The sequence below is a fragment of the Syntrophomonas sp. DTU019 genome (genome assembly GCA_913757435.1).
Classification (GTDB): Bacteria; Bacillota; Syntrophomonadia; order Syntrophomonadales; family Syntrophomonadaceae; genus DTU019.
Genome location: CAJYDM010000006.1, coordinates 1 through 57671 on the forward strand (window position 1 = coordinate 1; position 57671 = coordinate 57671).

A 57671-nucleotide genomic window follows, 5' to 3' on the forward strand; every position below is an offset into this window, starting at 1 on the left:
ACATAAGTAAATATCTGATACATATTGTGAGAATGGAGTGTCCGACTATTGAACAGTCTATTTGTCTGCATGGTGTGCCCATAGTATTTTGTGTCTACAATGAGGGTTTTGCTCTGATATCGAAGAGTTATATCTGATTTCATAGTAGGTAAATATTCTATTTCCCCACCGTCGACATCCCAATCAATATGGGCGGCTGTTGCATTAAACTGGGGATAATGCCTGCGATAATACTCCAATACGAATTTTTCATAAAGCCTGTGCATGCGCTGGTCGTCTACATAGCGCGCCATCTTTCGGGAGCCGTCCTGCTCTGTCATAAGCATGCCTTCAATCACCAGATAGCAGATATTCAGCAGCATCTTGTAAGTATTGTTATTTCTATGGTATCTGATACCCGACCATTGAATTCTTCTCGGGTCTACTTCATCAACATTGCTAAAATAAAGCATTACCTTTCTTAAGGCTTTTTTATGCTGCGCTGATACTTCCGGGCAACGTATTAAAAGCATGGCAGTGGTTTTGAGAATCTTATTCATGTAGCTGTTTTCTGTAAACTCATCATATTCACAGACCAATTTCTTTCTAAGTATAGAATTTTGTACAATCGAGGCGGAGACATTGATTTTACCTGCAGGTGAAATAATGGCTTCTGTTTTGCTGATATATTCCCTGCTCAAGCCTCTTTTAATTTGGTTGGCGATACCTGCAGCAAGGATTGCAGCAAATAAATCTGAGGCATATTCGAAATCTTCAGTTGCTACCCGCTTATAGCCTTCTTCATTTAAAACATGAAAAGCATAAGCAAGCATATAGTATATATTCTGAATCTTAATCATACAAAGCCTCACTCAGCCTTTTTGCCCACTGCTCTATTTTGGATGGTTCATCAAACCAATATTCGCCCAAAAGAGGCAGCAATTCATACTTAACAACAGCTTCCAGCCATTCGTCGGTTACCTTACTATTTGTACATAAATAACTATGACCAATTCTGAATCCACTGCCAAGGGATTCATCCTTGCTGATAAATTCATTCAAAGCCTTAATTTGCTCAACCAGGGCATTAAGCTTGGGACTGTTTGCTTGCTGAATAATCGCTTTAAACCCTTCAGAGTCAAAAGCAGGCTCAAGTTCAAAGAAAGCGAATCTTCTTCTCAAAGCATAATCGATTATGGCAAGGCTGCGGTCGGCAGTATTCATCATGCCGATAATATAAACATTCTTGGGAACGGAAAATAACTCGTTGGAATAAAGGAGACGCAGTTTTTCACCGCGCTTTTCCTTTTCTATAAGCATCATCAGCTCACCAAAAATCTTGCTAACATTACCGCGATTGATTTCGTCAATGATAAAGAAATAATCCCGTTCATCGTCATCCTGGGCTGATTTACAGAACTGGTAAAAAGGCCCGGGTGTAAGCTCAAACCCGTCTTTGGATGGACGGAAGCCCATAATAAAGTCTTCATAGCTGTAACTCTGATGAAATTGAACCATCATAACTCGACTGGTGTCTTTTTGCCCCATTATGGAAAAAGCTAGTCTTTTAGCGGCAAAAGTCTTACCAACGCCGGGTGCTCCTTGAAGGATGATGTTTTTCTTGGTTTTTAAGAGGTTAACCAATATACTGTAATGTTCGGTATCCATGAAAACTTCACTGAGAAAGTCTTCTTCGGTGTAGAGATCGTACACAATTTCTTTTTCTTCGATAACATCTGCTGCGTCGTCATCGATAAAGAGAGCTTCCAGTTTTTGCACGTAATCGGTATAGGGAGTAATATCGGTAAGGGTTTTTACTGCAGCTTGCCCTGGATGTTCCCACTCCCCGTTATGTGTCCATTTGATTTTGCGAATATGTTTATATTCATCGCGCCCGGTATCAAAAAGATAGTCGGATTCAACTATGCCGCGGCCGATAATTTTACGCATGCCTTTTTTTGCATAAATGATATCGCCTGCCTGAATTTCGTTGGTAAACTGCCATGTGGCCAGAGCCGAGTTCATAAATGAGTACTCTGCACCGTACAGTTCCTTCATTTTGGCTTTCATGGCATCCTTGCTAGGGTATTGCCTTAGGTCGCCCAATTCATCCCATCCGATGCCCATAATGCCCTGGGAGTAAAATTCCTCCCATTTGGAAGAATTGCTTCCGGGGGCGTAAATCCAGTATCGCTTTTCATTTGTATTACGCTCATTATTTATTGCTTCTTCAACACTCTCGCGGCGTTCTTTTAGATTGTTGGCCCACTTTATGAATATTTCACTAGCTATTTCGTCGTTCATAGGCGCAGTAAGTCCTTTTTCTGTAAGTGACCAAACACCTCTGATAGAGCTATCTATGTAACCTTCATAGACCAAATAGTTTCGTGCAAAAGCAACTTCGTTATCAAATTTTTTGACTGCAGTTTTGCCCCGTGTTTCATTAATCATCTCATCTGGCAGGTTTAAGTCAGATATTATACGTTTACGAGCCTGTTCCGGGGTCGCAGAACCGCCAAGTTCTCTTAAAGCATTGATAAGAGGAGTAAACCACTTTAGAAAGCTGGCATTGGATATCTTTTTATTCTGAGCTTCCGAAACTGATATCGCCCATGCTGCGTGGGACAGTTCAGGAAAACTGTGATGAGGGCTGTCGCTCTTTGCAAAGATTTCTTTGCATACAGAGATGAGCTCCAAATAGGTTTTCGCACTTGGTAGCTGCTTCAAGTCAGAAAATTTGGTAACACCCGCGTAATAAGGAGAGCCCTCTTGTGTCAGATAACTTCTGTTACGTTCATCAAGGTTTAAGTAGGAAAAGGGACGTATCCAATACAACCCTATAGTCAAATTCCATTTAATACCAAGCTGTTTTCTTACCTTATCATAACAAGCTATAAATGCTGACTTGAAGATTTCTGACGGATTGTCAGCATAGTTTATTCCGGCTTCAAATACATCCCACAGGTTAGAGATGTCATCTTCTTTTCGTTGATCTTTACCACTAAAGAACCAAGCCTTCATATTGTTTAGTACCGGAATGCCGTCAAATTCTGTCGGCACTGTAGCTTTAACGCCCAGTATACTGCCTATGCTTTTCATCAAAGCAGCGCGGTTTTCATTGGATATTCCTTTATTGAAACAGCCAAATACAGTAAACGGGCAAATATCTTCAACCGGCATACCGTCCTTTTCTATAAACGGATAGCGCAAGCCTAAATCTTCATAAACGCCTTTTAAGAACTCAAGAAGCTGCGGACGATCATTTTTATATAGCAACAGTTTGTCAGCAAACTCCACAAAAAAAGAAGTCCAGGCAAATTGATTCCTTAACTGAATATTTGAATTCATATCTTCGCACTCCTAATCTTTCTAATTATAGCTAACCTCTATATAATACCTGGCTGTTTGTTCAGGTGTATATTTCATGCTGTTATCAACCCACCATTTTACAGTCTCTGCAAAACTACCCACGAGATGATTTAACACGAAATCAGCAGGGGCATTCACTTTTATTTCGTTAAAATTTTTTGAGAACAACTCTGTAAGGTAATCTTTGAAGTACTTCATAAAGAGGTCACCACTTTCGGAAGATAAAATACCCGCAATGTTCTTTTCGCTGTCCTTAAGATGATGGAGGATATGCGTGAGTTTCGCTTCCAGAACGTAGTTTTCGCCCGAAAAGTCATGGGTCTTTTCCGACATGAGTTCATCCGAAAATACATGGCTAAAGATATCAGTACACAGGGCCTTGAGCAGCTCGTCCTTGGTTTCAAAATGAGCATAAAAAGTGCTCCGGCCAATGTTCGCCTCATCAATGATTTCCTGCACGGTTATGTTTGCGTACCGCTTTTGTCCAATCAATTTGCTGAATGCCTTGAAGATAGCATCTCTTGTTTTCTGTTGCCTTCTGTCCATATAACTCCTCCCGGATAAATACCGTTAAAATGTTCAATAACTTACATACTTACCATTTTGCTTATTGAATGTCGCATCGGCCAGACATATAATCTTAGCGAACAAGGTGTTCAATAATAAATAGAATGTACCATTATTTAAGCAACCATGCAAGAAGAGGTTTTTATAGAATGCAAAGATTAAACGGTTTCTTAGCCGGAGTACCTATGACTATAGTGGGCGGTGCGTTTTTGGTCGCAAGCCTGATTCTAATGCTAATGAAAATAGAAGTTCCAGTTGACCCAGCTTTGGTCTCTGTTATCATATGTGGAGTTCCTCTTCTATATCTGGCGATATGGAGAATTATCTATAACCAAGGCATGAGCAAAATATCTTCGGCGCTCCTGATTTCCATAGCCATGATCGCATCCATTGCCATCGGTGAAGTCTTTGCCGCTGGTGAAGTTGCTTTTATTATGGCAATTGGAGCGATTCTGGAGGAAAAAACCGCCGAACGATCCAAAAAGGGTCTGAAAGAACTGATCAGTCTTGCTCCACAGCAAGGACGCCGGATTGATAATGGGAAAGAAGAAATGATAAACGCAGAAGCAATCAAAGTGGGTTATATACTGCGAGTTCTTCCTGGAGAAACAATCCCTGTTGATGGGAAAATCATAAGCGGAAATACATCGGTCGATCAGGCGATCATGACTGGCGAGTCACTGCCAGTTGACAAGGAAGTCGATGACAATGTTTTCTGTGGGACCATCAACCGTTTTGGAGCAATTGACATAGAAGCAACGAATGTTGGTGAGCACAGCTCACTACAGAAGCTGATCCGTATGGTTCAGGATGCAGAAAACAAACAAGCGCCAATACAACGTGTAGCAGACAAATGGGCAACCTGGCTTGTGCCAGTGGCATTGTTAATTGCTGTCATAACGTATTTTGTTACCCAGGATATGGTTCGTAGCGTTACCGTGCTGGTAGTGTTTTGCCCTTGTGCTTTGGTTCTGGCTACCCCTACCGCTATTATGGCTGCTATTGGGCAGGCAACCAAACAGGGGATCGTCATCAAATCCGGTGAGGCTCTCGAAAAGATGGGCAAGGTGGATACCATAGCCATTGATAAGACCGGAACCCTTACATTTGGAAAACTTGAGGTTAGTGATACGATTTCTTTCTCAGAAGAACTGAGTGAAAAGGAGCTGCTTACTTTGGCAGCTTCAGCAGAATCACGTAGCGAACACCCTTTAGGAAAAGCAATCGTCGCACATGCTATATCAAATAATCTAATTCTGAGCGACGCTGAAGGATTTAGTGTGGAAGCAGGTAAAGGGATTTTTGCCAATGTATCGGGTAAGAATCTGTTATGCGGCAGTGAGAAATATTTACAGGAAAATGGAGTTAGCATCCCGCAGCAGGTTAGTGATACTCTGGATAAGCTGCGCAATCAGGGTAAGGCTTCGATTCTGGCTGCTATAGACGGGCTGTGTATAGGTGTGATTGGCCTCTCCGATGTGATGCGGCCTATGGCAAATGAGATGGTCGCTGAGTTGGAGGAGATGGATACACAGACGGTACTGCTTACCGGTGATAACCAGAGAACGGCGGATTATTTTGCAAAACGAGTAGGCATTACCTCTGTGCGGGCAGACTTACTGCCAGAGGAAAAGGTGCAGCATATTGTACACTTGCAACAGCAAGGTTATTCGGTCTGTATGATAGGAGACGGCGTGAATGATGCTCCTGCCCTCAAAACGGCCTCTGTAGGTGTAGCGATGGGAGCCATGGGTAGTGATATTGCTGTGGATGCTGCAGATATTGCCCTGATGAGCGATGATATTTCCAAGATTCCGTATCTGAAACGGCTTTCCAATGCGACAGTGCGAACCATAAAATTCAGTATCTCCCTGGCCCTATTTATAAACTTGGTGGCAATTTTGATGTCATTTAAGGGCTGGTTGACCCCTATAACAGGTGCATTGGTTCATAATGCAGGATCGATATTTGTAGTATTAATTGCGGCAATGTTGTATGATAGGAAATTTGATCTCTGCGGAATGCACCCTGGGAGGGTAAATGGCACTGTGTCCATATCGCACTTAACGACTAGGTTAAAAAGCCGATCCGAGCGAAAAGCTGCAGCAAGCGGTTGTGAACATCCTTCAGTGTAAATGGAATAATCATCCTAAAATTTGACCATAATATTATTGCAGCATAAATCGGGCAACGCTGAGGAGCGACCCAACGCTCGCTGTGGCTTATACGGTGAGACGGCGGGCAATGAGTCTGCCGTTTTCTGCTTCACCGGTAAGCCCTGAGCGGGTAAACCTCGGGAGTTTGAGGGCAGAGCCCTCAAGGCCTTATGCCACTAACCTGTCTGCAAAGAATATCATAATCTGGCTGTACGCCATTGCCCAGTCCCTTGATGGCTGCGTCCACTTCTTCGTGATTTCCTTAGTCGAAAGAAATACCACTTTCCGGATTGAGTCATCTGTGGGGAAGATGGATTTTGTCTTCGTAAATTTCCGCACCATCCTGTGGTACGCTTCCACTGCATTTGTCGTATAAATCAAATGCCGGATCTGTTCAGGATAATTGAAAAACGTGGTGAGTTCTGCCCAATTAGCATCCCAGGACCGCAAAATGGAGGGATACTTCCTATCCCATTTTTCCCGGAATTCTTCCTTGGCATACTCTGCGTCGTCTAAATTTACTGCACCGTAGATTTTTTTAAGGTCAGCGCAAATTGCTTTTCGATCCTTATACTGCACAAATTTAGTGGAATTGCGAATCTGATGGACTATGCAAAGCTGTTGCTTTGTCCTTGGGAAAACCGCATTTATGGCTTCGCCAAGTCCTCTCAGGTTATCATGACAGGCGATAAAAATGTCTTGCACGCCGCGCTTTTTCAGGTCGGAACAGATGGATGCGTAAAAGCTTGCGCTTTCATTCTCGCTGATCCAGATGCCCAGGATGTCTTTTTGGCCGCTCATATCAATGCCTAGCACTGAGTAGACGCATTTGTTGATGATCTGACTGTCCTTGCGGCTTTTGAATACGATCCCGTCAAAGTAGATGATCGGGTAAATCGACTCCAGCGGCCGATTCTGCCACTCGTTCACTTCCGGGAGGATTTTATCTGTTATCTTAGAAATCAAAGCCTGCGATATTTCTGCCCCGTAAATCTCCCGTAGATTATCTTCAATGTCGCGCTGGCTCATTCCTTTTGAATACATCGCCATGATTTTATGTTCGATTTCATCCGTCCGTGTCTGCCTCTTTTCGAGGATTTTAGGCTCAAATTCTCCGTTGCGGTCACGGGGCACGGCAATTTCACTCTCGCCGTAATCGCTGATGATGGTCTTTCGGTTATACCCATTGCGGGAATTACCAGTGTTGTTTCCTTCGGTGCTGTGCTTTTCGTATCCCAAATGATTTTCCATTTCGGCTTCCAGCATCTGCTCAATTGTTCCCGCAAAAAGGCGTTTTAGCTTCGACTGAATGTCACCCGTGCTTTGGCAGTCCTGCATTAATAGGCTCACTAATTCCATTTCCTTGTCCGTAAGAATGTTTTTTGACTGTCTCATTTTAATAACCTCCATTTTGTTTTATATGGAGATTATTGCCATTTACACGGGTTCTTAATCAGCCTCCAGCAAGCCGGGTATATACAGATCAACGTTCAGACTTGGCTTAGTCCCTGTATTGAAATATCTCAAAGATTTTAATTAATAAATCTTATTTAGGAAAGGAAGATTATTATGAAAACTCAGAACTTGTTCAAGTTTAGACCAACAAAAGATTTGGCGGTTGTAATGGCCAACTACGTTCTCATTGTTGCAGTGTTCTACCTTTCTTTCCAGGTCATAACAATCAAAAATGTTGCTGGTCAATTCATTACCTTCGGTGTTGTCGGCATCTTGCTGCTAGGCATATTAACTCCCGTTTTCTACAATACGCTGATCATGAAACGCCCGCTGTCGGCTTTGGGCATTAAAAAAGAGAATCTGCTGCTGAGCATTGGCTTGTGCCTGGTATTCTCGGTTATTCAATACTTCCTGACACTTGGCAATCTGGAATTGCCGGATTTCAAGTCTTTCCTTCCGCTAGCCTGCATGGCTGTAACCGTTGGACTCTTTGAAAACATTTTTTTCAGGGGTTTTGCGCAACTGCGGTTTGAGGAGAGCTTCGGCATTATCCTCGGTATAATACTGAGCGCGGTCATCTACTGCTTCTATCATGTCGGGTACGGCATGGCTGGCTCGGAATATGTGACACTGTTCATCATCGGTCTCATTTACTCTGCTATTTTTCGCCTGACAAGCAACATTTTCATCCTATTCCCGCTACTTACACCAATGGGCGCGTTGTTTACAAACATCAAAGAAGGGTTGAGCATACCCTTTGAAGCCATTATAGGTTTTTCCATGGTCATGTTCTTCGCTGTAATAGGAATGGTGACAATCAATAATATGTATAGGAAGAGACTGCAGAAAGCCGCTAAACCGGCAGAAGTCCAAACCACCGGGGCAGGATCTGAACCCTTACAGAATGCGTCATAATCAAATAATATTTTATAATAAGCTTTAGTAACAAATTCCGGAATAAAGATAATTATTCTATACAAATAAGGTGGGAAAATGAATACAACAGTCTCAATACGTATGGCAACAAAAGCAGATGCTAAAGAAATTTTAGAAATATACGCTCCTTATGTAAAGGACACCGCCATCTCTTTTGAATATGATGTTCCATCTGTTGAAGAATTCAGTGAGAGGATTAACAATATATTGAATAAATTTCCTTATGTGGTAGCAGTAGAAAACAATAAAATTATTGGTTATGCATATGCTTCATCATTTAAGGACCGTGTCGCATACGATTGGGCTGTTGAGACTACTATATATTTGAGACAGGATTGTCAAGGTAAAGGTGTAGGCAAAAAACTGTATTTAGCTTTGGAAAAAATATTGAAGAGGCAAAATATTCTTAATCTGAATGCATGTATAGCCTATACATCCACTGAGAATGAAAACCTTACCAATGCCAGTATGCATTTTCATGAGCGTTTAGGATATAAGAAAGTAGCACATTTTACTAAGTGCGGATACAAGCTTGGAAAATGGTATGACATGATTTGGATGGAGAAAATTATCGGAGAGCATTCTGCAATTCCTAAGCCAGTTGTTCCAATATCAGAATTGCAAGCCTTATAAATTGTAAATTATGCTTGTATACCCCTGGTTAAACTCTGCATAAGTGCTAAAAGATACAGGAGAGTGGAAGCTGTAGCCCTCGAAGACAATCCTAAAACGACAGGCGGTTTAAGGCACTGAGGATAGCGTGGCTGCCTATTAAAAGGGAAATGGGGTGCTAGGATGCCGATTGATTATAAGAAAAGAAATATTAAAAACGGATATACAGGATTTAGCCGAAGGATATGCCACATTTCAACAGCTCAGACTAAACAGAATCACATTTTTTATATAACTTAAGAATTTTAGTGTGATTATGACTGCTATGAATGCTTCACTAGCTATACCCATAAGATTGGGATAGGGTAGAAGGCCGCTAGCAACGCTGGAAGGATTTCAGTTTATGAAAGTCACAGAGGTGTTTATTGGAAGCAGAGCATGGATAGGGTTGATAATTCTGTCGCTGCTTGCCTTTATGTTTGTAGCCATGATTACGGGTAGTGTGCTGCCCAAACAGCAGGTTCGCCCAGGCGATCCGCTTAACGCTTTTCTGTCCCATATGAATGGCCGTATTCCTGCCCTGTTGGAGCAATACCAGATTCCGGGCTGCAGCATCGCGCTGGTACAAAATAAGGAAATAGTATGGCTTCAAGCATACGGATGCGCTGACCTGGAAAGCGGCAGAGTTTTGAGTTCGGATACCCAAATGCGAGTTCAGTCCATATCAAAATCAGTAACCGCATGGGGGGTTATGAAGCTGGCGGAGCGAGGTTTGATTGATTTGGATGCTCCCGTATCACAATACCTGAAAAGCTGGAGCCTTCCAGAGATGGATTATGCGTTGGAAGCAATCACGGTTCGTCGTCTCTTAAGCCATACTGCAGGCTTACCTCTGGGCGATGTGTTTACCATTTATTCTCCTGGGGAGGAAATGCCTTCACTCAAAGAAAAGCTCACACAGGAAGTTGTTCCAATGATGGACCCAGTTGGCTTTTCTTATTCCAACACCGGCTACAATCTGCTGGAGCTGCTCATCGAGGAGGTTAGCGGACAGGATTTTGTGGAATATATGCGAACGGAGGTTCTTTTGCCTCTAGACATGAATAGGGCCACCTTTGACTGGGATAGCACTATGATGCCGGTTCCCCCTACGGGATACGACCTGAATGGGGAACCTGTGCCTGTATACGTATATCCTGAAAAAGCATCGGGTGGCCTGTTTGCCACAGCTGGCGATATGGCTATGTTTGCAATGGCAGGCATGCGCGATAATCCTGTGCTGAGTACCGAAAGCATAAAACTTTTATATACACCTGTAAGTGATAAAATCGGCATTTACGAGCTGGTTTTTGATGCATACGGTCTGGGGTACTATTTAGAGAAACTGCCCAATGGCATGCTGTCCGTTTCTCACGGAGGGCAAGGCAGCGGCATCATGACTCATTTCCAGGCAGTGCCGGAGACGGGCGATGGCATTGTGATCCTGACCAACAGTCAAAGGAGCTGGCCCTTCATTGCTTATTTGATCAATGATTGGGCGCAATGGAGGGGGTTTCCATCTGTTGGAATGGGCACTATCATATGGGCTCGCTACGTTCTAAATGCAATAATCGGAGTGCTAATGGCCATGGGATTCTTGCTGTTTCTGCGAGTGCTCACAGCCTTCTATAGAAGAAAATTAGGACAAAAAAGGTTTGACTTTCATGGGATACAATGGATTCATGCTTTGGTGGCACTTACGATAATTGGCTTTCTGCTGTGGTGCACTATGCAAGAGTATTTGTTTTTGAGATCAGTATTTCCAATACTATCCTTATGGCTGGGTGCTGCACTGCTAATGTTTGCTGTCCTGCTGCTGTTACATGCCCTGCTGTTGAGCACCAAGGTATCGGTAGGAACTATCTCCAATCTGAACAAGTAAATTATGGACAGGAAGTAGGGGAACGTTTATGTTACTCCTCCCTGCTTTAGTTTTGGTATCAAGTTGTCATGGGCATTGTGTTTCCGCCAGCCTGGGGATCGCTGGAATAATGTAAACTCAGATGATAAGCGCATTTATCTAACAAATTTATATCGAGTTGTGCTGACAAGAGCGCGCCAAGTAAAGAAATCGCTAATAGAGGAAAGATTCGGTGTTTGGAGGTGAGATTAATGGATAAAAGACTATTGATTCAAACAATCGTGAAATATCTGTCAGGGCTTTTACTTTTATCCGTGTTATTATTCATTCCAGCAGGGACCCTCGATTATTGGAACGCATGGCTGTTAATTGGGATACTATGCATCCCGATGTTTATCGTAGGCATAGTTTTGATGGTCAATAACCCCGAACTTCTCCAAAAGCGGCTTAACATGCAAGAAAAAGAAAGCGAACAGAAGCGTGTTATATTATTCGGTGGCCTGATGTTTATCTGCGGTTTTGTGGTCGCTGGATTAGATTTTCGCTATCAATGGTTTGTATTACCGAAATGGCTTGTGATAATGGCAACCGCTATATTTCTGCTGGCGTACCTGCTTTATGTGGAGGTATTGCGTGAAAATACATATTTATCGCGAACCATAGAAATTCAAGAAAACCAGGAGGTTATAGATACAGGGCTATACGGTATAGTAAGGCATCCAATGTATACGTCCACAATATTGCTGTTTATGTCTATGCCATTGGTACTTGGTTCTTTATTTTCGTTTGTTATTTTTTTGATATATCCAGTAATCATTGTTAAAAGAATCAAGAATGAAGAACAAGTATTAGAAAAAGGTCTGCCAGGATATTCAGAATATAAAAAGCGGATAAAGTACAGAGTAATTCCGTTTATATGGTAATATAAATCTTATTTTGGCCCTTATTGGTCAACACCGTTAAGCCGAAAAAGAAAAACTCGGATACCGCAGAGAAGGGTCAATATTTGAGGTTTACTTTCGCCCCAACAATAAATAGCTGGCTAAGTAATAGCTGCTAAGTAATTGAAGGAAAAAGAAAGTAGACACCGAAGTATTCAAATAATTACCTCATTATGGTAAAACCATTTAATTATGGATTTGGGGTGATATCAAACATCTGGATTCATTTTACCAAGTTAATCATAGGGGTGTGCACTAATACAAAAAGGAGCTGGAGGTATTAAAATGCGCAAAAGAGGCTTACCGGTTGTGATTCTGACTATGTTGATTATTGCGTTACTGGGCATTGGAATGTGTTCCGCCGCAATTACACCTGGAACTCCTTCTATAACGCCTAAGTTGCCCAGTGATCCTGGTATTCTAAAACCAGGTATCAACGCGCCGACTAAGCTTACTGCAACCAATACCAGTCTGGGTGTAAGTCTTAACTGGCAGGACAATTCCAATAATGAGGGCGGTTTTGAAATTGAGAGGAAACTGCAAACAGCCATAGCAGGAAGCAGTTTTACTGTTCTGGCCTCAGTCGGTGCCGGAACGACCAGTTATACCGATGCCAATGTGACAGCAGGCACATCGTATGTATATCGGGTGCGCGTGATAAGTGATACGGCTGTATCAGCCTACTCCAACGAGACTGCTATTACCAGAGAATTCACAACGATTATAAATCCCGACTTACAGATAAAACCAAAAGATCCGGCCTTCTCACTGCTGCCCACCACTCCGTCCAACCTTCAGGCGGTGTCAGCTTCGACTTCCGAAATCAGACTGAACTGGGTCGATCAGTCCTCCAATGAAGAAGGATTCTATTTGGAAAGGAAGCAAGGCAATCAGGATTTTGCCCGTATCGCCGTCATTTCCAAGGATGCCAACCAACACATCGACACCGGTTTGCAGGAAAAAATTGATTACACTTACCGGATTTGTGCGTTTAATGACTTCGGTTCGTCCGCCTACTCTAACGAATCCACATCCAGAACGATTACTACCATCTATTCGCAGCCAGCAACTACAATACTAAAATATCGCATCGGGCAATACTCCTATTCTCTCAACGGAGTATCCTATCCGATGGATGTATCACCAGTGATCCTCCATTCCCGTACCTACCTGCCTATCAGATATGTGGCAGAGCCTCTGGGGGCTGCGATTGAATGGGATGCAACTCTGCAGAAGGCGACCGTCATCTTCAACGGTATTATCGTTGAGATGGTCTTAAACAGCAATGTGGCATGGGTTGACGGAGTGGAAACACCGATCAGCAATGATCCGCTGGTAACCCCGCTAGTGGAAAATGGCCGCATACTGGTTCCAGTTGCATTTGTGGCGACCAGCCTGGGGTGTGATGTGGCCTGGGATGCTGCCAATCAGGAAGTAATCATCACCTATCCCAAGCAATAACCTAATGAAGCAAAAAGGACGCTTTCCAGCTATTCAAGGAAATTGGAGGGCGTTCTTTTTTCGCTATAATCCTTACGCCTTACTCTTTAGGACATATTTAGGCCAGGAAAGGATGTTACCCCCAATCATTAATGGGATAGATTGTCCGATACTGGGAATAACATAAAACAGGCATATGAAGGACAATTATGGGTGTTAGTGTTAGATATTAGTGTCTGCAGGTGATTGCCCGGTCTCTGATGATTGTTCTAGAATAAGCCAGGGGGACTTGTAATGAAAAAATATGTAGTTTTCATTATTTCTTTTACAATTATTATACTTTTCAGTTTATTTGGAATCATTAATCCCTCTTTTATGGATGAACAGTCTTCCAACCTGCACGGTTTTATTATTGACTATTTTGGCTGGCTCTATCATTTATCCGCTTTTATTTTCCTGGTGTTCTGTCTTTTTCTTGCTTTTAGCCGCTACGGTCAGATCAAGCTGGGTAAAGACGACGAAAAACCACAATACGATTCTTTCAGTTGGTTCAGTATGTTATTTGCTACCGGTATGGGGATCGGCCTGGTGTTTTGGGGAACTGCCGAACCATTAGTCCATTTCACCTCGCCACCTTCCCATATTACGCCTAATTCCGGTGAGGCTGCTGCTTTTGCAATGAAGTATTCTTTTTTTCATTGGGGTTTGCAGCCCTGGGCTATTTATGCCGTTATGAGCCTTTCTTTGGCCTATTTTGCTTACCGGCGAGATATGCCGCCTTTAATCAGTTCTGCTTTTTATCCCCTGCTGGGAGAAAAGATTTATGGAGCGCCCGGTCACCTCATAAATATTCTGGGTGTATTTGCCACTGTTTTTGGAGTGGCTACTTCACTGGGATTAGGTGCTTTGCAGATCAGCAGTGGCTTGCAGAAGCTTTATAGTATTCCGGAGGGAATTACTACGATCTTAATCATCATTGTCATCGCTACGGTCCTCTATATTACGTCAAGTGTTTTAGGTCTTGATAAAGGCATACTGAATTTGAGTAGGCTGAATATATTCCTGGCCTTTATACTCATGGCGGCGGTATTCATGATCGGACCCACCCTGGAGATTGTAAATATTTTTTTCAGTACCGTGGGAGATTATAGTAACAGCCTCTTGGAAATGAGTCTGCAGACCTTTCCCTTTCAGGGCTATGACTGGGTACAGTCATGGACTCTATTTTACTGGGCATGGTGGATTGCCTGGTCACCTTTTGTAGGACTGTTTGTGGCCCGTATTTCCAGAGGCAGAACCATAAGGCAATTTATACTGGGGGTACTAATAGCACCAACTCTTTTTAATTTTGTCTGGTTTACTATATTCGGCGGAACCGCTTTGAATATGGAATTAACCCAAAGCCTGGGTTTATCCGCAGTAGCTGTACAGGATTACTCAATGGCTATCTTTGCAATGTTGGAACATCTGCCGCTTGGTTCATTTCTATCTCTACTAACTGTTATTTTAGTAATTGTATTTTTTGTGACCTCAGCTGACTCTGCAACATTTGTACTGGGCATCATGACTTCCCAGGGGAATATGAACCCTTCCCAGGTGATTAAGGTCAGTTGGGGATTAATGCAGTCATCAACCGCAGCGATTTTAATATTCTCCGGAGGGCTGCTAGCCCTGCAAAAGATGTCTATTACTGCTGCTTTGCCATTAACATTTATCATGCTGATCATGTGTTATAGCCTGCTGAGTGCACTAGCTTCTGAACAACTTCCGAAAAAACCATGATTTAGAAAAAAATAGCTAGCGGCTGGCAATTTATAGTTACACTTTGAACATCCAATATTTAAAGGTTGAAACGCTAACAGTGTTTAACTATCTTATATCAAAGTTCTAAACTTATATACTTTACCCTGATTTTTGTGCTTGGGGCGAATAGCATTTGAATTACCGGAACACAGCAGAACAACAGCATTAACATGCACTACACAGGAAGCGGGAGATTGAATATGTCAGACTTTACATCTGAAGAGTTGACCGAAGCGCATCGCGCCTTGCTGTCCACGCTCCATAAGTGCGATAAAATAGATGCAACGAAACTGGGAAAGTCACAACAGACTCTTCTTGAACGGCGAATCGCCGCCCTGAAGATTGCATTGATGCTGATTGAGAAGGAACATAGCCAAAAGAACAGGAGAGATAACGTTATGAAACCGAGAATTTATACGACTGCTTTTTCAAAAGTCTACCCATTACTTGTCCAGAAAGTTGAAAAAAAAGGACGCACAAAAGAAGAAGTCGATATGGTTATTTGTTGGCTGACTGGATATGGTGAACACGATTTGCAGGCGCAAATTGATAAAGGGGTTGACTTTGAGACGTTCTTTGCGGAGGCACCGAAAATTAACCCAAACGCCGATAAAATTAAGGGAGTAATCTGCGGAGTTCGCGTCGAGGAAATCGAAGACCCGCTAATGAAGAAAATCAGGTGGCTTGACAAACTGGTTGACGAATTGGCAAAAGGCAAGTCACTGGATAAAATCCTTCGAGAAAAATGATTGTAATAAGGGGAGCCAACGAAGGGACGTTCTTTTCGTTGGCTCTTTATTCTCCCTATAATAGGTAAACAGGATGATTACGATCGTCGCTATAATATTGTATTTGTGTACCACACCTGTGCAGGATCTTACTATGCTTCCAGGGCCCAGGGCTCGTTCTAAGGTTTAGATACAATTATATAAACGTATGCTAAAATTGGAGAAATAGCAAAATTGATAGAGGTGGCAGATTATGATTCCGATAATAATGGGGAAACCTCTTCATCTTTGGCTGGGTTTGCTACTGCTCATATCAATAGTATTTCAGATTGTGGTAGCCAGAAGAATGTTGCCAATACCATTTCGTTGGCACCGGATAATGGGATACGTGATTCTTCTGTTGGCCATCATACATGGTTCTATCGCAATAGGGCTTAATGCGGGCATATTTAACTACTAACCCCTCTTGCCGAGCGCCTCATCATCTCATAAGATCCTTAACAATATCCTAACAGCTATGAAGAATCACCCTGAAAAGTTCATTAGCCGTGGCGCATACGATTATCATCGCTATTAATTGTGAACCTTATTTTTGTCAATGTAATCTTATGTTTCGTTGCTATCACCAATTAGAGCTTCGTATTAGTACGGTTGACATGAACTCTACCAATGCTGTACGTGATTATTAAGGTGACTGGGGTATTTTATAATGCTCCCATAGGGTGAGACAACAAATCTCAAATCTAAGTTATACTATCATCATGAAAGCAAGAAACAACTACACGCCAGAATTCAAAGCCAAGGTTGTCTTGGAGATTCTCTCAGAGGCAGAGACAGTCAATCAAATCGCCGCCAAGTACGAGATCAGTCCGGTGGTTATCTCCCGCTGGAAGAAAGAGTTCCTCGAACGAGCTTCTGAGTTATTTAAGAAAGGGCCTTCTGAAGCCGAAAAAGAACTCGAACAAAGCAAAGGGCATATCGCTGAACTTGAGCGTAAAGTAGGCCAGCTTACCTATGAGGTAGACTGGTTGAAAAAAAAATCTACACAAATCCTCGGACCTGACTGGAAGAAAAAAATGCGTTGATTTCAGTGATTCAGCCCTTACCATCAGCCGACAGGCCGAACTTTTGGGCATTAACCGCAGCAGTATTTATCGTGATCCTCCAAAAGAGAAGGCCATTTCTGACATCGACTTGCTCATCATGCGCAGAATCGATGAAATACACACTGCTCACCCCACCTGGGGCTATAGAACAATCACGAAGATAATCCGGCGCGACGATGAAATCTTAGTTAACCGCAAGAAGATCCGCAGAATGATGAGGGTCATGGGCATTTACACCATATATCCCAAGCCTAATCTTAGTAAACGCTATCATGCTCAATATATCCGCCCCTATCTTCTTAGAAATCTTAGTATTGTGCGTCCGGATCAGGTCTGGGGGGTTGATATCACCTATATCCGAATGCAAAAAGGGTTCATGTATTTATTTATCATAATTGATTGGCACAGCAGATACATCGTTGATTTCGAACTCTCAAACACCCTAGAAAAGTCATTTGTCATGGAATGCTTAAAGCGCGCACTGAGCAAGCATAAACCCGAGATAATCAATAGCGACCAAGGAAGCCATTTTACTAACTCTGACTACATCAAACTTATGGAAGCAGCCGAGGTCAAAATATCAATGGATGGCAAAGGCCAGGCTTTAGACAATGTCAGAACCGAACGATTCTTTAGAACTCTAAAATACGATCTGATCTACATAAATGAATTTGAGAGTCCCAGAGAGCTAAGAAAAGCGATTAACAGCTATATTCACGAGTACAATACATACCGGCCTCATTCCTCAATCGGAGACTTGTGCCCGGCTCAGGTTTATCATGGCCAGTTTGCCCAAGCTGCCTGATTATATCAAAACAAGAAAGGAGATTAACTTAGAAATCCATTTTCCGTGTCTTGACAATGGGGGGCATTACATTTTGTGAGAAAGGCGGAAAAAAGATTTTGAAGAACAAGTTACTTTTTAAGTGCCTAGTGACGGTAATCATTTTAGTCATCCTCAACGGGTGCAATGCAAAGCAAGATGAAACATTGCATACTCCTGCGCGTACTGAAAAGAATCAGGTGCTAATTCAGGGTTATAAGTTCCAGCCTGATATCCTCACGATACAGAAGGGTGATACAGTTACCTGGACCAATCAGGATTCGGTAAAGCATAACGCAACCAACAATTCTTTTGACACCGGGCTTCTGAGTAAAGGCCAATCCGCTCAACAGACCTTCAATGAGACAGGGACATTCGATTATTTTTGTACTCCCCATCCTTACATGAAGGGTAAAATTATTGTAAAAGAAGAACTATGAGATACAGCTACTGGGAGTGGCCAGGATACCAAAGGCAGTTGGCATGTTAAGCCCATCACCGCATCAAGAATTGGATGCTAAACTACGTCTGGTTTAGTATCTCGGCATTGGAAAACTGAAAACGTTATGAAGCATTCTCTTATTAGAAGTATTATAATGGTTGTGCAGAAGGGGAAATGAAGGTTTTATTATGGAGCAGATAATCTTGGCGACGATTTGCCGAGCAAGAAAAGGTATCGGTACTCAGTGAGTTTATGGTGTTCCAAGGAGTAAACGTCAAAGGACCATTCCCGAATGACTGAGTATTGGATATGCTATCGATTGTCCCCAATAATGGAGGGGAACCCTCCAATATGGCATCAAATGAGGAAAACAAGAGGCTTTATTATATCGATTGGCTGAGGGTACTGGTCGTCCTGGCACTTATACCTTTCCATGCCTCGCTGACGTATCTGAGATATGGCATTGTATACATTAAGGCGCCGGTATCGGGTCTTGCCGCTTTGCCTTTCCTCATAATCGAGGTGCCACTTGGGGATTTCTTCATGACCTTAATGTTTTTTGTCTCAGGGGTTGCTTCCTTTTACTCATTTAAGAGCAGAGGCACCAGGACATATATAGGAGACCGGGCTCAAAAGCTGATGCTTTCCTTTGGGCTCGGATATTTTTTGCTCTGCCCAGTAACAGCCTATATACAGGCCCTTTATGAAGGGTTTCAGGGGGGATTCATTAGTTTTCTTCTTTATTTTTTTGGTATGATACCTTCCATTACCACGGTTACGGTCATCTGTGGTTCCTTCTTTATCTGTTCGTTTTCTCTTTGATGTGCGTACCGCTTTTTAGGCGGTGGCAGGAAGATGAAAGCCGCCTCGAACGGATCGGCGCTTTTCTTTCCCGGGGGAATCGTTTGTTGCTGCCGATCTTCTTCATAATATTGCTGGAACTGTGCATGCGTCCCCTCTTCCACCCAGACGCCTATATCATCGTCGGCGACTGGGCAAACGTGACGGTTTATCTGAGTGTATTTGTCTTTGGCTATGTCTATGCTGCAGATGTTCGAATACAACGGAAAGTATACGAGTATTTCAAGCCTTCAATGATATTGGGCGCCATGTTTCTTGCCACGCTTTACTATGTAAATATCAACTCGCAGATGTTTTACTCCTACGCGGCGCACCTGTTGCCTTTATGGGTACTTGCCAAAGGGGTCTATGAGTGCGCGGGCATAATATTCCTAATGGGTTTGGGAAGGTTGTATCTTAACCAGAATAGCAGGGTGCTCGGGTATCTGAACAGGATGTCATTCAAAATATATGTCTTTCACTACTTGCCGGTTACTTTATTTACGTGGCTTTTCATAAAAGTCAAAATGCATATATTCGTAAAATACTTGCTGGTGGCCGCTTTGTCCTATCTGACGGTTTTCATTATATGCGAACTGTGGCAAAGGGTGCGCTCAAATATAATTCAAGAGAGTGAGGCCTTGATATGACCAACCAAGATATATTGGTAACCGGCGGGGCCGGTTTTATAGGAGCCCACCTGTGCCGTCGACTGCTGGACGCAGGGCAGCGGGTATTCTGCCTGGACAATCTGTTTACCGGATGCCGGGAAAATATCGAGGATCTGATGGTCCATCCCCGCTTTCATTTTCTGGAACATGATATCATTCATCCCATCGACCTGCAAGTCGGGGAAATATACAATCTTGCCTGCCCGGCCAGCCCAGTGCACTATCAGTATGATCCGGTCCAAACCGTCAAGGCCAGTGTGCTGGGGGCAATAAATGTTCTGGAATTAGCCCGCCGGTCCGGAGCACGGGTATTGCAGGCCTCAACCTCGGAAGTATATGGCGATCCCCAGGTCAATCCCCAGCCCGAGCATTACTGGGGATATGTAAACCCCATCGGGAGGCGCAGTTGTTATGATGAGGGCAAGCGCTGCGCGGAGACCTTGTTTTTTGATTATCACCGCCAGTATGGGGTGGATATCAAAGTGGTCCGCATCTTCAATACATACGGTCCTTTTATGCAACCTGATGACGGGCGGGTGGTCAGTAATTTTATCGTTCAAGCCTTGCGGGGGGGGGCCTGACCATCTACGGAGATGGCCAGCAGACCCGCTCCTTTTGCTATGTCAGCGATCTGATTGAGGGAATGCTGGCCATGATGGCAACAGATAATTTTACCGGTCCGGTTAATCTGGGCAACCCGGCAGAAATTACCATAGCTGAGCTGGCTCAAACAATCCTGAATCTAACCGAATCAGAAGAAAAACTATCCTTTAAACCATTGCCCCCGGATGACCCCCGGGAACGCTGCCCAGATATTGTCCTGGCCAAGGTTCGGTTGGGCTGGGAACCGAAGGTGGATTTGGAAGCGGGGCTCATAATGACGATCGGTTACTTTTCTCGCCGATACGGAAAGATGGAATATTGAGGCAAACCTCAAAGGAGCGGAAATGCCCAAACTCAGCATAATTGTGCCGGTTTATAGGGTGGAGCCTTATTTGCGGCAGTGCGTGGAATCTATTTTAAGCCAATCCTTTAGTGATTTCGAGCTGATATTGATTGATGACGGGTCTCCGGATCGCTGCGGGTCTATCTGTGATGAATATGCCAGCCGGGACGAACGCATCAAGGTCATCCACCAGAACAACCAGGGCATTGGCCAGGCGCGAAATGTCGGATTGGATTGTGCCCGGGGACAGTACCTTGGCTTTATTGACAGTGATGATTGGCTGAAGCCGGATATGTATGCCACCCTGATTTCCCTGGCCGATGCATATGACGCGGATATCGCCGAATGCGCCTACCTGAAGACCTGGGATGGGGGCAGAACCGAGAGGGATAATCACAGCAAGCAAACCCTGGTTATCGACGGAATGACGGCTTTAAGAGATTATACCCGGGGCAATTACTCCCATGTGGTAGTATGGAACAAAGTCTACCGTAAAGCTTTATGGGACCAGGTAAGGTTTCCCATGGGGAAACTCCATGAGGATGTGGCTACCACTTACAAACTGTACTATAAGGCTGGCCGGGTAGTACAATTCGATGCGGCGATGATGTATTACCGGCAAAGAGGGGATAGCTTCATGGGAGTCGGTTTTGACCCCCAAAGAATCAGCCATGCCCGGGAGGCCTATGCGGAAAAAATTGAGTTTTTCAACCAGAAGGGCTTAAGGAATCTTGGAGATCAAGCAGCTGTGGAAGCAAATGTTTACCTGGCCGAAGCCTATCTGGGGGTATCGAAAGAAACCGAGCTAAAGAGCATGGCGCCCGCACTTAAAAAGGAGTTCGATATTAATTACCGGGAACTGGTCAAAACAGGCCGCTTGGCAATGAAGGACCGCCTGGTGCTAGGTCTTTTCTATACAGTGCCGTTGTTGTACGCAGTATATAAAAGAGTGGAAATTGGCCGCTATTTTAAACAGAATAAGGTGCTGCGGCTTATTTACGAATGGCTATCCTGATTAGGTTATACCGCCTCCCGGAGCATGATGTCATATCTCTGCATCTATAATTGATATGCTGTAATTCCCGAAATATTGATTTTTTTGAAGACAAGACCGAGGAGATGCAAGACTATGTTGATCCTGCACCGGGCACTACCTGGCCCCCTGTACATGGCATCTATCCCAGAATATTTGCGGAGCTAGGGCTTATTGGCCTCCTGCTATGGTTGTCATTATGGATGATATTAACAGTTAAGTGCTATATACGGTATGCTGAAAATTCCAGGCAGCTACGAAAGCCGGATTATTACGGATTGGCACTGATATTAAGCATAGTGGGCGTATTGATGTGTGGATTGAACACGGACACATTCAGATTTATGGGTTATTGGATAACATTGGCTCTGGGATTAATTTATATGCAGAAGCGAACTGTAAGGGAAGTAAAAATACTTGGGGATAACGGAAACATAAAATGAGCAATGCAATGAAGAATAATAACATCTTTGTGCCTGCTGGCACCAGATTATATAAATTCCGGGTTCTATTTGTGAATTGCCTTTTGCTCTATGGGGCAAAACTCAGTGTTTACAGGTATGGTAATAATGATCGACAGGGGGGGTGCAGGTGAACCTTCTGATCGATGGTGATACCATGAATACCGAGTCGGCAGGCATCGGACAATATACATACAGCTTGATCCGGGAGTTGGCCAGTCTGCGCGCTGCGGACGAACAAATATCCGTTACCATAAGACCTGACCTGTTAGATAAGGCGGATGGTTTGAATCTTCCAGGAATTAAGCTGCTTCCCAACTATGAACACCGAATTCGCAAGTATCTGCCTTATGCTCCCCGGTGGATAAGCGGGTTTGACCTCTACCATCAACCCAGTTTCGTTCCCCACGTGTTTCCCGGCAGGACCATAGTAACTGTACATGATATGTCATACCGGGTATTTCCCCAATACCATCCTCGCTACCGGGTTCTACTTTTTACGGCTTTTGAAAATAGAATAAGGTCTGCAGATAAAATCATTACTGTTTCCGAATATTCCCGGCAGGAGATTGCGGACTGGTTAAAAATCCCGGCCGAAAGCATAGTGGTCACTTATTTAGGAGTCGGTTCACAATACCGAATGCTCACTGTCTCTGATGAAAAGCGCTGCTATATAAAATCTAAATATCATCTGCCCGAACAGTTTATTCTGTACGTAGGCACCATTGAACCCAGAAAGAATCTAAAGCGTCTGGTCGAAGCATATCAACTCTTTCGTTTAGAGCAGCCCCGGTCGGAGTTGAAGTTGGTCTTGGCGGGGGGCAAGGGCTGGCTATATGATGATATTTTCACCCGCATAAAAGAATTGCATCTGGAACAGGAGATAGTTGTTACCGGGTATGTTGCTAGTGCGGATTTACCCTATTTTTACAACCTGGCTATGGCTTTGGTTTATCCCTCCCTTTATGAAGGGTTCGGATTGCCGTTGTTGGAAGCCATGTCCTGCGGAACCCCGGTGATAAGCTCCAAGACCTCGTCTATTCCGGAAGTGGTAGGGGAGGCCGGCCTTCTGGTCGATCCCTATAAGGCAAACGAACTGGCCGAAGCTCTATATCGTGTAGCCAGCTCAGTTTCTCTAAGAGAAAATATGTCAATACTAGGACTAGAAAGAGCCCGCCAGTTTTCCTGGAAGAAATGTGCCCAACAAACTATACAGGTCTACCGTAGCTAAAGGCTAGGAAATCCTAGCCGCCGATGGGACGGAAAAACCTTTGTGTATGGTTATACTTATGCCCAATCCGGGGCCAGGCCTATTTGAACTACCATGAGGGAAGGGCAACCATGGGAACAGATTATGATATTTAAAGAAACATCGAATACACATTTGCCCACAATTATTTTGTTGCACGGCGGCGGCTTGTCCTTCTGGTCTTTACAGGCCATCGTTGAAAAATTACAAACTGAATTTCATGTTGTAACACCTATCATTGACGGCCACGGTGAGGATGGTGATGAAGAATTTGCAAGCATACAGGATTCCGCCGGGAAGCTTATGGAATATATTGATACAGCCTGCAACGGGGCAGTATTTGCCGTTGGTGGGTTATCACTCGGTGCGCAAATAGTAATAGAGGTTTTATCTCAACGGGCCAACATTGCAGAATATGCAATTCTTGAAAGCCCATTGGTGTATCCAATCAAAGGAATTGCGGCTTTGACTGCTCCAATATACAGACTTCTTTATGGCTTGGTTAAGAGCAGATGGTTTGCCAAACTGCAAGCAAAAACGCTTTGTGTCCCTGCTGATATGTTTGAACAGTATTATCAGGACAGTCTGAGAATATCAAAACAGTCGTTGATCAATATCACACTCAGTAACGGGAACTATAACTTAAAAAGTAGCATCGCCAACACGAAATCAAAGGTTTTGATTATTGTCGGAGAGAATGAAATTGGACTTATGAGAAAATCTGCCCAACGGTTGAAAGAAGCCATCCAAGATAGTGAAATTCATATTGCACCGGCAATGAAACATGGCGAGATGAGTTTGGTGTATCCTGAGAAATATGTTGAATTGGTAAGACGTTTCGTCCGGTTGCATAGTCACCGATGAAACACCGCCCCTTGTTTCAGATCTGGTCTTAGTAGCTGTTACAGTCCCAACTGTTTCATAAGGTCGGGAATGCCTGCTTCGAAGTTCACCCCAAAGCGGATATCGGTTCCTGCCTCTTTGGTGCGGGCAATGCTCCCAACTGTGAAATCTACTGCTATTTGCGTTGCTTTTGCCAGAGCAATATCTGTTAAAAGGGCGGCGGTCAGAGCACTGGCAAATACATCCCCGGTCCCGTGATAGTATCCTTCTATCCAATCGGAAAAAGCATAACTGACCACTCCGGTATGGCTGTCATAAGCTGCAGCACCGAGTTTTTCTCGGTCAAAATGCACACCGGTCAAAACCACCTGTCTGGCCCCCAGGGCAGCAATTTTTCTGATCAATGCCTCAATATAGGCTGGTGTATAAGGACCTTCCTGATAGGGTTCATCAAGCATCAATACTGCTTCAGTGATATTGGGAACAATTACATCCGCCTGGGTACAGAGTTTTTTCATACCGGCAGGAAAGCCAGGGGGAAATATTTTATACAGCTCTCCGTTATCTGCCATTACCGGATCTACAACAATAATATTTTCAGATGTTTTCAGGCGCTTAAAGACCTCGGAAACGATGTCCAGCTGTTCAAATGAGCCCAGAAAACCGGTGTAGATGGCATCAAATGTTAAGTCCAAGGACTGCCAGTGGTCGATGATGGGCAGAATGTCCTCCGTCAAATCCCGGTAAGTGTAACCGGTAAGCCCGCCGGTATGGGTGGAGAGTACTGCTGTGGGTATGGCGCTTACTTCAACACCCGCTGCGGAAATAATAGGCAGGGCTACGGTCAGTGAACATTTGCCGAAACAGGATATATCGTGGATTGCGGTAATGCGTTTTTGTTTTTGCATAAACAGGCCATCTCCTATTTAAAAAATTGTATTATGCAGAAGCCTCATTCACTGAGTACAGTAGCCATCAGCATGCCCGGAGTCTGTCCATAAGCTGTTATTTTATTGCGCGCTTGCGAACATCGATGGCATCGTAGATATCTGATTGGAACAAAGGTGAAAAATCTTGGAATTCTTTTAGTGTCATATCATCCAAATTCTTATTTTGACCGATGCAGTAAAGCACCATCTTGCCAATAATTTCGTGACAGTCCCGGAAGGGAAGCCCTTTTTTCACCAGATAGTCTGCGGCATCCGTAGCATTCATAAATCCGTCTTTTACACTCCGTTCCATGCGACCTGTTTTGATTTGCATAGTTTTAATGACTTCTGTGAAGATGGATAGGCAATCCTTGAGCGTGTCGCCCGCATCGAAGAGTGGTGGCTTGTCCTCCTGCATATCCTTGTTATAAGCTAGAGGCAGCCCCTTCATGATGGTGAGAAGGGCGAAGAGAGCACCGTATACGCGACCCGTCTTGCCCCGAATCAATTCAGCCACATCCGGATTCTTTTTCTGCGGCATGATGCTGCTGCCGGTACTGAATGCATCGTCCATCTCGATAAAGGCAAATTCCGTGGAATTCCACAGGATTAATTCCTCACAGAAGCGTGAAAGGTGCATCATGGTCATGGCACAGCAACCGATGAATTCGATGGCGAAATCCCTGTCGCTGACCGCATCCATGGTGTTCTCACAGATTCCTGAAAACCCAAGCTCTTCCGCAACAAAATACCGATCAATGGGATAGGTGGTTCCTGCCAAAGCCCCGGAACCTAAGGGTGAAAGGTCCGTCCGCTTTAAGCAGTCGCTGAAACGATTCTGATCTCTTTTGAACATCTCTGTGTATGCACCCAGATAAAGGGCCAGAGTAACCGGCTGCGCTCGTTGCAGATGGGTATAGCCGGGCATAACTGTATATTTATGCTGTTCCGCAAGAGTCTCCAATGTCTCAATCAAAGCTTTCAGCAAGCTTTGAACCTTACCGATTTCCTCCTTTTGGTAGAGCCGCAGATCCGTTGCCACTTGATCATTTCGGCTCCTGGCGGTGTGCAGCCTCTTTCCGGCAGCACCAATGCGTTCCGTGAGAAGGGTCTCAATATTCATATGGATATCTTCATGCTCTACGCAAAACTCTACCTTCCCATCTTCGATATCCTGAAGAATAGAAAGAAGAGAAAGCCGGATTTGTTCGGCTTCTTCTTTAGGAATGATCCCTTGATTGCCTAACATCAAAGCGTGGGCTAAGCTTACCTGAATATCATGCTTATACAGTCTTTGGTCTGTTTCGATAGAGGCATTAAACGCATCAGCGGATAAATTCGTCCCCTTTGAGAACCTTCCTTTCCAGAGTTTCATGTGTATCCGTTCCTTCCTCTAAGTTTATTGCTTGGATAGCTCTGATTTTTAAGGGTAGAGCAAACAAGTTAATAAAGCCTTCCGAATCCTTATGGTCATATACCTCATCTTTGCTGAAGGTGGCAAATTCTTCGCTATACAGGGAATACTTAGACCTGGAAGCAACGGGTATGCTGTTCCCTTTATAAAGCTTAACCTTTACGGTTCCCGTGAGCAGACTTTGGGTAGAATCCACAAATGCATTGATGGCCTCTCTAAGAGGGGTGAACCACAGACCGTCATAGACTAACTGGGAATACTTCTGAGCAACGATGTTCTTGTAAGCCATGGTATCCCGATCCAGTACCAGCTTTTCCAGAGCCGAATGAGCTTTGTACAGAACCGTTCCGCCGGGAGTCTCATAAACGCCTCTAGATTTCATGCCCACCAGACGGTTTTCAATAATATCAACCGTACCGATGCCGTTTTCCCCGGCCATTTTGTTGAGGGTGGTAATGAGCTCTACGGGGTCTAATTTCTTATCGTTTACAGCAACTGGAATGCCTTTCTCAAAGTAAATTTCAACATAGGTCGGTTCGTCTGGCGCATTCTCAGGAGTAACACTCATTCTCAGGATGTCGTCCTTGTGCTCATTCCAGGGATTTTCCAGGTTGCCGCCTTCATGGCTGATATGCCAGATGTTCTGATCCTGGCTATAGATATTCTCCTCTGTCTGGTCAATGGGTATATTGTGAACTTTTGCATAAGCGATGCAATCCTCTCGAGAATGTAAATCCCAAATCCTCCAAGGGGCGATGATCTTGATGGCAGGATTTAAAGCTTTTATACTGGCTTCAAAACGGACCTGGTCATTGCCTTTCCCCGTGCAGCCATGAGCTATATAGTATGCGCCTTCAGACTCTGCTACTTCAACCAGCTTCTTTGCCATCAAAGGTCTGGCCATGGCAGTTCCTAATAGATAGTCGCCTTCATAAACAGCGCCGGCTTTCAGTGTCGGCCAGATGTAGTCAGTAATGAACTCTTCTCTGATATCAAGGACATAGGCTTTTGAAGCACCTGTGTCATATGCCTTTTTCTCAATAGCTACAAAATCTTCCTTTTGACCTGCATTGCAACAGACTGCGATTACATCATAGTCATAATGATCCTTTAACCAGTGCATTATAACGGAAGTATCCAACCCGCCCGAATACGCAAGTACAACCTTCTCTTTATCCATTTCCGTTTCCTCCGGTCTATATGTTGATTTTACAAACGTATTGTATTTGGTGTGTGTACAAAAGACAATCAGATAGCAGCTGTTGCATAAATATGAGATAGTGCGCGTTGAATTATAACATTGGTTTTGCCAGTTTTCAATAGGATATTTATGCAGCAATACTATAGGCATAGTTCTTCGCTGCCTTGATAATTATGAAGTGCCTTGTCCCCAAAACAGTCCTATCGCACGTGAATCAGTGTCAATATATGAGTTTATTTGTCTATTGATGTACGGTTTTGTTCATGATAGAATAATAGCAGATAAACAACGGCGTTTATCGGTAACTATTTATTAGTTGCCGGTGAACGCCCTTTTTTATTCCAGAGAGGAGTTGAACACATGTCTTACACGAATAAGGTATTGGAAGAAGCAAAAAATAGAAACCCGAACGAACCGGAATTTCATCAGGCCTTGACCGAAATAATTCCCACCCTACAGCCTTTATTAGATGAGCATCCGAAATATGAAGAAGAAGGGATCCTTGAGCGTTTAGTTGAGCCGGATCGTCAGTTTATGTTCAAAGTGCCCTGGGTCGACGATTCAGGGAAAGTTCGAGTTAATCGCGGCTACCGGGTCCAGTTTAACAACGCTATAGGGCCTTACAAGGGGGGCCTGCGCTTCCATCCCAGTGTTACATTAGGCACAATTAAATTTTTGGGATTTGAGCAGATTTTTAAGAATTCATTGACAGGACTGCCTATTGGCGGTGGCAAAGGTGGTTCGGATTTTGACCCAAAGGGTAAATCAAACCGCGAGGTTATGGCTTTTTGCCAGAGTTTTATCAGTGAGCTTTATCGCCATATGGGAGCAGATCTGGATATTCCGGCCGGAGACATCGGCGTGGGAGGCCGTGAGATCGGCTATATGTATGGGCAATATAAGCGCTTGACCGGTCGGTACGAGGGTTCATTGACCGGCAAGGGGCTCGCATATGGAGGTTCCCTGGTTCGTAAAGAAGCCACAGGTTACGGATTGGTATACATGGTGGAAAATATGTTAAGTGCTAAAGGCACTACCTTTGAGGGTAAATCGGTGGTCATTTCGGGAAGTGGTAATGTAGCTATCTATGCCGCTGAAAAAGCGCAGCAATTCGGCGCTAAGGTCACCACAATGAGCGACTCCAACGGATATGTACACGACCCAGATGGTATAGACCTAGAGGCGGTCAAGCAGATAAAAGAAGTGCGGCGCGGGCGGATAAAGGAGTATCTTGAATACAGCAAAAAGGCCGAATATTTTGAAAACGGTTCTGTATGGTCGATACCATGTGATTTAGCGCTCCCCTGCGCCACCCAAAATGAACTGCTGGAGGACGGCGCGAAAATGCTGATCAAAAACGGATGCATCGTTGTAGCGGAAGGATCTAACATGTCAACATCGCTGAAAGCGACTGAACTATTGCAGAAAAACGGCGTTTTCTTTGCACCCGGCAAGGCTGCCAATGCGGGCGGCGTGGCGGTATCTGCATTGGAAATGGCGCAGAATAGTTCGCGTATACCATGGTTATTTGAAGAAACCGACTGCAAGCTTAGAACCATCATGCACAAAATATACATCAGCTGTGCTGAGGAGGCAGAACGTTATGGCATGAAAGACAATCTTGCTGCGGGAGCGAATATCGCGGGCTTTAAAAAAGTCGCGGAAGCGATGCTCGAGCAAGGAGTCGTATAAAAATGAATATATGGGGGTGTACCACATGAAAAGGTCAAACAGTATTACTGTTTCATTTGGGAAGCCTGTTACGGCTTCCTGCCTTATTCCGGTGCTGCACGATTCAACGCCCAACTGTATCAGCGATCCGTTCATGGTTTACGGAGAAGAGTATAGAGTAACTGCGCTGTCCTTCGGAACGCCTCACGGCGTCGTAATTGTAAATGATGCCGAGAGCATTGATGTTTGGTCATTGGGATCATCGCTTGGCACACATGTCCTCTTTCCGCAGGGTGCAAATATTGTTTTCGTCCAGATAATCGACAGCGAAACAATCAAAGCCCGGCTTTGGCAGCGCGGCGAGGGCGAAACCGCATTCACACTCGAAGCAGTCTGCGTTGCGATGGTAGCTTCAAGGATGCTTCAAAAAATAATGGTGCACAAGGCGAACGTCTTGATGGGGGGAAACACCTTTGAGGTAGAATGGGACACTATCGGCGATGCAAAACTGACAGGACCGGCAGATTTGGTTCATAATTAAATTAATCCGATTATGCCCGGAGGAAAACAAGCTTTTATTATGTCTGCATCCGTTATCAGTAAGTACATTCGCTCTGACCGGTTTAATGATAATTTTTGGTATATCAGTAGGTTTGTATGGGATGAAGCTTTTCAGTTATTATGTGGCCGCGAATAAAGGTCTTGATATAGATTAACTCCGAAATTTAGCAAAAAGCTTTACCGTTCAATAGGAGGATTAACAGATGAATACTACCGCATGCGAAGTCTTGGAATTTGTAAAAGAAAATGGCATTAAGTTCGTCCGGCTTGGGTTTTGTGATCTGCTTGGCTTTCAAAAAAACATATCCATCATGGCGGAGGAGTTGCCGTCTGCTTTTGACGTTGGCGTTTCCTTTGACGCTCACGCAATCCAGGGCTTTAGTGACATCGTGCGGTCTGACTTGCTCCTGGTCCCTGACCCCGCCACGCTTACGATTTTGCCGTGGCGTCCGGGGCCGGGCAGAGTCGCCCGATTTTATTGCAATATTATCAACCCAGACGGCTCTGCGTTTGCGCTTGACGGAAGAGCAATATTAAAGCGAGTTGCGGAGCAAAGCGTCAAGATGGGCTTTGTTTGCAGAATCGGAGCGGAATGTGAATTTTACCTGTTCAAGACCGACGAAAACGGCCAGCCAACATGTACACCTATGGATAGGGGCGGGTATATGGATATTTCGCCGCTTGATAAGGGCGAGGATATCCGCCGTGAAATTTGCCTGACGCTTGAGGAAATGGGTATAATGCCGCAGACTTCGCATCACGAACAGGGGCCGGGACAAAACGAGATAGTCTTCAGATTCTCAGACGCTCTAGCCTGTGCGGATAACCTACTGACTTTTAAGTCGGTTGTTAAAGCGGTTGCTGCGCGTAACGGGTTGTTTGCATCTTTTATGCCTAAACCCATACCGAATGCCGCTGGAAGCGGTCTGCATGTCAACCTTTCCCTTTTCCAAAACGGATTGAATATCTTTAAAAATGCGGCACTCGACGAACACTCAAAGATGGCGGAGAGCTTTGTCGCGGGAATACTGTCAAGAACTCCTGAGATGACACTATTCCTGAATCCTCTTGCCAATTCATATGAACGCTTCGGTAAATATGAAGCGCCGCAATATGTTTCGTGGTCGCACCAAAACCGTTCACAGCTTGTTCGAATCCCCGCCGCAATCGGTGAAAAGGTTAGAATGGAATTGCGTTCACCTGACCCATCAGTCAACCCATATTTCGCATTTGCTCTGATTATAGCGGCGGGACTTGAGGGGATTGAAACCGGTTTGGCGCTTCCTGCCGCCGTTGATGCGGATTTATACACGGCTCTGGACAGAGTGACATGCAACCTTGCCTTGTTGCCGGACAGTCTTGACAAGGCGGTAGAAATTACCAAAGGGAGCGGATTTGTGAAAAAGATAATGGGCGAGGATTTGCATTCAAAATACCTTGCTATCAAGGAATCCGAAGCAGCCGCTTTTGCCGTCGCCAAAGATAAAGCAGAGTTTTACAGGGAGAGATATTTTTCTTACATTTAAATGGGCGCAGTTCAGCTGAACCTGGGCGGGCCATAATATAATTTCCAGCGTTAGGTGGCGACTAAATGGAAAGCGCTCTTATTGTTTCATCTTCTGTAAAAAGCACGGCATACTTTACCGAAATATTAAGCGCGGCTTCCTTCGGGCAAATCGTTGCCTTGTCATCATGCGCCGAGGCACGGCGACTGCTTCTCACACAGGATTTCGACTTGGTAATCATAAACGCGCCGCTTCGGGACGAAACGGGCGAAAGTCTGTCAAGGGATATTTCCGCAAAAGGGATGACGCAAGTGATCCTGGTCGTAGCTAGCGAGCATTTTGAAGCTGTATCCGCCATCTGTGAAAACGACGGCGTGCTGACTATCGAGAAACCGATTAATAAAGCCCTATTTTGGTCTGCATTGAAGCTTGCGCGTGCGGTTCACAATAAGCTCGCAAATATGCAAGCCGATAACAGTAAATTGAAACAGAGGATTGAAGATATACGCATAGTAGACAGAGCGAAATGTATGTTGATTTCTTGCCTCAACATGAGCGAGCAGGAAGCGCACCGATATATTGAAAAAACAGCGATGGATATGCGTATGTCCAAAAGGATGATTGCGGAGGGAATATTAAAAAGTTATGAGGTTTGATGGGAAATGAGGCGAAGCCTTTTAACAAATATTTCAAGCTTTTTGGTAAATTTTAATTTTGGAGGATGAATTACATGCCAGCAGGGCAACTGCTATATGAAGGCAAGGCCAAGCAGATCTATGAGACCGAAAATGAAAAAGAATTGCTGATGAAATACAAGGACGATGCCACCGCTTTTGATGGCCAAAAGAAAGGCGTCATCCAGGATAAGGGCATTGTCAATAACCGGGTCACCAACCTCTTGTTTCGACTCCTGGAAATAGAGGGGATTGAGACTCATCTCATTAAACAGATTGATGATAGAAATTCTCTGGTCAAGAACCTGCAGATCATTCCAGTGGAGGTTGTAACCAGGAACGTGGTTGCCGGCAGCCTTGCCCAGCGGATAGGGAAAGAGGAAGGATTTCCTCTGCCGACACCTATTATTGAGCTATATTACAAAAATGACGATTTGCATGATCCCATGATAAATGAATATCATGCGCGGGCAATGGGTTGGGCTACCGATGAGCAACTGAAGGCAATTCAGGGGCAGGCTTTAAAAATCAATAAAGTTCTCCAAAAGCTTTTTGATTCGATAAATATTATCCTGGTGGATTTTAAATTGGAATTTGGAATATATGAAGGCCGGGTGATTTTGGCGGATGAAATATCCCCGGATACATGCCGCCTCTGGGATAGGGACAGCTTTGAAAAACTGGATAAGGACCGTTTCCGCAGAAATCTGGGCCAGGAAGCCGAAGCCTATCAGGAAGTCGCTAAGAGGATAGAGACTGCTCTAAGCAAGTAAAATAATTACGCACCGCGTTCAGGGGGATTGTAATGTATAAAGCCAATATTTATGTAACATTGAAAAAAGGAGTACTGGATCCGCAAGGTAATGCCGTTAAAAATTCTTTGCATGTACTTGGTTACCAGGCAGTTAGTGAAGTCAGGATAGGGAAGTTAATTGAAGTTTGGCTGGAGGCTGACGATGAGCAGAATGCCCGGCGGGAATTAGAGGAATTGATTGATAGGCTTCTGGCTAACCCGGTTATCGAAGACTACCAGGTTGAGATAGTGGGGGTAGAGTAGTCATGAAATTTGGGGTAGTCGTATTTCCAGGTTCGAACTGCGATGCAGATTGTTATCATGTAGTCCAGACTGTACTTGGTCATGAGGTCGATTATATTTGGCACCAGCAAGCCAGTTTAACAGGATATGATGCTTTAATAATTCCTGGTGGATTTTCGTATGGTGATTATCTCAGAACCGGTGCTATTGCACGATTTTCACCGATAATGCCCGCTGTTATTGACTTTGCCAATCAGGGTGGACTAGTGCTTGGAATTTGCAACGGTTTTCAGATCTTATTGGAAGCAGGGTTGCTGCCCGGCGCAATGCTAAAAAACCGCAGTTTGAAATTTATCTGTGACAAAGTAAATTTGAAGGTTAAACGTAATGATACCGCCTTTACTAATCAGTTAAGGGTAAACGAAGTTATAACCCTACCGATCGCCCATGGTGAAGGTAATTATTTTTGTGATGAAGAGACACTGACGGCCTTGAGGGATGAAAACCGTATTCTTTTCACCTATTGTAATGCCAGCGGTAATGAAGGGGTGGAATATAACCCCAATGGTTCAGTGGCTAATATTGCCGGTATAGTAAACCGGCAGGGAAATGTGCTGGGGATGATGCCCCATCCGGAAAGATGCTCGGAGAAAATCCTTGGCGGCATGGACGGATATAGCATATTTGCATCGATACTGCAGTCATTTCAGGAGGCAGGGCGCTAATGAAAGAATTGACCTACCGCGAGATGGGGCTTACCGATCATGAATATAATCAGATTAAAAATATATTAGGACGGGAGCCCAATTATCTGGAAACCGGCGTTTTTTCTGTGATGTGGTCAGAGCATTGTGGATACAAGAACTCGCGTCCGTTATTAAGGGAATTTCCTACTGAAGGACCGCAGGTTATTCAAGGTCCGGGTGAAAACGCCGGGGTAGTTGATATCGGCGACGGACAAGCACTAGTATTCAAAATCGAAAGTCACAATCACCCTTCTGCAATAGAACCGTATCAGGGAGCGGCAACCGGGGTGGGTGGTATTTTGCGTGACATTTTTACCATGGGCGCCAGACCGATTGCCATGTTGAACTCCTTGCGTTTTGGGGGAGGGCAAGATGCTCGGGTCAGAGAGCTGCTGTCTGGAGTTGTGGCCGGAATTGGTTATTATGGCAACTGTATGGGTATTCCTAACGTCGGGGGCGAGGTATATTTTAATGAAACCTATAAGGGCAATCCCTTGGTAAACGCTATGTGTGTAGGCTTGGTAAGAACTGATGAAATTGCCCTGGCGGTGGCCAGTGAGGTAGGCAGCAGCATCATGATTGTAGGTGCCAAGACGGGGAGGGATGGCATTCACGGAGCCACTTTTGCCTCCGCGGAATTGTCAGAGAAGTCCAAGGAAAAGCGCCCCTCTGTACAGGTAGGGGATCCTTTCATGGGGAAGTTGCTCATGGAAGCCTGCCTGGAACTGATTAAAGAGGATTTGGTGGCTGGCATGCAGGATCTGGGTGCAGCCGGACTGACCAGTTCTATTGCTGAAGCCGCGAGCAAAAAGGGTCGGGGAGTTGTTGTAGATGTCTCAAAAGTACCCCGCCGGGAAACGGATATGGCCCCCTACGAGGTTATGCTTTCCGAATCTCAGGAAAGGATGTTAATTATCCCTCGTCCCGGAGCGGAGGCGAGAATAGAAGCAATTTTTGATAAGTGGGGGTTGGATGCTACAGCTATCGGACAAGTAACCGATGATGGTATATTCCGGGTGATGGACAGTAAATCAGTCGTTGCTGAAGTGCCGGTGATGGCCTTGACCGAGGGGTGTCCTGTCTATGTACGTACCGCTGAAGAACCAGAATACTATGAGAGATGCAGGACCTATGATATGAACCTTGTTCCTCAGGCCAATCCTCAAGCAGCCTTGAAGAAGCTGCTGGCTTCCCCGAATATAGCCAGCAAAAAGTGGATATTTTCCCAATATGATTATCAGGTCATGACCAATACTGTAATAATGCCTGGAGATGGTGACGCAGCGGTCTTGCGTATCAAGGGAACCCGTAAAGGGGTGGCCTTTACCACTGATTGCAATAGCCGTATGGTTTATCTGGATCCTTACCAGGGAGGGATGATGGCGGTATGTGAGGCCGCTCGCAACCTAGCTTGTGTGGGAGGCAAACCGCTGGCATTAACCAATTGTCTCAACTTCGGCAACCCGGAAAAGCCTAATGTTTATTGGCAGATGAAACATGCTATTGCTGGGATGAGTGCTGCCGCCAAGGCTCTGGATACTCCGGTGGTTAGCGGAAATGTCAGTCTATATAACGAAACTTCAGCAGGTGCTATTTTCCCTACCCCGGTGGTGGGCATGGTGGCTCTTCTGCCAGATATAGATCTACGTTGTGATATGGCATTTAAACAAGATGGAGACTTGATTTGCATTCTGGGCAGAGTACGGTATGAACTGGGGGGGTCAGAATACCTTAGCGTTTGTCATGGATTGGAAACCGGTGCCGTGCCTGCAGTTAATCTGGAAGAGGAAAGATCGCTGCTGGAATTAGTCCAAGAGCTTGTCAAGGAGCAAATTGTTCAATCCTGCCACGATATTTCTGATGGAGGAGCGGCGATTACCCTGGCTGAATCGGCAATCAAGGGAAAAATCGGCTGCCATATCAAGGTTAACAGCCATGGTGCCAGAGTGGATGGACTATTATTCTCAGAGTCGCCAGGGCAGGTAGTCATTAGCGCTAAACGCTCGGATATGGAGCGGCTGGTACAGTTGGCAGTTGAACACCAAGTGGAAATGAGGACGATTGGTACAGTTGGTGGAGATGAGATAATCATTGAGGACAACGATATTGAAATTATCTGTTTATCCGTGCAGGAAGCCTCCGAAATATGGAGCGGAGCAATAGAACGTTTTATGAAATAGAAGTAACTAAACTTACAGATGAACGTTGAGTTTTCGGCATATTGGCGAACAATCTTGTCAAGGCTGCGGAAGCAGCCTGGGCTGCTTTTTCGGCCTCTAGGTTTTACAGCTAGAGGCCAGGAAAGTGCTGGTGTGGTTGTTTCCAACGGTCATAAAATGGATCTTTACCCTGACATGGTTAAAGCGGTCCGGATTCCGGGACTGCAGCGGCGTTGGGTTACTCCGAAGAACTAGGACTGCCCTTCGAAGCAGGCTCGATAAAAATAAGCAGGGATTGACATTGATGACCAGTCAATTTGGTGGATATGATAAAACAGTCAAGGAGGTAGAAACATGGCCTTAACCATAAAGGAAGTCGAACATGTAGCTTTGTTGGCCCGACTGAGTCTGAGTGAGGATGAAAAAGTGAAATTATCCCAACAGCTTGGTGCCATCCTCAATTATGCTGATACCTTGAATACCATACCTACCGACAATGTTGAACCACTTACACATATACTGTCGGTGCATAATGTTTTCAGAGCCGATGAAGTCCAGCCCAGTATGCCTCGCGAAGAGATGCTGGCCAATGCTCCCCTGGTTGAAGCAGGTTATTACAAAGTACCGAAAATAATGTAGAGGGGTTGAGGCCGTGGAGTTATTTGAACTTACTGTGCATGCCTTGCAGCAGAAGCTGGCTAGTCGCCAAGTATCATCAGAAGAAATTGTGAAATCGATTTTTGCCCGCATTAATAAAGTTGATGATAAGGTCAAAGCATTTATTACCCTGACCGAAGAGGATGCCCTGAACAAGGCAAGGGAAGTTGACAATGCCGGTCAATATAAAGGTATTGCCGGGATTCCCTTGGGATTAAAAGATCTATTTTGCACCCCAGGGGTCAATACCACTTGCGGATCGAAAATGCTGGCTGATTTTGTGCCTACCTATGCTTCCACGGCCTTCCGCCGCCTCGAAGAACAGCAGGGCATACTAGCAGGCAAGCTGAATATGGATGAATTCGCCATGGGTTCTTCCACCGAAAACTCGTCATTCTTTGCTACCTGCAACCCCTGGGATTTGACCCGTGTGCCGGGGGGATCGTCGGGTGGTTCGGCTGCTGCGGTGTCTGCCGATGAAGTGCCGTTTAGTCTGGGAACTGATACGGGCGGTTCCATAAGACAGCCCGCATCTTTTTGTGGTGTGGTCGGCATGAAGCCAACTTATGGCAGAGTATCACGCTGGGGGGTTATCGCTTTTGCCTCATCCCTGGATCAAGTAGGGGTTATTAGCAAAGATGTGTACGATAATGCTCTGATTATGAAGATTATTGCTGGGCACGATCACCTGGATTCTACCAGTGCAGCCCTGGATGTACCCGATTATACTGCCTGTCTGGACGGCGATATAAAGGGACTTCGTGTTGCCTATCCGCAGGAGTACTTCGGATCAGGAGTGGATGCAGCTATCAAAGATGCCATCAAAAAGGCTCTGCTTAAATATGAGGAATTAGGTGCGATAGTTGAGGAGGTTTCTTTGCCCCATAGTGAATACGCTCTGCCGGCCTATTATCTGGTGGCTCCAGCCGAGGCCAGTGCCAATCTGGCTCGATTTGATGGCGTACGGTATGGTTATCGGGATAATGAGGCTGAGAATATGGAAGCGATGTTTTCCCAAACGCGCTGTCAGGGCTTTGGAGATGAGGTGAAAAGACGCATAATGCTAGGAACCTACGCACTTAGCTCAGGTTATTATGATGCTTATTATCTCAAGGCTTTGAAGGTAAGAAGGTTGATTGCGGATGATTTTACCAGGGTATTTAAAGACTTCGATATTATCGTGGCGCCGACGACTCCCACCACCGCCTTTAAATTGGGAAAGCAGTCGGGTGATCCTTTAACTTTGTATATGAATGATATATTGACCGTTCCGGTTAATATGGCCGGGTTGCCGGGAATGTCCATCCCTTGTGGATTCGATCAGGGCATGCCCATTGGCATGCAGATAATTGGAAAGGCATTTGATGAGGCAACCATATATAAAGCCGCCTATGCTTATGAGCAGAGTACCAATTTTCATACTATGAAACCGGCTCTGGGGGTGGAATAATGAGTAAGGATTATGAAGTAGTGATTGGGCTGGAGGTTCATGCCGAACTAAAAACCCAAACCAAAATATTTTGCTCCTGTTCCACTGCCTTCGGGGCAGAGCCCAATACTCAAACCTGCCCGATTTGTGCAGGTTTCCCGGGAGTTTTGCCGGTGCTTAATAAAAAGGTTGTAGACTTGGCCATTACAACTGGTTTAGCCTTGAATTGTGAGATACCCAATATATGCAAATTTGATCGTAAGAATTATTTTTATCCTGACTCACCCAAAGCCTATCAGATATCGCAATTTGATATGCCGATATGTATAAATGGTTATCTGGATATTGATGTTGAAGGGCGTAGAAAGCGTATCGGTATAAATCGGGTCCATATGGAAGAAGATGCCGGTAAGCTCGTGCACCAGGGCGATATAACCACCACTCCCTTTTCTTTGGTGGACCTTAATCGCTGCGGCATACCGCTGTTGGAAATTGTCTCTGAACCTGATATGCGCTCGGCTCAAGAGGCCCGGGCTTATATGGAAAAACTGCGCGCCATGTTGCTTTTTGCAGGCGTTTCCGACTGCAAGATGCAGGAAGGATCATTGCGTTGTGATGCCAACGTATCGGTAAGACCGATCGGACAAGTGGAGTTCGGAACTCGAACGGAGATCAAGAATTTGAACTCCTTCCGGGCTTTGGAAAGAGCTATTGAATACGAAGCTGCCAGGCATATCGAAGCCATTAAAGGTGGGGAGACACTTGTACAAGAGACTCGTACCTGGGACGAAGAAAAGCAGTTGACTCGTTCCATGCGATCTAAAGAAGAAGCCCATGATTATAGGTATTTCCCGGAACCCGATTTGTTGCCTTTGAAAATAAGCCAGGAATGGGTTAATTCCATTCGGGCGGCCTTCCCGGAAATGCCGGAACAAGCTCAAAAACGTTTGGTAGAGGAATACGGGTTGCCGGAGTATGATGCACAAATTTTAACCTTAACGCCCGACAGCCTGGCCTTTTTTGACCAATGCTTAAAGCAGTACCCGGATGCCAAGACCATTTCCAATTGGATGATGGGGGAATTCAACCGTTTATTGAATCAGAACAATATGGAAATTGGTGAAAGCAAGGTAACCGCTGCCGGCCTGGTCCAAATGCTTAAGTCCATCGATGATGGCACCATCAGCGGTAAGATGGCCAAAATGGTTCTTGAGGAAATGTTTGCTACCGGTAATTGTCCTGAGGTTATTATCCGGGAAAAAGGGCTGGTGCAAATTTCCGATGAGGGAACCCTGCTGACGTTGATAGACGATATAATCAAAACCAACCCCAAGGTGGTGGAGGATTATAAAAGCGGTAAAGAGAAAGCCTTCGGCTTTTTCGCAGGTCAGATCATGAAAGCCACTCAAGGGCAGGCCAATCCGACCCTGGTAAATAAATTACTGAAAGACCGGCTTAACCACATACAATAGCAATAGTTTTCAAATGTACCTAAACCCCCATTGGAAGTATTGCAGGCTTCAAAGAATAGACAGCAATTCTGTTTCCTATCTGTGGTCATTTTGGTTTCTTGCCACGATAGGTATTTCAATGCGTTTTTTTTATTATAGGGAGATTAGTATGGAGATATAAGAGCAAGGAGGCTGCCTGAGAACGTGGTGGTGTATTTCCCATCCATGGATAAAATCGGTACAATGAGCATAGAGAACCAACAGCGGAGACTGTTCACGGTGGTTATCTGGCACCGTCTTGGGAATCAAAGGAGGTTGAGGAATGAACGGCAGAAGTGTAATGAGTGTATTATTGGCAGTTTTGCTCTTGTTTGGGGCGGCTCCGGCAACTTACGCTGTGGCTGAGCAAAGTGCAGCAACGGGAACAGTGGTTTTACAGCACAACTGCCTTATACAGGGAGTGCCATCCGAGGCAGCGGTAACTGCGACTCCGGTTGTGCAGTTGTCTAGGCAGGGTATAGTGATGGCCGGTCCGGCTTGGAAACTGGATACCAGCGGTATATCACCTGAAGTATGGGAGAGCGGTTTATTGCTGAAAATGCCCTGTGAAAGGGAAGGAGTGGTACTAGCTTATTACAATGAAACCCGCCAACCATGGCCGACTTGGGAGATAGTATCAGGATCAAGCACGATCAAACTGGACGATAATTGCTATGCAGTGGGGCGCATCACCAGAGCAGGGGTATATGCTCCTCTAGTTCTGAACGCCCGCTTGATTGCGGATTCCATCACTGCTGAACAGTTGCCGGTGCAATTCGGTGATAGATTCGTGTTTCCTCAGCTGCCCAACGGTTACAATATTAAGATAATGAACACCAGCAAACCAGAATTGGTTGGAACTGATGGCTCGGTAGGGATTCCTCCTTATCATTTTAACACCGCCGCCGAGATTAATTTTCAGGTTTTTAAGGATGATGATTACGCCTACACCGAAAAAATGATGGTAGCGGTCTTAGCTCAGACAGAGGCAGCTCAAGCCAAGCAGGCCTATACCGCATTAAAATCCATGGCTGAGGTGCTGGGACAAATGCAGTATGCCAGCAACCCTGAGCAGTTGCAAGTGGCGCTAAAAGCCTGGGAGAGTCAATCTGCCAATTTGCAGCGCTTATTTGGACGTGATATAAAAGCACAACAGTTTGTCGATCTGATTACTAGGGTCAACAGCCAGCGGGAAAAAATCATGACTGCGCAGCGCACTGAGCTGCTAAACGGTTATATCAGCAGTGAAGCTGAGGCTGCAATTCTTATGGATATATACAACGCTCGGGCTTGGCAGCAAGTTTGCGCAGAGGATTCTCATTCCTGGTTTACTGAGGCGTTGGATAGTTTGGGGTGGAACCTCAACACCCTTTTTACCATACAGAGCGCATTGTCAAGCGTGCTCGATAATGATGGTCAAGCTCGCCTTGCCCACACCCGCGCTGTATTACGTCAGCACACTGAACTGGAGTCTGGCGACCTCCAGCTAAACAGTGGGGAGAAATCAGGATTTTTGGTTAACTTCTGTGGTGAGAGTATCAATCTGAATGTGAATCAGCATTTACAATGGCACTCCAGCGATCCCCGGGTACTAGCGTTTAGTGATCTACAAGGCCAGCCTGCTGTTGATGGTAAATTTAATCCGCTGTGGCAGCAAGGCGACGGGCAGGCCCTGATTACCGTCGGGGCTAAAGGCAGCCTTGACCCTAAGGCATATATACTAAAATTTAAGGTGGGGGCCAACTCTGCACCGGAGATATTCGCTGAGGCGCTGCCGCCGGGAATGCAGCGGATCAACTATAAGTTTGATCTGCTCGGCTATGGAGGCTATGGAGTCAATAAGTGGGAAATAACCTCGGGGCGCCTGCCGGCCGGTTTGGAACTTGTGGGCGGAATCATCTCAGGCACCACCTTAGAATACGGAGATTTCCCTTTTACGGTGACTATTAAGTCTAGCATCTATGAAAGTGAAAGGAGTTATGTGCTGAAAATACTGCCTCACAACAGCGATCCAATGCTTTTTCAGTACAGTCAGCTATGGTACCATTACACACCTGAGGAGATCGAACACTTAAGTCGTCTGAACTCTTATGTCTCTGCTGTAAACGTTAAGCAATGGCAAGAAATTTTGGGGCATCTTTATAATAATAAACTCTTACAAAAATACCGTTGATATCGGCTGTAGGGGCGGGCTTTGCTCCGCCCGCCTGGGGCTCTGCTCCAGGGAAATTAGGTAGGGGCGGGGCTCTGCCCGCCCGCCTGGTAGGGGCTCTGCTCCGAAATTAGGTAGGGGCGGGGCTTTGCTCCGCCCGCCTGGTAGGGGCTCTGCTCCGGAAATTAGTGTAGGGGCGGGGCTTTGCTCCGCCCGCCTGGTAGGGGATCTGATCCGAAATTAGGTGTAAGGGCGGGGCTCTGCTCCGCCCGCCTAGAAAACCGTCCCCGTGGTTATAATACTATGGTCAGTAAATCGGAAAAGTGCTGGAGATTATAATCAGCCAGATTATATTTGGTTCCGTTGCCATAAGCAGCACAATCCATATTGGCTGCTCGAGCTGCCTGGATGCCGGATAGGGCATCCTCTACTACTAGACACAGGGCAGGCTCTACCCCCAGATATTCGCTGGCTTTAAGAAACACTTCCGGATCAGGCTTGGAGTGAGTAATGTTGGTGCCATCTGATACTGCATCAAAGTAGTTCTCTAATCCCAACTGCTTCAAGATAGATCTGGCATTTTTGCTGGAAGAACCGATAGCCAAAAGTATACCCTGAGATTTCAGTCTATCCATAGTAGATTTTACCTCTTCGCTCAGATCGGCAGGTGACATCTGCTCAAGCAGATCAATATACAATTCATTCTTTTCATTCAGATAACATTGTTTTTCAGTTTCACTCAGTTGCAGCGGATGCGATTCCAGTATAATATCCAAACAATCCCGGCGACTGACTCCGCGCAGGCGGTCATTAATTTTCTCATCGAAACAGACGCCGATTTTATCAGCTATCTGTTGCCAGGAACAGTAATGAAATCTATCAGTATTGCAGATAACTCCATCCAAATCAAAAATAACCGCTTTATATCTCATAGCAAACTCCATGTTCCATAATTCTAGCGCGGTATACGCAGACAATCCTGTAATAGGTATTCTTTCCCGTATACCGAAATTGTTTTCTCCTGGCCGTATTCCAGGGTGAAAACACATTGGTTTTTTTCAACCTGCACTAAAATCCGGCTGTTCTCGAAGCAGATTATAAAACTATAGGCAGTCCAGGAGTCCGGTAAAAAAGGAGCAAAGGATATTCCCTGTTCTTTAAGCCTAAACCCTCCAAAACCGTAGACTATGGCCATGTAACTGCCGCCCATATTGGCTGCATGAATACCATCCTGAGTATTATTGTGCACATCATCCAGGTCAAGACGGGCGGATATTCTGAAATAATCGTAAGCCAGCTGATGCATGCCCAATCGAGCTGCCATAATGCTGTATATGCAGGTCGATAGGGAAGAGTCATGGGTGGTGATTTTTTCATAATACTTGAAGGAGTTTAGCATAGTTTCCTCATCTTGCGCATCCTCCAGAATAAAATGGGCCATAACCGTGTCGGCTTGTTTACATATTTGATGCCGATATAAATGCAGAGGATGGTAATGCAATAGCAGGGGATATTTGTCTTTGGGAATGCTCTCCAGGTCCCACAAGCTCTTTTGCAGGAAGGAATCATCCTGCGGATTGATTTTCAGGTTTTCATCATAAGGCAAATACATGTTTTCGGCTGCACGCCGGAACTCCTCGATTTCTTGGCTATGCAATTGTATTTTTTCTGTTAAGAGGCTCAACCCCTGGTTTTTTTCTAATAAGTAATAAAATTTTACGGCCCAGGTCAGGTGATATTGAGCCAAGACATTGGTGTAGTAGTTGTTGTTGACAATACAAGTATATTCATCAGGTCCAGTTACTCCATTGATATGAAATTGGCCATTATAGAAATTGCCTACATCCAACCACAAACGGGCCGTCTCGAAGATTATCTCCGCCCCTGTAGACTGAATAAACTCAATATCTTTGGTGGCCAAATAATAGGCAATAATGGAATAGGCCACATCGCCATTAATATGATATTGCGCCGACCCAGCAGGGAAAAACCCTGAACATTCAGAACCCATAATGGTGCGCCAGGGATACAGGGCTCCTTTCTTATGCCCCATAATCTTGGCGTTTTTTCGAGCCATATCCAGGGTGGCATAACGGTATTCTATAAGGGTCTTGGAAATAGCGGGGTTGGTAATGGTGAAAAAAGGGTGAATAAACATTTCAGAATCCCAGAAATAATGACCCTCATAACCATCTCCGCTTAAACCTTTGGGGGCAATATTACTATACTGATCTTTGCCGACCGATTGGATCAATTGATATAGATTGAAATGAATAGCATTATTCAGCGAATCATCGCCCTGAATTTCCACCATGCAATTATGCCAATAATCGGTCAGATAATCGGCCTGTTTTTTGTACAGGTATTCCAGCGGCACAGCAAGGGCTTGCTCGATCTCATTTTCCGCCTGTTGTCTACAGTTCGGGTAACGAATTGAATCGCAGAACACCGCATATTTGATCAGCCTGATATTTTCTCCCGCTTTAGCCAGTATGTCATATCTGCAAACAGCCTTTTGGTTATATACTATAAATTCATACTGGTGTTCATTCAACAGTCTGTGCTTTACACAACTGCAAATCTCCAATCCTGATTTTGAGGTTTGGGAGGTAATATAAGATGCTCCTTGTTTGATTTCACAGCTTATTGGGGTGAGATACTGGATGCATTCACCGGCTATGCGAGGATCAGCGGGATTGGTATAATTTAGAACCGCACCATCATGAACCGATTCTATAACGACTGGGCCTGAAAAGTTCAGCAGTTCTGCTTCATAATCAATAATGAACAAGGGAAGCTGATAAAAAGAAGCCATGCGAGTAACCTTGAGCTGTATCTCTTTTCCAGATGCAGAACGCCACTTAACCTTTCTGAGCGTTGTGCCTCGTTTCATATCCAGGGAGAGTTTGTTTTCCAAAACAGTTCCACTAAACATGTTAAACTCTTCACCGTCGAAACTGATCTTGATGGTTTGGGTATTGGCAATGTTTAAAATGGTTTGCTTTTCAGCGGCCAGTCCGTACAGCCTCTCGGCCTGAGGTAATTTAGCATAATCATAAAAACCGTTGATGTATTGACTGGGGGTGAAGTCGTATCGCTCTGGATAGCCTTCTTCGAAATCGTAACGTACTCCTATATATCCATTGGCATTGTGGAACAAAACCTCATTAAGATTAAGTTGGTACCTGTTCAAAGGATAGTCGCACAACTCGTAAATAAATGCTGCATCACGCAATATTATCACCTACTGCTGTTTATTGGTGTTGCTGATCCTTACCAATTTGCGCAACAGACTGCGCATTGACTGCCAGGATTTTAACTGATATTTCGCGTTGGTATTCTCTATTCCAATCTTAATGGAAAAAGAACCCGGAGGAAGGGACAAAAAAAGATCTTCATCCGTATAATCGTCCCCGGCTCCGAGAATAAAATCGAAATCGTTCTGCTGAATAAATAAGGAAGATACATAGCCTTTATTGACTCTAGCATCTTTGACCTCTAGAACTTTGTTGCCTTCTTGAAGCCCCAATGTAGTCGAACTGATTAGAGACATTAGATGTTCTCTTATCTCGCTCAATTTATATGCCACCATGTCCGGTTCACATTTTCGGTAATGCCACGCTATAGAATAGTCCTTTTCTTCGATGAAGGAACCAGGGGTTCGATCAGTGTATAAGCTTAGTATGGGTCTTACCGTGTCCTTCCAGTCATTCTCCAGGAGCGTGGTCATAATCCACTCGGTTTCATGAGAATGACGCAGCCATAATCCATGGGAGGCCAATATATGTACATTAAGATCTCCAAACCATTCTTCCAGGATATATTTGTCCCGTCCTGAAACAATCACTATCATGTTTTGGGGATCATCAGCCAAATCCGATAACAGACCGATCAGTTCCTGATCCGGCTTAGCTTGTTCAGGAATGGATTTGAAGCCTACCAGAGTGCCGTCATAATCCAAAAACAGGATTCGATTGCTCGAGTGTTGGTAAGCCTGCTCGATTACATAACTGCTTTTTTCCAGGTCTTTGGTTGCCATGTTTTGGCGCCAATCGGCCACACTGGTTTTTAGAGTCATCAGGAATTCATCTGCCCAGAATTTTACATTATACCTCTGCAAGCGTTTGTGCATAAGCTTGTTTCTAGCCCTTTTTTCATCCTCAGGCATTTCCAGGGCGACCTTAATACTGTCAGCTATGGCGTCAAAATTGTTTACATTGACAACCAGAGCTTCAGATAGTTCACTGGCGGCCCCGGCAGTCTCACTGATCACCAGCACACCCTGGCAATCGGTTCGGGATGCTACGTATTCTTTGGCTACCAAGTTCATTCCGTCGCGCAGCGGGGTTACCAGCATCACATCAGCGTGACGATAAAAGTAGATTAAATCTTGTTGACTGAAGGAACGGAAGAAAAACCAGATAGGCATCCAATTCAGAGTGCCATATTTACCGTTTATCCTACTGATCAATTTTTCGATTTCTTTTAACAACTCGCTGTACGAGTCGGCTTCTTCCCGAGAGGGAGCAACAATAAGATAAAAGCGAATTTTTTTGTGATATTCCGGATATTTTTCCAGAAAGCGACTGAAGGCCGTTATCCTTTGCGGAATGCCTTTGGTATAATCCAGCCGATCCACTGACAATACAATTTTGGATGCTGTTTGTTCAGCGATGGCTGCCATCTCTTCTTCCACCTGCACAGCATGATTCTTCACAAAAAAATCATAATCAATGCCCATAGGAAAGGCATCTACCAGAATAGATCTGCCTTCATGATTGATGGTATTGAAATTATGATCGAATCCTAATAGTCGTCGTACACTGCTTAGGAAGTGGCGTGCGTAGTCATAGGTATGAAAACCTATCAGATCTGCACCTAGAATGCCTAGCAGTATTTCTTCCCGCCATACCAATAATCTGAATATTTCAAAGGAAGGGAAGGGTATATGCAGAAAATAACCGACTTGAGCTTGAGGATACTTATCTTTTATCAACCGGGGCAATAACATCAATTGATAATCGTGAATCCAAATGGTGTCATTTTTTCCAATTACGGTCTCAAGCACCTCGAAAAACTTTTGGTTCACATCCTGATAGGCTTTCCAGGTCGATACCTGGGTCTCAGTTTTATCGGTAAAATAGTGGAAGAGAGGCCAGATGGTGTTGTTGCAGAATCCATAGTAATAATCATTGATCGCTTGCTTGGATAGGAAAACCGGTAAGCATTTATGCTGATTCTTAAGTCGCTTTTGAATAAGGTTTTTCTCCTTGGGGGTAAGCTCATCGTCGGCTAAACCCAGCCATCCTATCCAGATACTGCCTGCTTGCTGGTGATAACTTTTTAGTCCGGTTGCAAGTCCGCCTATACTTTCGTGATACTCAAACCCACTTGCTCCTTTTGTTACTGTTATTGGCAGGCGATTAGAAATAAATATGATCTTCCTGGTCATATTGATTCTCACCTCACAATTACTATTCTAGATAATATTGCCAAAAAGGACAACAATCTATGGAATGGTCATTCCACACTATCACCCTTCACAGGCATCTTTCCGATTTGAATCTGTTGACTTGTTTACATTTGGAAATATCGAAAAATATGAGCCTTCTTTGCCTGCATAATGGATGGATCACAAGCTCAAACTAGAGTCAAAAAGGAGGGAACAGGTTTGACTGCCAGCAAGAAAGTACAGCAAGCAGTGTTATCATTGCGTGCCAACAGCAGGACCCTGCAGTCATTCGCCATGGAGACCGACGATCAGCAGGCTCAACAAATGTGCAACGATTTCAGCAGACAGCTCAACCAGATGGCATCTCGATTATCCGACCAGATTAAAGTTATAGAAAGTCAGCACCCCGTAATCGATGTGCCTGACCATGAATACACCTATTGGTAGGAAAAATTGGTCTGTCATTGAAGTACCGGAGTGACAGCAGCAACCATATTATGCATTTTAATCATTTAACACCAGGAGTGCCATCGAGCCTCCTGGTTATTTATGCCACTTATTATACTAATGACATACATAATAGTCTAATTATAGCCTGGAAAAACAATCCCTGCAGCACCCATGCCGCCAGTATTATAGTTTAACCATCAGACCTCAAGGTTTGGTAAAATTATTCACAAAAATTTTCTTGCCTAATATGAGCAGATATCCTCGATATTTGTTATATTTATAAGGTATTCTTATTGCTCCATTGGGGAAAAGCAAAAGGGGGGTAGAGCTTTGAGCGGGGTTTTCGGGGTTGTATCTAAACAAGACTGCGTCATGGACGTGTATTTTGGGACTGATTACCATTCACACCTGGGCACCAGCCGGGGTGGTATAGCTATTTGGAATGGCAAGAATTTTAATAGCGTCATACACAACATCGAGAACACACAGTTCAGGGCCAAATTCGAATCCGATCTGGTGAAACTGACGGGCAACATGGGTATAGGATGCATCAGCGACACAGAGCCACAGCCATTGACGATTCGCTCCCACCTGGGCCAATATGCCATAACAACTGTAGCCAGGATAAACAATCTGGATGAGATAGTGGATCAAGCCTTTGCCAACCGCGATATTCATTTTTTGGAGACCAGTATCGGAACCATTAATCCCACCGAACTAGTATCAGTTATCATCGACCAGGAGAAGTCCTTTAAGGACGGGTTATTGAGGATGCAGGAATTGGTTGAAGGCTCCTGCTCGGTCCTGCTGTTGACCCCTCGGGGTATCTACGCTTCCCGGGACAAGATGGGCCGCACCCCTTTGGTAATAGGGGAGAAGGAAGGGGCTTATTGTGTCTCCTTTGAGTCCTGCACTTTTGCCAATCTGGGATATAGGTTTAAATATGAACTGGGGCCGGGGGAGATAGTGCTGATTACTCCGGATGGTTTAGAGCCAATAGATCCCCCCAAAGATAAAATGAAGATATGTGCCTTCCTGTGGGTTTATTACGGCTATCCCTCTTCTACCTATGAAGGCATGAACGTTGAGGTTATGCGCTATCGTAACGGCGCACTCCTGGCCAAAAACGACAATGTGGAGATAGATATGGTAGCCGGTATACCAGATTCTGGGATCGGCCATGCGATAGGTTATTCCAATCAAGCTCATGTTCCCTATGGCCGCCCTTTCATCAAATATACCCCTACCTGGTCGAGGAGTTTTATGCCTCAGGATCAGGATATAAGGAACCTGGTGGCTAAAATGAAGCTGATGCCGGTGCCGGAGTTGGTGGCAGGTAAGCGCCTCTTGTTCTGCGACGACTCCATAGTACGCGGCACACAACTGCGGGAGACCGCAGAACTGTTATATGAATTCGATGCCAGTGAGGTTCATATAAGGCCGGCCTGCCCACCGTTGGTATTCGCCTGCAAGTATCTTAATTTCTCAACCTCTCGCTCAGAAATGGACCTGGCGGCCAGACGGGCCATAACTGAACTGGAAGGTAGGGAACCGGAATCGGTAGATGATTACTGTGACCCAGCTAATGAAAAGTATCATCGCATGGTAGAGTGTATAGGCAAGCGGCTCAACTGCACTTCCCTGTCATACCAGAACCTGCCCAATATGCTGGAGGCTATTGGCATAGGAGCGGACAAGATATGCACCTACTGCTGGAACGGCAAAGAGTGATGCCTGGGGTTATGCTTTGATTTGCGGTGATTTTACTACCGGAAATATTTCATGCGCGGCCATCGTATACGCTATTCGCTGGTTTATACCATTAGAAAACTAGGATCGTGTGTAATCATCTGTCTATTAAAATGCACATTGTATGCCAGGCTTTATTAATGGTTGATTAACCATGCTACTGGCTATATAATTTTGTATAGTCAAACTACTTAAAATCTGAAGTACGGCTGTTCGATTCATCATATGGTTGTACGGTAGAACGGGAGGAAAGCATTTCATGCCTATCATGGATTTATTGACACGCAATGCCGCCATCTACGGCACTGAACTTTGTCTCACCGAGATCAACATGGACCTGCAGGAAAGCCACAATGTCACCTGGCTGGAGTATGAGCTCATCGAGAATAATCCCGCCGGGGAATATCGGCGTGATATGACCTGGAAGGTTTTCAACGAAAAAGCAAATCGCATGGCCAATCTGCTGCTCAAAAGGGGAGTTAAAAAAGGAGATAAAGTAGCCATATTGCTGATGAATTGTCTGGAGTGGCTGCCTATCTATTTCGGCATTTTAAAGAGCGGGGCTATAGCGGTGCCGCTAAACTTCCGCTACACAGCAGAAGAAATCAAGTACTGTCTGGATTTATCCGATTCTGAGGTGCTGGTTTTTGGTCCGGAGTTCATCGGCCGGGTGGAGAGTATATACAATCAGATCCCCAAGGTGAAGATATTGCTGTTCGCAGGTGAGAACCGGCCCAGCTTTGCTGAGAATTATGACCGCCTCACTGCCAATTGCTGCTCGGACGACCCGGAAATCGTTATTGGTGATGAGGATAATGCGGTTATCTATTTCTCCTCAGGAACAACCGGTTTTCCCAAGGCGATTCTTCATACTCACGCCAGTTTGATGTCTTCAGCTATTACTGAACAAAAGCACCATGGCCAAACGCGAGAAGATAATTTTCTGTGCATTCCGCCGCTCTATCATACTGGTGCTAAAATGCATTGGTTTGGTAGTCTGGTAGCAGGGAGTAAAGCGGTTCTGTTGCGCGGTGTGAGACCGGAGTGGATACTCAAAACCGTTTCCGAAGAACAGGTAACAATAGTGTGGCTGCTGGTTCCGTGGGCGCAAGATATTCTCGATGCCATTGAAAAAGGCGACCTGAAACTGGAAAATTACAACCTTTGCCAGTGGAGGTTGATGCATATCGGGGCGCAGCCGGTTCCGCCCAGTCTGATCAAGCGCTGGAAGCAGTATTTCCCTAATCATCTCTATGATACCAACTATGGACTAAGCGAAGCTATTGGCCCAGGATGTGTTCATCTGGGTGTAGAGAACATCCACAAAGTAGGGGCTATTGGTGTTCCGGGACATAGCTGGGAGGCCAAGATTGCCGATGAGAATGGTCACCCGGTAGATAATGGCCAGGTGGGGGAACTGGTAGTGAGAGGCCCTGGCCTAATGAAATGCTATTATAAGGATCCCGAAGCTACCGCAGCGGTTTTACGCGATGGCTGGCTATTTACCGGGGATATGGCCCGGATGGATGAAGACGGCTTCATTTATCTGGTGGACCGTAAAAAAGATGTGATAATCAGCGGCGGAGAAAACATTTATCCGGTGCAGATCGAGGATTTCCTACGTGCCCATCCAGCCATCAAAGATGTGGCTGTGATCGGCTTGCCTGACAAGCGGCTCGGGGAGATATCTGCTGCCATCATTGAACTGAAACCCGGTGCAGAATGCAGCGAGGAAGATATCAGGGCTTTTTGCGCCCCCATGCCCCGCTACAAGCGCCCCCGGGCGATTGTATTCGATCAAGTACCGCGCAACCCCACCGGCAAGATTGAAAAGCCTCGCCTGAGGGAAAAATACGGTGCAACCAGCCTGGTAGCGATTCAAACCGGAAGTTAAATAAAGCGGACAAAGCGGACAAAAAGAGGGACAAAGGGACGGCAGACCGTGTGAGAACTTTCGATGAGATCCCAAAACTACGTGATAGGTTTTACTGGTCATTTAGTATTACTAGTGATATTTTGATAAAAAACAGGCTGGTGCAGTTTATGCTGAGGCCAGCCTTTTTACTATTTCTTCAACTCCCAGAATATTGATTACTCTTCGCATGTTGTAGGCCAACATATGTAACTTGTTTTCCGTATTTACAGACACTAATCCCCTGGTTAAAAAGTAACTATAACCCAAGCCCCTTTTTACGGTTCCATATGGGTGTTCTACGATCATTTGCCTTTGTACATACAGTTTTCGATTTTCCTTGGTCCGGCGGTCTATTTCATCCAGTAATGGCTGGGCTAGGTTGCGGCTAATTGTTCGGCCCTTCTGGGCTTTGGTGCATTGATCCTTTAAGGGGCAGCCCTTACAGGCCCGGTAGTTTTTGTAGGTTCGATATTTTACTCCGTTGACTTCTCTTATTCTGCCTGGATAGAGAATCTCTTTTGCGGGGCATAGGTAAACGTCTTGCTCTTGGTCATATTGGAATTTGTCAGCTTGAAAGTCGGTGTTGGCTATATTACCGGTAAATCTCTGCTTGGCTACATAGGTCTCTATGTGGTTTTTCTCGCATTCGATTAGATCATTGGTTGAGTAGTATCCTTTATCGGCCAATACTTTAATTTGGTCTACTTCCAATACTTCTTTGGCCTGCTTAGCCATATTGCTTAGCTGCCCTTGGTCAGCTGGATTGTTTATGACTTCACTGTCTACCACTAGCTTATGCTTTTGGTCTACCGCCGTTTGTACATTGTAGCTGACTTCTACTCCGTTATTATTAACAGCCATTAGCCGAGCATCTGGATCAGTGGTCGATACTTCTGTAGCCCCGGTTTGCTCCATATGCTGTTTCATGGCGGTATATTTACCTTTACGGCTTTCTAGTTCTTCTATGCGCCTCTGGATCTCTTCAGCACTGGGGATATGGATATCGGCTTCGTCCTGGTCGTTGCTATCTAATTCATTAAAGTAGCCGTTAATTTTTTCGTCAATATATTTTAAGTGTCTTTGTAACTTCTTTTGGTTGTAATTATTGCGCTTGGAATTGCTGGCTCGGAACTTGGAACCATCGATAGCTATGACCTCTTTGCCATACAAGTCCCAGTCTTTGCATAACAGGGTGAACTGTTTGAAGACTCCTTTTAGGGCTTTGGGGTTATCTTTCCTAAAATCAGCTATTGTCTTAAAGTCGGGTTTTAGCTTCCGTAATAACCATAACAACTCAAGATTCCGACCGGCTTCGGTCTCTAGCCTCCGAGATGATCTAACCCGATTTAGATAACCATACAAGTAGAGCTTTAACAAGTCCCTAGGATCATATGGAGGTCTACCAGTATTTTTCGGCTCCGCTTTTTGGAACCCGAGGTCCTTCATGTACAACGAATTAACGAATGCTTCAATTACCCTAACTGGATTATCAGTTGATATATAGTCATCGACCGCTTCAGGAAAAAGGGTGATCTGCATGCGGTCTTCGCCCTTAATGTAGGCCATTATTCCACCTCGCTATCACCCTATCATTCGACTTTTATATGTTTTTTTCCTTTTTCTGCGGACTAGTTTTCACACAGTCTGACGTCCCTCTGTCCCTCCAAGAACCGCCCCCTTTGTACTTTTACCTCAGTAATGTCTGAGCCCGGAGAAATCCGGGCTTATTAATTATCACATGACCTTCCAGAGAATATTTCAGCTAGCGATGCAACAAAATAATGGCAGTATCTTACTAATGCTTTTTCGTTAAGAAGGCTTGCCATGGATAATCCATCCAATCAAATAATCCGTCGTCCTAAAGTGAATATGACCTCATTCAGTTTAAATAGTTTTCACCTCAGAACACCCTGGGTTATTGCGTGGTGGTCATTAGCTTTTCCTGGATTCGGTCATTTAGCCTGCGGAAGCATGGCCAAGGGGATATTCGTATTTATTGGCGAGGCAATTATTAACCAAATGGCCCATATCAACCTCGCCATTATGTATAGCTTTACGGGTGAATTTGCTAAAGCCAAAGATGTGCTGGATACACAATGGCTGCTTTTGTACTGCGGAGTGCTGGTTTTCGCTATTTGGGATAGTTATCGTCTAGCAATTGAGTTTAATAAGTTATCGGTATTGGGTGACAGGGAATCTGCCCCCATTGTTCCTACAAAGATCGGCGCAGCTTCTAATGCTCTGGAGAAGAGGAACCCCCGGGTAGCGCTGGTTTGGTCTTTATTGATCCCAGGAATAGGCCAATTGTATACTGCGGAGACGATTAAAGCGATATTTCTGATGGTGGTTTCATCATCTGTGATAATAGCATCAAATGCCCTTCCTGCTATTGGTTACACTGTTATGGGCGATTTTCAACAGGGTAAAGCTGTGATTGATTGGCAACTTTTCATCAATATACCTTCATTTTATGGCTTTGCTGCCTGGGATGCATATGTTAACGCAATTGAAATCAATAAGCTGTTTGATATAGAACAGGCTCAGTATTTTCGCAACAATTTTCAGAATGCGGCCGCCAAAAGGCCACTGCCCAGGCTAGGAGGATAAAAGCATTGTTTATCGTAGCTTCGTTTGATTACTCACTGTATACTGAGTTAGCTGTCAGCGAGTTAGTGGAACAAGGCCTGAAAAATGAACAGATACTAGCCTTCCCTATGGAACTTAGAAGGGAGCCCCGGGAGATTTTTGATACTATTCATCATTCCGATGGTGTCAGTGTGACGGATGGAGGATTTATACTGGCTACAGTATTGATGACACTAGGTGTAATATTTGGCTTCGTATGGGAATGGGGTCCTATAATATGGGGCCTGCTAGGTCTGACAGTCGGGTTCTTGCTAGGCTGTCTGATAGATTACTTCTGGAGTAGGATCAAAAACAAGTCAAAAAATCGCCGTAAAGCGGTGACGGAATTGATTGTTATGGTTGATTGTCAGGAGGATCAAGCGGAGATGGTAAAAAAGACCTTGTGGGGTCATTTCGCTCATGGGATATCTATGATACCATAGCAATCCGTGCTCCAGTTGTTCTGGGACAAACACACTGTGAAACTTAAAAACCACCCAGGCCGACAAGAACGAATGGTTCTGTTTATTGTCGGCCACTTTTTTTTGCATTAGTGGCCTTATTATTATTGACATATGTCAGTAATAACTGCATAATACATTTATAAATGACATATGTCATGAACCCATGGAGGTGGTATGATATGCCAGGAAGAGATAGAACCGGACCTATAGGACTTGGAAGCAAAACTGGCCGGGGCTTAGGATTATGCACTAGGGCAAAATCAGCAGCGAGCGGCGGATTACGGCTGAGAAGAGGATGCGGATGCAGACCTGACTTGAGGTTAACAGGATCACGGCGCAGAACCAGTAGACACAATGCTTCAGCAGAGATACACAAAGAGCTGCTACACGAGCAAAAAGCATCTCTGCAGAGAAGACTAGAGGTAATTGATAGACATTTGGAACGATTATAGAGATGAGCGGAGTTATTCGGGGGACGCCCCGAATCACTCCGCGGCAACAGAGGTGATGGAATGCCAAGACCGCGAAAATGGAGAAAAGTATGCTGCCTGCCGCAGAGCAATCGCTTTGGACCTTTAGAAGGCCAGGCTAATGCGATGGAGTTCATTAATATGGGTGTCGATGAGTATGAAACTATCAGGCTTATCGACCTGGAAGGATTAACTCAGGAAGAGTGCGCCGGACAGATGAATGTTGCCCGCACCACCGTTCAGGGCATTTACAATGAAGCCCGAAAGAAACTGGCGGATTCCTTGGTGAATGGCAAGGTTCTGTTTATCGGAGGCGGGGAATACCGGTTATGTGATGGCTTAGGAGACGCTTGCGGACACGGCAATTGCCACCGACATCGTTTCGGCAGAGGATTGGTAAGTGACAATAGCAAGGAGGAAGGCTAATGAAAATCGCCGTACCTGTAGATGACAAATGTATGCCTGCCAAGGTTTGTATCTCCTTAGGACGGGCACCTTATTTCTTGATATATGATACTGAAGCCAAAGAAAGCCGCTTCATAGACAACCATGCCGCAGCAAGCCAGGGTGGGGCCGGCATAAAAGCGGCACAGATCGTCGCTGACAATAATGTTGGCGCTTTGCTCACCCCACGCTGTGGTGAGAATGCGGCAGAGGTTATCAAGGCTGCGAATATTAAGATTTATAAGACAAGCGGCGTTTCAGTCACGGATAATATTGATGCCTTCATTGATGGCAGGCTTGCAGTGCTAACTGAAATTCATTCCGGATTTCATGGTCGCGGGGGCGAATAACGTGAATATTGCTGTACTTAGTGGCAAAGGCGGCACCGGCAAAACCCTGTTGGCAGTCAATCTGGCTGCGGTGGCTGAATCATCTGTGTATATCGATTGCGATGTTGAAGAACCGAATGGCCACCTGTTTTTTAAGCCTATTCAAGTTCAGGCACAAAACATGGCCATTAAGGTCCCCGTCGTAGACGACCGCCTCTGCAACGGATGCCGCATTTGCGTGGACTTCTGTAAGTTTAACGCATTGGCCTACATTGGTGATAGACTGAAAATTTTCGAGCATATTTGTCATTCCTGTGGGGGGTGTCTTTTGCTCTGCCCTGAGTATGCCCTGACAGAAAAAGACAAATATATTGGAAAAATCTTAAGAGGTGTTTCCGAAAATGTAACTGTGCATACCGGGGTATTGAATATTGGAGAACCGTCCGGGACTCCAATTATTAAGAACATGATGGCTGATGGAGAACATGGGAGGGATGAGACTGTATTCATAGACTGCCCACCGGGCAGTGCTTGTATCGTGATGGAGAGTATTAAAGACGCTGATTATTGCATCCTGGTGGCGGAGCCAACCTTGTTTGGCGTCCATAATCTCGATATGGTGTGGGAATTGGTGAAGCTTTTTAACAAGCCACACGGGGTGATCCTAAATAAATGTCTGGAAGCGGATAACCCTGCCGAACAGTTCTGTTTCAAAAACAACATTTCCATACTGGGTAAAATCCCCTTCGATCAGGAACTGGGAAACCTTAATGGCAATGGTGTGGTAGCTGCCAGAGCAAATGAGGTATACCGCAGTTTATTCTCTTCCCTTTTGCAAAAGGTGATAAAGGAGGTGGAGCATGAAACAACTCTTGATACTTAGCGGAAAAGGGGGGACAGGCAAGACCACCTTAGCCAGCGCTTTTATCAAGTTGGCAAAGGCTAGTGCTTATGCCGACTGCGATGTGGATGCTCCTAATTTGCATCTAGTCATGCATCATGACGTAAGGCCGATAGAAAAGGATTACTACGGAATGCCTAAGGCAGTAATAGATAATGATTTATGCATCAGTTGTGATCTATGCAGACTGAATTGCCGATTTGAGGCTATTACCGTAGTTCCAGATTATCGGGTGGATCATTATGCCTGCGAGGGCTGCGGGGTGTGTGAGGTGACCTGCCCGACCAGGGCAGTATCGCTCCGGCCTGCAGTTTCCGGGAAATTGAGGCTTTTCCAGGACGAAGCGATGTTTTCTACCGCAAAACTGGAAATGGGAAGCGGCACCTCGGGGAAATTGGTCACGGAAGTGAAAAATCAATTGATTTCGACAGTTCCCGGAGCGGAATTGGTGGTAATAGATGGATCTCCAGGCATTGGTTGCCCAGTAATTGCGTCGATCAACGGTGTGGACCTGGTATTGATCGTTGCTGAACCTTCATTATCTGGACTCAAGGATATGGAACGTATTGTAAGAACTGCTCAGTCCTTTCCAACCAAAATCATAGCCTGTGTAAACAAATATGATACCAATTTAAAAATGATGGCAGCGATCGAATCTTTCTGCCAGAATGAAAACCTTCCCCTGGCTGGGCTGGTGCCGTTTGATAAGGATGCAGTAAAGGCTGTTAATAATGGGCTGACCATTGTGGATGTAGACTGCGTGGCAGGGCGTGCTGTTAGAATGGTTTACGACAAGACCATGAAAATGCTCTTTGCAGGCAGTGACCGATTATAATGATCATGTTCGAACCAACAATCTGTTTTTCCATAGTAAACTTGACTATTAATGTAAAGGAGTAGATCTGATGAGCGAAATTTGTGACCAGAGTTGCGGAAGCTGCGGTGAGG

53 protein-coding genes and 1 pseudogene (1 of these 54 running past the window's edge) are annotated in these 57671 nt (G+C 44.9%); 42 read left to right on the forward strand and 12 right to left on the reverse strand.

Annotation, left to right across the window (positions count from 1 at the left end; genetic code table 11):
* From AC15IQ_RS13175 to AC15IQ_RS13185, 3 genes are all read right to left on the reverse strand, one after another.
* Positions 1 to 839, reverse strand: an 839-nt coding sequence (locus AC15IQ_RS13175) for a 5-methylcytosine restriction system specificity protein McrC (protein WP_483179634.1), incomplete at its 3' end; no start/stop codon positions are given.
* Positions 832 to 3327: an AAA family ATPase gene (locus AC15IQ_RS13180; RefSeq protein WP_483179636.1), complete on the reverse strand. Its 2496-nt coding sequence runs from the start codon at positions 3325 to 3327 to the stop codon at positions 832 to 834. The genes AC15IQ_RS13180 and AC15IQ_RS13175, both read right to left, overlap by 8 nt.
* A gap of 21 nt (positions 3328 to 3348) precedes the next feature.
* Positions 3349 to 3894: a TetR/AcrR family transcriptional regulator gene (locus AC15IQ_RS13185; RefSeq protein ID WP_483179637.1), complete on the reverse strand. Its 546-nt coding sequence runs from the start codon at positions 3892 to 3894 to the stop codon at positions 3349 to 3351.
* 170 nt (positions 3895 to 4064) lie between these two features.
* Here AC15IQ_RS13185 and AC15IQ_RS13190 point away from each other — a divergent pair, with 170 nt between their 5' ends.
* Positions 4065 to 6050 carry a heavy metal translocating P-type ATPase gene (locus tag AC15IQ_RS13190; RefSeq protein WP_483179638.1) on the forward strand — a complete coding sequence of 662 codons (1986 nt, stop codon included), beginning with the start codon at positions 4065 to 4067 and terminating at the stop codon, positions 6048 to 6050.
* A 189-nt stretch (positions 6051 to 6239) separates the two neighbouring features.
* Here the strand turns inward: AC15IQ_RS13190 and AC15IQ_RS13195 are convergent, their stop codons facing one another.
* Positions 6240 to 7430, reverse strand: a complete 1191-nt coding sequence (locus AC15IQ_RS13195) for an IS256 family transposase (protein ID WP_483177709.1) — start codon at positions 7428 to 7430, stop codon at positions 6240 to 6242.
* A gap of 210 nt (positions 7431 to 7640) precedes the next feature.
* Here AC15IQ_RS13195 and AC15IQ_RS13200 point away from each other — a divergent pair, with 210 nt between their 5' ends.
* Positions 7641 to 8441 (forward strand): CPBP family intramembrane glutamic endopeptidase, encoded by an 801-nt coding sequence (locus AC15IQ_RS13200; RefSeq protein WP_483179639.1) that lies wholly within the window; start codon positions 7641 to 7643, stop codon positions 8439 to 8441.
* Between the two features lie 78 nt (positions 8442 to 8519).
* On the forward strand, positions 8520 to 9095 hold the full coding sequence (locus AC15IQ_RS13205; protein ID WP_483179640.1) for a GNAT family N-acetyltransferase: 576 nt from the start codon (positions 8520 to 8522) through the stop codon (positions 9093 to 9095).
* A gap of 355 nt (positions 9096 to 9450) precedes the next feature.
* Here the strand turns inward: AC15IQ_RS13205 and AC15IQ_RS13210 are convergent, their stop codons facing one another.
* Positions 9451 to 9780: a hypothetical protein gene (locus tag AC15IQ_RS13210; protein ID WP_483179961.1), complete on the reverse strand. Its 330-nt coding sequence runs from the start codon at positions 9778 to 9780 to the stop codon at positions 9451 to 9453.
* Here AC15IQ_RS13210 and AC15IQ_RS13215 point away from each other — a divergent pair.
* The 16 genes and pseudogenes from AC15IQ_RS13215 to AC15IQ_RS13290 all read left to right on the forward strand — a co-directional run bounded on the left by AC15IQ_RS13215 (position 9694) and on the right by AC15IQ_RS13290 (position 24321).
* Entirely contained in the window at positions 9694 to 10995 is a 1302-nt protein-coding gene (locus AC15IQ_RS13215) for a serine hydrolase domain-containing protein (RefSeq protein ID WP_483179948.1), read from the forward strand. The genes AC15IQ_RS13210 and AC15IQ_RS13215 overlap by 87 nt on opposite strands.
* A 230-nt stretch (positions 10996 to 11225) precedes the next feature.
* Positions 11226 to 11897 carry a methyltransferase family protein gene (locus AC15IQ_RS13220; RefSeq protein WP_483179642.1) on the forward strand — a complete coding sequence of 224 codons (672 nt, stop codon included), beginning with the start codon at positions 11226 to 11228 and terminating at the stop codon, positions 11895 to 11897.
* A gap of 303 nt (positions 11898 to 12200) precedes the next feature.
* Complete coding sequence (locus tag AC15IQ_RS13225) at positions 12201 to 13376, forward strand: stalk domain-containing protein (protein ID WP_483179644.1); 1176 nt, start codon at positions 12201 to 12203, stop codon at positions 13374 to 13376.
* 273 nt (positions 13377 to 13649) lie between these two features.
* On the forward strand, positions 13650 to 15137 hold the full coding sequence (locus AC15IQ_RS13230; RefSeq protein WP_483179645.1) for a glycine betaine uptake BCCT transporter: 1488 nt from the start codon (positions 13650 to 13652) through the stop codon (positions 15135 to 15137).
* Between the two features lie 419 nt (positions 15138 to 15556).
* Entirely contained in the window at positions 15557 to 15907 is a 351-nt protein-coding gene (locus AC15IQ_RS13235; protein ID WP_483179950.1) for a DUF2200 domain-containing protein, read from the forward strand.
* A 222-nt stretch (positions 15908 to 16129) separates the two neighbouring features.
* Entirely contained in the window at positions 16130 to 16324 is a 195-nt protein-coding gene (locus AC15IQ_RS13240) for a hypothetical protein (protein ID WP_483179647.1), read from the forward strand.
* A gap of 323 nt (positions 16325 to 16647) precedes the next feature.
* Positions 16648 to 17797 (forward strand): IS3 family transposase gene (locus AC15IQ_RS13245; RefSeq protein ID WP_483176939.1). Its coding sequence is split into 2 segments (ribosomal slippage): positions 16648 to 16926 and positions 16928 to 17797, totalling 1149 coding nucleotides; the frame shifts between segments, so codons are not numbered across the junction.
* A 98-nt stretch (positions 17798 to 17895) separates the two neighbouring features.
* Positions 17896 to 18255, forward strand: a complete 360-nt coding sequence (locus AC15IQ_RS13250) for a cupredoxin domain-containing protein (RefSeq protein ID WP_483179648.1) — start codon at positions 17896 to 17898, stop codon at positions 18253 to 18255.
* A 353-nt stretch (positions 18256 to 18608) separates the two neighbouring features.
* Complete coding sequence (locus AC15IQ_RS13255) at positions 18609 to 19079, forward strand: acyltransferase family protein (RefSeq protein WP_483179650.1); 471 nt, start codon at positions 18609 to 18611, stop codon at positions 19077 to 19079.
* On the forward strand, positions 19061 to 19747 hold the full coding sequence (locus AC15IQ_RS13260) for an acyltransferase family protein (protein WP_483179952.1): 687 nt from the start codon (positions 19061 to 19063) through the stop codon (positions 19745 to 19747). The genes AC15IQ_RS13255 and AC15IQ_RS13260 overlap by 19 nt, the downstream gene beginning before the upstream one ends.
* Positions 19744 to 20378: pseudogene (locus AC15IQ_RS13265) on the forward strand (NAD-dependent epimerase/dehydratase family protein); the annotation flags it as partial. The gene AC15IQ_RS13260 and the pseudogene AC15IQ_RS13265, both read left to right, overlap by 4 nt.
* A 24-nt stretch (positions 20379 to 20402) precedes the next feature.
* A complete protein-coding gene (locus AC15IQ_RS13270) occupies positions 20403 to 20693 on the forward strand; it encodes a hypothetical protein (RefSeq protein WP_483179953.1) in 291 nt (96 codons plus the stop codon).
* A gap of 22 nt (positions 20694 to 20715) precedes the next feature.
* The gene (locus tag AC15IQ_RS13275; RefSeq protein WP_483179652.1) at positions 20716 to 21729 is read left to right on the forward strand and encodes a glycosyltransferase; all 1014 of its coding nucleotides are present in this window, start codon (positions 20716 to 20718) and stop codon (positions 21727 to 21729) included.
* Positions 21730 to 21779: 50 nt separating this feature from the next.
* Complete coding sequence (locus AC15IQ_RS13280) at positions 21780 to 22190, forward strand: hypothetical protein (protein WP_483179654.1); 411 nt, start codon at positions 21780 to 21782, stop codon at positions 22188 to 22190.
* 148 nt (positions 22191 to 22338) lie between these two features.
* Entirely contained in the window at positions 22339 to 23439 is a 1101-nt protein-coding gene (locus tag AC15IQ_RS13285) for a glycosyltransferase family 4 protein (RefSeq protein WP_483179656.1), read from the forward strand.
* 123 nt (positions 23440 to 23562) lie between these two features.
* Positions 23563 to 24321: an alpha/beta fold hydrolase gene (locus AC15IQ_RS13290; protein ID WP_483179658.1), complete on the forward strand. Its 759-nt coding sequence runs from the start codon at positions 23563 to 23565 to the stop codon at positions 24319 to 24321.
* A 38-nt stretch (positions 24322 to 24359) separates the two neighbouring features.
* Here the strand turns inward: AC15IQ_RS13290 and AC15IQ_RS13295 are convergent, their stop codons facing one another.
* The 3 genes from AC15IQ_RS13295 to AC15IQ_RS13305 form a co-directional block, all read right to left on the reverse strand.
* On the reverse strand, positions 24360 to 25208 hold the full coding sequence (locus AC15IQ_RS13295; protein WP_483179660.1) for a pyridoxamine kinase: 849 nt from the start codon (positions 25206 to 25208) through the stop codon (positions 24360 to 24362).
* A gap of 97 nt (positions 25209 to 25305) precedes the next feature.
* Positions 25306 to 26604 (reverse strand): argininosuccinate lyase, encoded by a 1299-nt coding sequence (gene argH, locus AC15IQ_RS13300; RefSeq protein WP_483179662.1) that lies wholly within the window; start codon positions 26602 to 26604, stop codon positions 25306 to 25308.
* The gene (locus tag AC15IQ_RS13305) at positions 26555 to 27823 is read right to left on the reverse strand and encodes an argininosuccinate synthase (protein WP_483179664.1); all 1269 of its coding nucleotides are present in this window, start codon (positions 27821 to 27823) and stop codon (positions 26555 to 26557) included. Before AC15IQ_RS13305 ends, argH begins: the two co-directional genes overlap by 50 nt.
* Before the next feature lie 381 nt (positions 27824 to 28204).
* Here AC15IQ_RS13305 and gdhA point away from each other — a divergent pair, with 381 nt between their 5' ends.
* The 12 genes from gdhA (at position 28205) to AC15IQ_RS13365 (ending at position 41945) form a co-directional block, all read left to right on the forward strand.
* Entirely contained in the window at positions 28205 to 29536 is a 1332-nt protein-coding gene (gene gdhA / locus AC15IQ_RS13310; protein ID WP_483179666.1) for an NADP-specific glutamate dehydrogenase, read from the forward strand.
* A gap of 25 nt (positions 29537 to 29561) precedes the next feature.
* The gene (locus tag AC15IQ_RS13315; protein WP_483179668.1) at positions 29562 to 30056 is read left to right on the forward strand and encodes a diaminopimelate epimerase; all 495 of its coding nucleotides are present in this window, start codon (positions 29562 to 29564) and stop codon (positions 30054 to 30056) included.
* 223 nt (positions 30057 to 30279) lie between these two features.
* The gene (locus tag AC15IQ_RS13320) at positions 30280 to 31602 is read left to right on the forward strand and encodes a glutamine synthetase family protein (protein WP_483179670.1); all 1323 of its coding nucleotides are present in this window, start codon (positions 30280 to 30282) and stop codon (positions 31600 to 31602) included.
* Between the two features lie 65 nt (positions 31603 to 31667).
* Entirely contained in the window at positions 31668 to 32237 is a 570-nt protein-coding gene (locus AC15IQ_RS13325) for an ANTAR domain-containing response regulator (protein WP_483179672.1), read from the forward strand.
* A 74-nt stretch (positions 32238 to 32311) separates the two neighbouring features.
* Entirely contained in the window at positions 32312 to 33028 is a 717-nt protein-coding gene (purC, locus tag AC15IQ_RS13330) for a phosphoribosylaminoimidazolesuccinocarboxamide synthase (protein ID WP_483179674.1), read from the forward strand.
* A 32-nt stretch (positions 33029 to 33060) separates the two neighbouring features.
* Positions 33061 to 33312 (forward strand): phosphoribosylformylglycinamidine synthase subunit PurS, encoded by a 252-nt coding sequence (gene purS, locus AC15IQ_RS13335; protein ID WP_483179675.1) that lies wholly within the window; start codon positions 33061 to 33063, stop codon positions 33310 to 33312.
* Between the two features lie 2 nt (positions 33313 to 33314).
* Entirely contained in the window at positions 33315 to 34016 is a 702-nt protein-coding gene (gene purQ / locus AC15IQ_RS13340) for a phosphoribosylformylglycinamidine synthase subunit PurQ (RefSeq protein ID WP_483179677.1), read from the forward strand.
* Positions 34016 to 36217: a phosphoribosylformylglycinamidine synthase subunit PurL gene (gene purL, locus AC15IQ_RS13345; RefSeq protein ID WP_483179678.1), complete on the forward strand. Its 2202-nt coding sequence runs from the start codon at positions 34016 to 34018 to the stop codon at positions 36215 to 36217. Before purQ ends, purL begins: the two co-directional genes overlap by 1 nt.
* 333 nt (positions 36218 to 36550) lie before the next feature.
* Positions 36551 to 36835 (forward strand): Asp-tRNA(Asn)/Glu-tRNA(Gln) amidotransferase subunit GatC, encoded by a 285-nt coding sequence (gene gatC / locus AC15IQ_RS13350; RefSeq protein ID WP_483179679.1) that lies wholly within the window; start codon positions 36551 to 36553, stop codon positions 36833 to 36835.
* Positions 36836 to 36848: 13 nt separating this feature from the next.
* Positions 36849 to 38303 carry an Asp-tRNA(Asn)/Glu-tRNA(Gln) amidotransferase subunit GatA gene (gene gatA / locus AC15IQ_RS13355; RefSeq protein WP_483179680.1) on the forward strand — a complete coding sequence of 485 codons (1455 nt, stop codon included), beginning with the start codon at positions 36849 to 36851 and terminating at the stop codon, positions 38301 to 38303.
* Positions 38303 to 39754, forward strand: coding sequence for an Asp-tRNA(Asn)/Glu-tRNA(Gln) amidotransferase subunit GatB (gatB, locus tag AC15IQ_RS13360; protein ID WP_483179682.1), 1452 nt, complete (start codon positions 38303 to 38305; stop codon positions 39752 to 39754). The genes gatA and gatB overlap by 1 nt, the downstream gene beginning before the upstream one ends.
* 301 nt (positions 39755 to 40055) lie before the next feature.
* Entirely contained in the window at positions 40056 to 41945 is a 1890-nt protein-coding gene (locus tag AC15IQ_RS13365; RefSeq protein WP_483179684.1) for a hypothetical protein, read from the forward strand.
* A 272-nt stretch (positions 41946 to 42217) separates the two neighbouring features.
* On the opposite strand, the gene pgmB is transcribed toward AC15IQ_RS13365, so the two are convergent.
* Genes pgmB through AC15IQ_RS13380 form a run of 3 tightly spaced genes read right to left on the reverse strand, consistent with a single transcriptional unit; the run spans position 42218 to position 47388 of the window.
* Complete coding sequence (pgmB, locus tag AC15IQ_RS13370) at positions 42218 to 42868, reverse strand: beta-phosphoglucomutase (protein ID WP_483179686.1); 651 nt, start codon at positions 42866 to 42868, stop codon at positions 42218 to 42220.
* Between the two features lie 11 nt (positions 42869 to 42879).
* Entirely contained in the window at positions 42880 to 45159 is a 2280-nt protein-coding gene (locus tag AC15IQ_RS13375; protein ID WP_483179688.1) for a glycoside hydrolase family 65 protein, read from the reverse strand.
* 9 nt (positions 45160 to 45168) lie between these two features.
* Positions 45169 to 47388 (reverse strand): bifunctional alpha,alpha-trehalose-phosphate synthase (UDP-forming)/trehalose-phosphatase, encoded by a 2220-nt coding sequence (locus AC15IQ_RS13380; RefSeq protein ID WP_483179690.1) that lies wholly within the window; start codon positions 47386 to 47388, stop codon positions 45169 to 45171.
* 207 nt (positions 47389 to 47595) lie between these two features.
* Here AC15IQ_RS13380 and AC15IQ_RS13385 point away from each other — a divergent pair, with 207 nt between their 5' ends.
* The 3 genes from AC15IQ_RS13385 to AC15IQ_RS13395 all read left to right on the forward strand — a co-directional run bounded on the left by AC15IQ_RS13385 (position 47596) and on the right by AC15IQ_RS13395 (position 51469).
* Positions 47596 to 47823, forward strand: a complete 228-nt coding sequence (locus tag AC15IQ_RS13385; RefSeq protein ID WP_483179692.1) for a DUF1657 domain-containing protein — start codon at positions 47596 to 47598, stop codon at positions 47821 to 47823.
* 333 nt (positions 47824 to 48156) lie between these two features.
* Positions 48157 to 49557 (forward strand): amidophosphoribosyltransferase, encoded by a 1401-nt coding sequence (locus AC15IQ_RS13390; protein WP_483179693.1) that lies wholly within the window; start codon positions 48157 to 48159, stop codon positions 49555 to 49557.
* A gap of 277 nt (positions 49558 to 49834) precedes the next feature.
* A complete protein-coding gene (locus AC15IQ_RS13395; protein ID WP_483179695.1) occupies positions 49835 to 51469 on the forward strand; it encodes a class I adenylate-forming enzyme family protein in 1635 nt (544 codons plus the stop codon).
* A gap of 147 nt (positions 51470 to 51616) precedes the next feature.
* Here the strand turns inward: AC15IQ_RS13395 and AC15IQ_RS13400 are convergent, their stop codons facing one another.
* On the reverse strand, positions 51617 to 53056 hold the full coding sequence (locus AC15IQ_RS13400) for an IS1182 family transposase (RefSeq protein ID WP_483177445.1): 1440 nt from the start codon (positions 53054 to 53056) through the stop codon (positions 51617 to 51619).
* A gap of 258 nt (positions 53057 to 53314) precedes the next feature.
* On the opposite strand from AC15IQ_RS13400, the gene AC15IQ_RS13405 reads away from it, so the two are divergent.
* From AC15IQ_RS13405 to AC15IQ_RS13440, 8 genes are all read left to right on the forward strand, one after another.
* A complete protein-coding gene (locus tag AC15IQ_RS13405; protein WP_483179697.1) occupies positions 53315 to 54097 on the forward strand; it encodes a hypothetical protein in 783 nt (260 codons plus the stop codon).
* Between the two features lie 5 nt (positions 54098 to 54102).
* Positions 54103 to 54558: a hypothetical protein gene (locus tag AC15IQ_RS13410; protein ID WP_483179699.1), complete on the forward strand. Its 456-nt coding sequence runs from the start codon at positions 54103 to 54105 to the stop codon at positions 54556 to 54558.
* 200 nt (positions 54559 to 54758) lie between these two features.
* Complete coding sequence (locus AC15IQ_RS13415; protein WP_483179701.1) at positions 54759 to 55031, forward strand: DUF5320 domain-containing protein; 273 nt, start codon at positions 54759 to 54761, stop codon at positions 55029 to 55031.
* 60 nt (positions 55032 to 55091) lie between these two features.
* Entirely contained in the window at positions 55092 to 55475 is a 384-nt protein-coding gene (locus AC15IQ_RS13420) for a DUF134 domain-containing protein (protein ID WP_483179703.1), read from the forward strand.
* Entirely contained in the window at positions 55475 to 55843 is a 369-nt protein-coding gene (locus AC15IQ_RS13425; RefSeq protein WP_483179705.1) for a NifB/NifX family molybdenum-iron cluster-binding protein, read from the forward strand. Before AC15IQ_RS13420 ends, AC15IQ_RS13425 begins: the two co-directional genes overlap by 1 nt.
* Position 55844: 1 nt before the next feature.
* Positions 55845 to 56705: a nucleotide-binding protein gene (locus AC15IQ_RS13430; RefSeq protein ID WP_483179707.1), complete on the forward strand. Its 861-nt coding sequence runs from the start codon at positions 55845 to 55847 to the stop codon at positions 56703 to 56705.
* On the forward strand, positions 56683 to 57558 hold the full coding sequence (locus tag AC15IQ_RS13435) for an ATP-binding protein (protein ID WP_483179708.1): 876 nt from the start codon (positions 56683 to 56685) through the stop codon (positions 57556 to 57558). Before AC15IQ_RS13430 ends, AC15IQ_RS13435 begins: the two co-directional genes overlap by 23 nt.
* Before the next feature lie 70 nt (positions 57559 to 57628).
* Positions 57629 to 57671, forward strand: the 5' end (the start) of a protein-coding gene (locus AC15IQ_RS13440; RefSeq protein WP_483179710.1) for an iron-sulfur cluster carrier protein MrpORP. 1157 nt of this gene lie beyond the right edge of the window; only the first 43 of its 1200 coding nucleotides appear in the window; the start codon lies at positions 57629 to 57631; the stop codon falls past the right edge of the window.

Coding starts and splice junctions, on each gene's coding strand:
- AC15IQ_RS13180 (WP_483179636.1), bottom strand. CDS start 3,327: ATGAATTCAAATATTCAGTTAAGGAATCAATTTGCCTGGACTTCTTTT.
- AC15IQ_RS13185 (WP_483179637.1), bottom strand. CDS start 3,894: ATGGACAGAAGGCAACAGAAAACAAGAGATGCTATCTTCAAGGCATTC.
- AC15IQ_RS13190 (WP_483179638.1), top strand. CDS start 4,065: ATGCAAAGATTAAACGGTTTCTTAGCCGGAGTACCTATGACTATAGTG.
- AC15IQ_RS13195 (WP_483177709.1), bottom strand. CDS start 7,430: ATGGAATTAGTGAGCCTATTAATGCAGGACTGCCAAAGCACGGGTGAC.
- AC15IQ_RS13200 (WP_483179639.1), top strand. CDS start 7,641: ATGAAAACTCAGAACTTGTTCAAGTTTAGACCAACAAAAGATTTGGCG.
- AC15IQ_RS13205 (WP_483179640.1), top strand. CDS start 8,520: ATGAATACAACAGTCTCAATACGTATGGCAACAAAAGCAGATGCTAAA.
- AC15IQ_RS13220 (WP_483179642.1), top strand. CDS start 11,226: ATGGATAAAAGACTATTGATTCAAACAATCGTGAAATATCTGTCAGGG.
- AC15IQ_RS13225 (WP_483179644.1), top strand. CDS start 12,201: ATGCGCAAAAGAGGCTTACCGGTTGTGATTCTGACTATGTTGATTATT.
- AC15IQ_RS13230 (WP_483179645.1), top strand. CDS start 13,650: ATGAAAAAATATGTAGTTTTCATTATTTCTTTTACAATTATTATACTT.
- AC15IQ_RS13235 (WP_483179950.1), top strand. CDS start 15,557: ATGAAACCGAGAATTTATACGACTGCTTTTTCAAAAGTCTACCCATTA.
- AC15IQ_RS13255 (WP_483179650.1), top strand. CDS start 18,609: ATGGCATCAAATGAGGAAAACAAGAGGCTTTATTATATCGATTGGCTG.
- AC15IQ_RS13275 (WP_483179652.1), top strand. CDS start 20,716: ATGCCCAAACTCAGCATAATTGTGCCGGTTTATAGGGTGGAGCCTTAT.
- AC15IQ_RS13290 (WP_483179658.1), top strand. CDS start 23,563: ATGATATTTAAAGAAACATCGAATACACATTTGCCCACAATTATTTTG.
- AC15IQ_RS13295 (WP_483179660.1), bottom strand. CDS start 25,208: ATGCAAAAACAAAAACGCATTACCGCAATCCACGATATATCCTGTTTC.
- argH (WP_483179662.1), bottom strand. CDS start 26,604: ATGAAACTCTGGAAAGGAAGGTTCTCAAAGGGGACGAATTTATCCGCT.
- AC15IQ_RS13305 (WP_483179664.1), bottom strand. CDS start 27,823: ATGGATAAAGAGAAGGTTGTACTTGCGTATTCGGGCGGGTTGGATACT.
- gdhA (WP_483179666.1), top strand. CDS start 28,205: ATGTCTTACACGAATAAGGTATTGGAAGAAGCAAAAAATAGAAACCCG.
- AC15IQ_RS13315 (WP_483179668.1), top strand. CDS start 29,562: ATGAAAAGGTCAAACAGTATTACTGTTTCATTTGGGAAGCCTGTTACG.
- AC15IQ_RS13320 (WP_483179670.1), top strand. CDS start 30,280: ATGAATACTACCGCATGCGAAGTCTTGGAATTTGTAAAAGAAAATGGC.
- AC15IQ_RS13325 (WP_483179672.1), top strand. CDS start 31,668: ATGGAAAGCGCTCTTATTGTTTCATCTTCTGTAAAAAGCACGGCATAC.
- purC (WP_483179674.1), top strand. CDS start 32,312: ATGCCAGCAGGGCAACTGCTATATGAAGGCAAGGCCAAGCAGATCTAT.
- purS (WP_483179675.1), top strand. CDS start 33,061: ATGTATAAAGCCAATATTTATGTAACATTGAAAAAAGGAGTACTGGAT.
- purQ (WP_483179677.1), top strand. CDS start 33,315: ATGAAATTTGGGGTAGTCGTATTTCCAGGTTCGAACTGCGATGCAGAT.
- purL (WP_483179678.1), top strand. CDS start 34,016: ATGAAAGAATTGACCTACCGCGAGATGGGGCTTACCGATCATGAATAT.
- gatC (WP_483179679.1), top strand. CDS start 36,551: ATGGCCTTAACCATAAAGGAAGTCGAACATGTAGCTTTGTTGGCCCGA.
- gatB (WP_483179682.1), top strand. CDS start 38,303: ATGAGTAAGGATTATGAAGTAGTGATTGGGCTGGAGGTTCATGCCGAA.
- AC15IQ_RS13365 (WP_483179684.1), top strand. CDS start 40,056: ATGAACGGCAGAAGTGTAATGAGTGTATTATTGGCAGTTTTGCTCTTG.
- pgmB (WP_483179686.1), bottom strand. CDS start 42,868: ATGGAGTTTGCTATGAGATATAAAGCGGTTATTTTTGATTTGGATGGA.
- AC15IQ_RS13395 (WP_483179695.1), top strand. CDS start 49,835: ATGCCTATCATGGATTTATTGACACGCAATGCCGCCATCTACGGCACT.
- AC15IQ_RS13400 (WP_483177445.1), bottom strand. CDS start 53,056: ATGGCCTACATTAAGGGCGAAGACCGCATGCAGATCACCCTTTTTCCT.
- AC15IQ_RS13405 (WP_483179697.1), top strand. CDS start 53,315: ATGGATAATCCATCCAATCAAATAATCCGTCGTCCTAAAGTGAATATG.
- AC15IQ_RS13415 (WP_483179701.1), top strand. CDS start 54,759: ATGCCAGGAAGAGATAGAACCGGACCTATAGGACTTGGAAGCAAAACT.
- AC15IQ_RS13420 (WP_483179703.1), top strand. CDS start 55,092: ATGCCAAGACCGCGAAAATGGAGAAAAGTATGCTGCCTGCCGCAGAGC.
- AC15IQ_RS13425 (WP_483179705.1), top strand. CDS start 55,475: ATGAAAATCGCCGTACCTGTAGATGACAAATGTATGCCTGCCAAGGTT.
- AC15IQ_RS13435 (WP_483179708.1), top strand. CDS start 56,683: ATGAAACAACTCTTGATACTTAGCGGAAAAGGGGGGACAGGCAAGACC.